Source organism: Methylobacterium sp. J-001 (assembly GCF_022829565.1).
GTDB lineage: Bacteria > Pseudomonadota > Alphaproteobacteria > Rhizobiales > Beijerinckiaceae > Methylobacterium.
Window position 1 is genome coordinate 1 of sequence record NZ_JAKSYN010000227.1, and the last position, 53,459, is coordinate 53,459.

The following is a 53,459-nucleotide window of genomic DNA, read 5'->3' on the forward strand; positions in this document are numbered from 1 at the left end:
GCCCAGCCGCGCGGGGCTTTCTTGTTGGCGCGAGGCATCCTTCAATTGGGGGATGCGACTCAGCTTCACGGACAGTTATTCGAGGGGCTCCCAAGCTCAATGGCCACTTAGCCCGCCCGGTTCGCCGGCGCGGGCTTTTTCGTGTCGCACTCCCGGTCCGGGACAGCGGTATCGAATTACCGGCACGCCCCGGTAACCGCCCGGCCTCATTTTGTCTCACGAGCCGCGTTGCGTATCGGCTCAATGAGGTGAGGCAATCGAGACCTATGCCGCCGCATAGCAAGCCGCTAGCTCCCATCGCGCGAGGCGAAAAAGCTGGCCGGCTTGCAACGAGCGAGATGATCAAAACGCTGAGCCCGGAGACAGGTAGCGTTGAGGGCATGGTGCGCCGGATCGAGCAGGTCGGGATCATTGTGGCCCGAGGGCATCAGGAAGCCGGCATGAAAGCTGCCGACGTCCAGGCATGGCACATTGGCTTCGAAGCGGGGATGCGCTCCGAACTCGGAGATTACATGCGCCGCTTTTGATCGGCCGACTTCCGCCTTACCCCGTGAACAGATCGGGGCGGGGGCGAGCGGATTATCAGCGCGGAGGCTGCGGCAGCTGAGCCTGTGCCCCACCGGCAGCGACGGCGAAGGCGAGGGCGGCGAGGGCTGTGCGGATGGCGGGAGGATAGCCGTCAGAATTGCCGTGTCGAGTCGGGGCTTGCTACGATGCTGCGCAGGCGCTGAAGCCTATCTTCAAAGGTCGGCGGCAGGCTGCGTAGATGGTGCTGGTGCTTTCGCTTCACCGTGCCGGGATCGATTGCCCCTCGATCTAACAGGACAGCTTCCGATAAGGTCGAGTGCCACCCGCGCGAATTCCCCCTATCATCGAAGACCGCCAGCGCCGATGCCCCTGCACATACCGGAGATCCCGTTTGCAAATTTCAACCCATCTCACAATCTTATTGCTGAGCATATTAAAAATAAGCACTATGTAGTATTTTCGGGAAAAAACAATTGCGGTAAGTCGCTGCTGCTTAAAGCTCTCTATGAATGCTATAGGACTGAGGCTGGCATTCTGCCGGTTAATAGGTTTGTGCATGGGACGAATCTCAACCCCACCGCTGGCGCTCCATCAGATTTGGGTGAAAAACCAAATTTGTCTTACCTCCGCGAAAGCACGAACGTTGACGGTATTTATTACGACTTGGGGCAATATCTGCGATTGATATCGGATGACCAGCGAAATCATATATTTGCCGTTTCTAATTACATTTTAGGATCTTCGTTTGAAATTCGAAAACATGATCCAAATAATTCGTTGTCAGATAATTTGGTTTTCATAGATGGGAAGCGCCTAGATCAAGCAAGCACAGGAAGCAGACTCATATTGCGAATTGTCTGCGATCTAGCTGATAAGAGGATCAATCGAATTGCTATTGATGAGCCGGAGCTCGGCCTTTCACCGGAAACTCAGCAAAAACTGTTTAAATTATTATCTGATAAATCAGTACGGAAAGGGTTCTTTCCACACCTTGAAGCGGTGATGATTGCTACGCACTCGCACATTTTCCTAGATCGGAATATTATATCAAATAACTACCGCATCTCGCGCGTGGGAAATACAATAACGGTTGAGAATGTCTCTTCCTTGCAGCAACTTCAAGATCTTCAATTCAGATTTATAGGCGAAAGTCTGGAAAATTTTTGGCTGCCTTCAGCGATCGTTGTCGTCGAAGGCAAAACCGATCATGAGTTCCTGTCCGCGGCGATCAAGATAAGTTTTCCCCAGAATCGTGTTCTTGTTGTTGAGGCAAGAGGCGATGTAGTATCTCGCATAAGAGAATTGGGGCTCATGATCGGAGGACTGGCACGCAGTGCATATAGCGGAAGAACCCTAGTTGTTCTAGATAGTGTGCACAACAAGTCTAATTCAGAGCAGCTCGCAGCATTAGGAGTTAGTAGAGAAAACATCATAATATGGGAAAATAATGGAATAGAATATCTTTACCCTTCTGAATTCCTTGCTGAAAAGTTTATGTGTAGCTTAGATGAAGCGCAACGAATTGCGATATCTGGTAGCGACAATGTGGAAATGAACGGAATATCTATTCGAAAGAAGGATCTAGCTAGCGAGGCGGCGGCATATCTGACTGGAAGCACCGCTTTTCCAGACGAACTTTGTATAAAACTTTTCCAACGCATCGCTGGCATGCTAGAAGTTGCTTGATTTCTCCAGGTTAAATCGTTGCAGCTGCTCGCTCTGATCAGCGGCGCTTCCCGTCATTCGCCTTCACCTCAATGTAGATGGAGCGAGCGTCTCCGGGGATAGCTTGCTAGCTGGTGGGCCCGGCAGGACTAAAACCTGCAACCAGACCGTTATGAGCGGTCGGCTCTAACCATTAAGTTACAGGCCCCTCGCCGTTCTCCTCGATGAAGATGACGCCAGCGGATTCCAGTCAGAGATCGGGCACAGTCGCGTCGAGCCACTTCGCAGCTCCCAACAGTGTCGGGAATGCGTGCTGCCCGCGCTCGAACGGCGGCGGGAAGGGTGGGCTGTCCTCTAGCGTCTCAGCCATCCAGTCGCCCTCTCGGCCGTCCTCGGACACGTCTCGCACGAGGCTGCCGACGACCTTGCCGTCGAGAATGAGATCGAAGCTGCCCGGGGCGAGGCGCTGAAGGGTGTAGGGCATCAGGTTTCCAAAATGGACGCCGCGCCACGCGACATCAGCGCTGCAACGCTGGGCGAGGATGTCAGTTCGCCCCCTCAGGATCCTCGCGGTGCCTCACGTAGCCCTGGCCGGTGAGCCAGTCAGTGAGAGCGTACCGGATCGCCTCCGGACGGGTTGGCTTCGGATCAGGCTGATCGGCAATCCAAGCGTCGAGGGGGGCGACCTGTTCAGGCTGCACCCGCACTTGGATCTGAATGCCGGTCTGCTTCCCGCGGGTTCTACCCGTGCGCATGTGGTACCATAGTTGACGTGCCTCACGCCTAGTGGTACCACAATGACGGTCCGGCGGGAAGGTGGAAGCTCCCGCACGGGACCTGACCCCACCACTCTGTTGAGGAGAGCGGCATGGCTAGCCACGCCCATAGCACACGCACGCCCTTATTACCCCAGTCCGGCAACAAGGGTCTGAGCAGTTTTGCTCAGGCCAACCGCAGCTCGCGGCCCTTAGCAGGCCAGGGGCTCGGCCGGCAGCTGGGCCCCGTCTCCCGGGCCATTAAGGCCTGCCGTTAGACTGATCCGGCCGACCAGGCCATCGCCGAGATCCAGATCGGGCTGGCCAGCTTCTTCGCTGATGCCGACCGCCAGCGCGTCCGCGAGCTGCGCCGCCGGATCGCCGACCGTATCGAGGCGGACCTGGCCTTATTAGATGCGCTCGACGGCGACGCAGATTGCGAGCCCGAGGAGCCGGAAGCCTCGGCCACCGAGTGGACCGGCCGCGGCGCTCACCGCTTCAATGTCGGGAGGTCGTTATGAGCCGGCATCCCGCTTGGAACGCCATCGATAGGATGGAAAACGACACAACGGATCTGCGACGCTGGGCGAGCGTGCTTAACCGCATGGGCTGTTCCGGGGATCCTATCGACCCAGAGGACGTGTTCGTCATCAGCAAGGTCCTGTCGAAGATAGGCGAGCGCCTCGACACCAACCGCCGTGAGGCTTTCGACATGGTCAGAGGTAAGAACTAATGGCCGCCTCTACACGCCGCGCCGCTCTCGGTGCCATCCTCGCGGCCCCGCTCACAGGTGGGGCCGTCATGGCCCTCCCTTCCGACACGCACCTGAGCAAGCCGTCTGAGGTCCTGTCAGATCGTGAGGCACAGTTCGTCGCCCTCACACCGAGCCTACTTGTGAAGCTCGTGGAGTTCGACCGGCTCTGGGCGGAGTCGAGCCGGCTCTACGATGAAGCTCGTCAAGCGCATCCGCGCCCAGATCCAGAGATCTTCGGCTCAGCCGCTCAGAAAGGCGCGGCTGAGGCCATAGGGACCACCCCCGAGTGGCAGGCCTATCTCGCATCCCGGGAGCCCACCGACGAACTCGACAGTCAGCTTGATGCCGTCCTGTTGCCCTTCATGGACGAACCAATGGTGAGCTTTCCGGCGATCCTCCTGAAATGCCGGATCGGCATGTCGCTCCGGCAATACCAAGATGATGCGGTTGGTGACCTCGAACGGCTGGCCAAGGAGGTCCTATGCGCGTGATCTACGCCTTACTCGCGGTCGGGATGCTCCGGCTATCCCGCCTCAGCCTTGCCCAGTCCGAACGCCTTCATCTCGATGGCGATCGAGCCTTCAAGCGAGCGCGGAAGCGGCTGCTGCAGGCCGAAGCTCTCGCTGCCCGGGCGGACTTGCCGTCCGCGGCCTCAGCGCAGTGAGGGGAGGGTACTGAGTGCCCCTCCATCAATGCAGATGCCAACTCGGCGACTTGGTCGGCCGAGGGTTCGCCAAGCTGATGAGGGCTAAGCTGAACTTAGGGGTACGCGTCTGATGCGTCTCGTTGGCATCCACGCCCACCCTCATGCCTCGGGGGGAGATGGCTAGGGCGGGCGTGGACGGCCGGAGACCAATCCGACCTAGAAGCGAACGCAAAATGCATGCGACTTCACACGAACGCCGCTCGCGCACCCGGTGCGGCCGGCAGCCGTCGCCGAGTAGTTTCGCTGTTACCCACAGCGTTACCCCGGCGCATTCGGCAGATTTCGAAATGATAGCTAAGTGATGGCGCGCCCGAAAGGATTCGAACCTCTGACCCCCAGATTCGTAGGCTGACCCGGTCCACTGAAAACATTGATGTTTTCTGCAAAACGGGACCTAAACGGGCCACGAAGGTTCAAGGGGTTAGCAAGGGCTCTACAAACCGCAAACTGAGCGAAAGACACCTTGGAAATGCAAACGCCGTCGCGGGGGTCACGGCCCGCAACGGCGCTAAGCAGAGCGGTCTTCGGGGGAAAACCAAGGCTAGGAATACGGCCAACCGCCCTTCCCTGGCAAGCGCCCTGACTGCGGTTTTGGACCGCGAAGGCATGGTGATCGGCGTGCTTGCGAGCCGTGTTGAGGCTCGGGCTTTCCTGCGGGGAGGCTGCGCATGAGCACCACCTCCATCCGTTCCATCGTCGACGATGCGGACCGCCGCCTCGCCACCGCCAGCTATGGTGAGGAGACGCTGGCCATCGGCGTCGATTATTTCGAAGCCGTCGGCGCACACTTCGCCGGTTCGATCTACCTGCGCACGGTCAATGAGTCGTGGAGCGATCCACAGATCAACGCCCTGATCCTGACGACCTACGGCGAGTTGCTGGAGATGGTCAGCAACACCTTCGCCAACTTCGGGGTGAAGGATGAGGTGTACCTGCAGCGCTGCCTTGATGCCGTTGAACGTGGATTCCTTGATCGCGGTGAGAACTTGTTCTCGACCACCGATACGGGAGGTCGGGCATGATGGATCTTCGCTCCGCAGCGCGTGCGCTCGGTGGCGAAGTGGTCGGCCGGGGCATCGTGTGCCCCGGTCCGCACCATAGCCGCCAAGACCGCTCCCTCAGTATCTTGTTCGATGCCTCGGCGCCGGGCGGGTTCACCTTGCACAGCCATGCCGGGGATGACTTCGGATCCTGCCGGGACTTCGTTCGCGAACGGCTCGGGCTTTCAGGGCAAGTTGCATCGAAACCAGCTCAAGTCGAGCCAGTTTCTGCAGCGCTGATTCAAGGGGGTAACGAACCGCTACCCCCTTCAGCTTCTGATCGCACGGCACTCGCCCTGCGGATCTGGCGCGAGGCCCGGCAGCCAGCCGAGTCACCGGTCGCTCGCCACCTCGCCCGCCGCGGCCTGGATCTCATTCCTGACATTCACGAAGTGCTGCGCTTCCACCCGTCCTGTCCCTTCGCGGGAAATAGGACCCGGGCGATGGTCGCGCTGGTGCGGAACATCGTCACCAACGAACCGCAGGCGATCCACCGTACAGCGCTGAGCCTCGATGGTCAGAAGGTCGAGGTGAACGGCAAGGATCGGCTCGCGCTCGGAAGCATTCGTGGCGCGGCCGTAAAACTCACGGCCGACGAGGAGGTCACGTTGGCCCTGGGCATCGGGGAAGGGCTGGAATCGTCGCTCTCACTCCGGTGTCTGCCCGAGTTCGGTGCCTCGCCCGTGTGGTCGCTCCTGAATGCAGCTGGGATCGCCAGCTTCCCGGCGCTGCCCGGCATCGAGGTTTTGTGGATCGCGGTCGACGACGATCCCGCAGGCCGCGGGGCGTCCGAGCTGTGTGCCGATCGCTGGCGCCGGGCCGGCAAGGAGGTGTTCCTCGTCCAGGCGACTGCCAGCGGCACCGATCTCAATGATGTCGCGATGGAGGTGGCCAATGGCTGAGGCCGCTTACAAGATCGACCGACTCCCCCCGCTGCCTCCCAAGCCGCAAGCGCGCCGCTTCGGATCCGCCACGGCCGCTGAACTGATGGACGAGGTGCTGCCGCCCATCCGCTACATTGTCCCCGGCATCTTCGCTGAGGGGCTCACCCTGTTCGGCGGCAAGCCCAAGCTCGGCAAGTCGTGGTTCCTGCTCGGGACTGCCATCGCGGTAGCCATGGGCGGGGTCGCGCTCGGCAACATCGAGGTCGAGCAGGGTGATGTCCTCTACCTTGCGCTGGAGGACAACAAGCGCCGACTGCAGAAGCGGCTGGGCCAACTGCTGCCCACCGGTAAGAAGCCTGTAAGATTGCACTACGATCTGAACTGCCGTCGCCTCGATGACGGCGGCCTCGACGACATCCGCGCCTGGATCGAGAGCCAGCCGGATCCGCGCCTCGTGATCGTGGACGTGCTGAACAAGGTGCGTCCCGCGATGAAGGGCAACGAGGGGATCTACGACTACGACGTGCGGTCCCTGGAGGGGCTTCAGGGTTTGGCGGCGGAGTTCGGTGTCGCCGTCGTCGTGATCCACCACACCCGCAAGGCTGAGGCCGAGGATCCGTTCGATTGCCTGTCCGGCTCGACGGGGCTCACCGGCACAGCCGACACGACGCTGGTGTTGGCCAGGGATAGCCAAGGGACCACGCTCTACGGGCGCGGACGCGACATTGAGGAGATTGAGAGCGCTCTGTCCTTCGACCGGACGACCGGGGCCTGGACCATGCTCGGCGCCGCCGCCGATGTCCGAAGGAGTGACGAGCGCAACTTGATCCTTGATGCCCTGCGAAACTCGCCCGAGCCGATGTCGCCTAAGGACATCATGCTCAGCGCGGGGCTGGAGAACCGCAACGCTCTCGACGTGATGCTTTTCCGGATGGTGACCGCCGGCGAGATCGATAAGGCGGGACGCGGTCTCTACTGCCTGGCAGGGGTCAATAACCCCTGTAAGAACGGTAAGAATGTAAGATCGGGCAACCGGTACGGAGAGAGGTACGACGAATGAGACCCCTCTCTCAATCTTACAATCTTTCCGATCTTACACCCCCCTTGGACCCCTTGAGGGGAAACCGGGAACACGCAGATCGGGACGCGCCGCAGGTGCTCGTCCCGTTCAGCCGGCGCGAGGGGTGCTCGGTCGAGGAAGCTGCGGAGATTGCCGGCAAGTCCGTTCGGACAATGCGGCTGTGGTGTGAGCAGCATCATATCGGTCGGCATGTCGGCGGCGGCCCTTGGGTGGTGAGCCGGGTTGCCTTGGAAATGCTGCTCGACGGCGATCATGTAGCCCTGAGGGCGTACCTCGTAGGCGATCGATCAGGGCAAACAGTCGTTCGGTATTATGAGCGTGTCGGTTTACTGGATCTCATTCACCGCTGGCACAATATCGGTTCGGCAATGTCGGCAATGGCGACGTAGAACAGACGCGGCTAAAACGGCATCTTTGGGCATCATGAAGCTTCATGCTGATGGGTCCTCGACATGCCTTCCTACCGCTCCCTGACCTTTCCCGAAGCCCTTCGCTTTCGTGCCGAGCATGGTCTCTGCGACGCGGTAGTCCGCGCCGCCCGACAGAACCGGGTTTCGACCTCCGAATACGTTCGCCGAACCGTGCGGGCGCAGTTGGTCTCCGAAGGCTTCAAGCTCCCGCCGATCAGCGACGACGACGGACCTGGCCCCGCCGGTCCTGCTGCTGCCCTGAGGCGCGCCGCCTGATGGTCACGGACCTCACGTCTGACCTTGCACAGCACCTTGTGGTCGAGATGGCCAAGTCCTCGCCGTCTCTCTTCGTCTACCTCGTAGCGCAGGGCCGGGATCTGCCCGATAGCCCTGCCGCTGCCTCCCGAGCGGTTCGAGAGCGCTGGCCAGCCTTGACCGAGGAAGAGCGCCGTATCGCCTTCGCGTCCGCCCGCAACGTGCTCATGGCCGTCAGCAACGAGTGTGTCGAGAGCGTCGCCCGCCTCGACCTGCTGTCTGGCGAAACAGGAAGGGGCTGAGACCGATGCGCTTGACCGTTCGACAGGAAGTGAAGGCCAGCATCATCGGCGTCATGGCCGAGGCCGAGAAGGCGGGGCGATGCCCGCTCGCCGCTGCCGAGGCTGCCTTCCCAGGCGTGCCAATCGTCGTTGTCGGCGCCTGCTACGGCGAGATGATCTCAGACCAGGAGGACCGCTGGTGGCAGACGGTTGAGCGCGTCATCGACGCCGAGGTCATTCAGCGTGCCGTTGTCAGTGCCGCTGCCCAGTGAGGTGGGACCCAAAGACCATCCAAGCCGAATTAGGGTTGTAAAGTTTACTCTAGGTTCTTCCGGAGGGTGACCACCCACACGGGTCCGCGCGAGTGCATCATCTCTCTAGGTGCGGACTTCTGAAATACCTTTATGTTATTTATCCCGAGGCCGAACGAATGACTGAAGTTGTCTCGCGCAACGTATTGGCAAATCAGCTTGGGGTGAGCCTTCCGACCGTGGACTCATGGGTTCGGCGCGGCTGTCCAATCTTGAAACCAGGTCGTCGTGGGGTCGCCGCGCAATTCGATCTACGCGCCGTTCGCGGCTGGGTCGATCGCTACATCTCGACGGGGCGGGTCGTCCGGCATGAAGGCCAGACCTTCAATCTGCCGTCGCGTGAGCAAGCGCTGCTGGTCAAAGCATTTGGACACATCATCACCAGCCATTATGGGCACGCCGCGGATGCCGCTCACGCTCTTGGCCTGAGCACGAAGCAGATCTATGCGCTAGAGTACGAGGTGACTTTGCACCTCGCCAAATGCATGTCAGATTATCTGGCCGAGCATGGCCTCACCAGCTTCGCTTTAGATCTTTACAATAAGCCTAATACCGAACCTGACTGGCGCCTTGTGGCCGCTATGCATGGCGAAAATCGTGATGATGAAGAGCTAGAGCGGTTTTTTGACGAGATGCATGTCCGCGTTGTTCGTCTGCCCCGAACTGGGGAGGCCTGATGAACAGCTCAGGCCTAATCACCGATCAGCGCCTTGCTGTCCTAGTCGCTCGCGTCGAGTCCGACTTGGCTGACCTCTACGCCTACCTAGCGGAAGCCGGGCGCCTGCCTCCTCGCGTTGACGGCATCTATCTCTGGCCGGACCTGCCCAGTCATCCCGATCTTGCTTCGCCGGCCGATGCCGCGCGCGAGGCCGGTGTGACGCCTCAGACGATCCGCCGATGGGCGAAGCAACACGGCATCGGCCGGATGTATGGCAAGCGGCTGCGGATCTCGCGCGTCATGCTGACGCCTCTGATCGGTCTAGCCGGAAATTAATTTGGTCGTGTTGCAGATGTTGCAACTGAACTATTGAATGTGGCTCAAGATCAAAGTCTAGTTATCCTCGGATAGGCAGGGCAGCCATTGTGATCTTGCCGCTGGCCCGAGAGACAACGGGAACGATACCTGCGCGCCCTGCGGCGAAAGCTACTTCAAGCGTCCAAGGTGTCGAAGGCCAGCAATTCAATTCTGAAAGTGAGCGGAGACAGCATGGCTAAGCGCAAGGTTCAACTTGGATGCACGTGCGTTGTCGCCGATCCGACGACGAGCAAGCCTGAGACCCGCGACTCCATTGGGAACATCATCACGCCCGGCACCATCGGCACCCGTAGCATTCCGGCTGGCGAATGGGTCGAGCTGGACGAGGACGAGGCCGATCGGCTGGAAGCCCGGTTCCCCTATCGCACCTATGCGGCGGTCCGCGATGCCGGCGTCGCGGCGAAGACTGCAGAGGACGCCGTGGGCGGTCGTGTCATGTCCATGACGAAGCGGGGCTGAGGCATGGCCGGGCTCACACGCCGCAAGGCAAGGGGTGAAGCAGTCGCCGACGAACAGTCAGCGTCCCTGATCGAGGGGCTTCGTACGGCTCGCGCGCAGGCGGATGCCGAGCGGATCGACGCGGTTCGCATGCGCGTGGATGCCGAGGACCGCCGGCACGCCGCGTTGAAGGCCGAGGACGAAACCGCCCTGGCCCGTATCGATGACGAGCTGTCCACCGTGCGGCGGCGCATCGATATCGCCGAAGCCAAGTTCGCCCGCCTTGATGGGGAACTCGCGCAGGCCGAGCACGACGCCGAGCAGGGCCGCCGCCACGCCGTGATGGCGGAAGCCATGCGAGCGCTCGACCAGGCCCGCGAGGTGATGCGCAACGAGTATCCCGCCGCCGCGCTCGCGGTTGTGGATGTGCTGCGCCGGGTGCGGGCATTCCAAGAGATAGCCCGTCAAGCAAACCTCGAATTACCTGACGATGCCGCCCCGCTGAGCTTGATCGTGGACCCGTTGTTCACTCCGGAGGCGGCACCGATGCCGACCCCGATGATGTGGGGGCAGGCTCTATTCCACAAAGAGACCGGCAAACGGGCGCCGATTTCCATTCACAGCGGCCCTGACTATGAGCTGCGTGAAGTCTTAGTGCCCCGGCCCCTGGCCGATGTTCACGCACCGACCTTCATGCCCATCGCTGATTTCGTGAACCTTCCGGGTGTCGAGCCCGGCAAATACTTCTACGGCGCCGTCCGTTGGGGCCAGCCGCGCAACTAACATTCTCGGAGAGACCAGATGAGCCAGAACGCAGAACACGAGGCCGGGGCCGAATGGGCCAAGCGCCTGTTCCCCAACGTTCGCCGCGCTCAGCCGGCTGCCGAGCCGCGCAAGTCTTGTGAGCAGCGCATCAAGGAATGGGGCGAGAAGTGCCGGGCCGAGGCGACCGCCGCAGAGGCGGCCCGGACCTTCGGCGCCCAGGTTCGGACCACGGGCCGGTTCCCGTCGTCCTACGCCATCGGCGAGCGCCGTGCCGCGATGGACGGCACCCAGTGGCAGCGGGTTTCCTGAGCCCGGTAGCCCAACCCCTTTCCCGCCTCCCCGGATTGCATGTGGTTTTCCGGGTCGAGGGACGGCCGCGCCGGTGTTTGGTGCCATCGGCGCGGCCAACCCCTTCACAGCCTCACGGAGCCTAGCCATGGCCGACACACCGACCGACGCTCAGACCCTCGCCATGTACAACGCCCTCGCGATCGCGATGCAGAGCAAGGACCCCGGCGACGCGCGCAGCGTCGGTATGCCCGGCTGGCCTGCCATCGGCGACCTGAAGACGATCGACGGTCACGTGATGCGCTGGACCGGCAACACCTGGTCGCGTGCGGACGCGGTGGCGTAGGCCATGGCCGACTTCTCCGACCTCGACAGGCTGGCGGCCAAGGATCTGAACGGCCTGCTGTGGCACGTCGGCGAGCGGTGGACCTACACCGGCTGCCAATCGGCCCGGAACGGCTACGGGCGCCTCTGCCCCGTTGAAGGCGTCGCCGAGGGTCGGGTGACGGCCGCGCTCCGATCCGGCGCCTACGTCGGTGTCCACCGCGACGGCATGACGGTGGGTCGCCCCATCGTGGCGGTGCGACGTGCCCGACCTGATGACACACCTGCACTGATGGAGGCGTCCCGTGTCGAAGCCTAAGGAAGTCGCCGAGATCCTGGTCCGCGGCCAGCGCTACAAGAATTGGCAGACCGTCAGCGTCACGCGTTCCGGGATCGATCCGTTCCCGAAAGCCGTCTTCACGGCAGCTTCACCGATCGAGAACTCGCCGAACTGGTCCAACACGAAGCTGGCGATCGGCGATTCGGCTGAAGTGATTTTGGGCGGCAGGCAGGCCATCAGCAAGGGCCGGATCATCGGCCGGCAGCCCGCCTACGATGCCACGCAGCACGCGCTTCAGCTTAGCATCAGTACGAACGCGACCGTCATAGCCCGGGCCACGGTCGACGAGAGCAAGAGCGAATACAAGAACTACAGCTTATCTCAGATCGTCAACGCCCTGCTGAAGCCCTACGGGGCGACGTTCAGCTTGAAGGGCGAAACCTCGGGAATGGACAAGCCATTTCCAAAAGTTAACCTACTATTCGGCGAGACGGTATATGATGCCATCAACCGTCTTTGCGCTTTCAGGAACGTCTATCTGCAATCAGACATTGACGGGAACCTCGTCGGCTACAGGCTCGGAAACTCAGTTGGGGCACAGGCCGAACTAGCCGAAGGAAAGAACATCCTCCAGGCGTCGGCGAGCTTCAATTACACGGGCGCCTTGAATGAGATCAATGTTGTCGGGCAGCGCCCTGGCAACGATCAGTATTTTGGCGATGACGCCCGCACTCAGACTGGCACCGCCAAAAATCCAGAAGTGAAGCAGCACGCGCCGCTCTCGATAGTTGCGGAGATGCCGGGCGACGCCGCCGAGATGAGAATGCGCGCACAGTTCCAAAACGGCTTCCTCCTGTCTGATCAGGTCCAAGTGCAGATCGTGGTGCAAGGCTGGTTTCGTAAAGACGATAAGCTTTGGCTTGAGAGCATTGGCGAGCCGGTTAGCGTCTATAGTCCGATGTTGTTCACGACGGACAAACTCAATCTAGCAATTCAGGAAGTCACCTCGACGCAAGGCCCGACCGGGACTTTGACTGCGCTGACGCTGGTCCTGCCGGGGGCATTCAACGGCGGCGATCAGATCAACAGCGGCGGCGCAGGCGGTGGCCTGCCTGCCGGGACCTACAGCAACGCCTAGCGCCGATGCGATCGGCAATCACGGGAGCACACTGATGGCAGACAATTCGGAACCGACCTGGGCTGTGAAGGTCACCCTGTCCGAGCCGATCGAGATCAAGGCTAAGGATAATGGCGAGGTGTTGCAGCGGATCGAGGAACTGAAGTTCCGCAAGCCGACCGCTCAGGACATCATCGAGGTCGGTGGCAGCCCCGTCCTCATGGATGTGTTCGCTGAAAATCCGATGTCCACTGTGCGGTTCGACGGCCCGAAGATGGGCGCGATGATCGCGCGGCTGTCCAACACGATCCCGTCATACCTGACGAAGATGAGCGCGCCGGATTGGCTCTACTGCGCGTGGCAGCTGTCGTCTTTTTTTCTGCCGGCGCTTCCGAGGATCTCATCCGAGCCTGCCTGAAACTCGCGATGATTTACCGATGCGATCCGGCGGCCATGCTCAGCAAGCCTCAGGAATACATCACGACGTTGATCGAGCACACGCCCGATGTGCTTGAGGAGATGATGCAGTCGGGCCTGTACGGTCGAGGAGACTAGCACGATGGCCGATGAAGCCCTGAGGATGCAGGCCGAGGTGGTGGATCGGTTCTCCGGTCCGCTCAAGAGCCTGCGGTCGCAGCTGCTAGACGTGTCGCGCCAGGGGGCGGCGCATGGCGATGTGCTGGCGAAGGGCTTCGGCAAGGTCGAGGGCGCGATCCAGGGCACGGCCAAGGCGGCATCGTCGGTCCTGAACCCAGCCATGATGTCGGTCGGCGTCACGAGTCTGACGGCCGGCGCCGCCTTGGCCGGCGTCACGAGTGCCTTGAACAAGCTGGCGGGCAACCTCGGCACGCTGGGCCAGTTCAGCCGCGAGACCGGGGTCGCGGCCTCGACGCTTCAGGAGTTCAGTGCGGTCGCCGGCAAGTTCGGGGTCGATGCCGGGACCGTCGAGGCGGGCACCAAGACGTTCGTCCGCAACTTCCGAGAACTGGGCCGGGGCGCGGGCGAGGCGCTTCGCTGGACCCTGATGCAGGGGACCAATCCGGCCAGCCGCAAAGCCTTTCAGGATTTCGCCACCGACCTTCAGCGCACCCAGGACCGGGGCGAGGCGCTGAAGAAGACGCTGCAGTTCGGCGAGACGATCAAGGATCCGACCGAGCGGGGCATCTTCTTCGAGCGCTTCTTCGGCACGGCGGACCTCGCCCGGCTTGCGGATGGGCACCTCGGGCCGGTGATCGACCAGTTCAACAAGGCCCGTCAGAAGATCGGCCCGCTGGACCCGAAGGACATCATCAAGGCCGAGGAATTCCAGCGCGCCATCGCCGACCTCAACAGCAGCATGACGACGATCGGCACGACGATCGCCAAGGAGGTGCTGCCCTACGCGTCGAGCCTCGCGCACTGGCTGGACGAAGGCGTGAAGGGCGGGCGCGGCGACGCCATCGTGGCGCTGCGCACGGCGATGCACGATTTCGGAGTGGAGCTAGCCAAGATCGATTGGGCGGGTGCAGGCAAGGATGCGGGCGCCGCGTTGAAGTCGATCCTGGAGGGCCTGAAGCCGCTCGGGGTCGAGCTGCGCAAGGCCATCGAGCTGATCCACGCCCTGCGCTCCGGTAGCCTCACGGACGTGCTGCGTGTCACGACCGGCGGTGAAGGCACCCTGGGTGCCCTGGTTCGGTCCGTGGCCCCGCGTGCCGGTGACGACGAGATCGGCGCCCGTGCCGAGGTCGAGGCGCTGAAGAAGGAGCTAAAGGCGGCCGAGTACGACCAGGAGACTGGCGGCCCTGCCCTCGACTTCAAATCCCGCGAGCCCGTGCTGAAGAAGCGCCTGGACGATGCGGAGAAGGAGCTATCCCGGCTCCAAGGGCGAAGCCCTGAACAACGGCAGGCCGAATACGAAGCCGCCAACGACAAGCTGCGCAAGGCGATCGAGTCCAACACGGATGAGTTGAAGCGCAGGGCTGCCGAGGGCGCATCGGTATCAAAGTCGAGCGCAGAGGGCGGCCTGTTCGGAGGGGCTACGATCCAGTCGGCTGCGTTGGGTGGCGGCTACCGGCGGGCTCCAGCGCCATCGCCGCGCGGCTACGGCGGCGGGCGCTTCAACGGCCTCGGCGGGAGCTTCCCTGACGGGCCGATGCATTCCCCCGAGAGTGAGGGCGGGCGGCGCGCGCGTGCCCTTGGCCGGGGAGGCGTGGCGGATGATGGGCCGCGAGTCGCTGGACAGGGTGCCGTGCCCAAGGGGGCGGACGAGCGAGCGCAGCGAGCCATGGCCCGGCTCATTGCGCGAGGCTGGACCCCGGAGGCCGCCGCTTCGGCGATCGGTCAGGCTATGGAGGAGAGCAGCGTCAGATCGGATGGCCCCCTTGGGGATACCAAGCGGTTCGGCACGGGCGACAATGCTGCGCACGGCATGTTCCAGTGGCGCGCCGAGCGCTTCCGTGCGCTCAAGCAATTTGCCGAGAAGCGGGGCGTTCCTTGGACCGACTTTGACGCCCAGGTCGATTTCTTCGATCAGGAGAGGAAGCATCGGTCCCGCGATGAGCGGGAGTGGCACCTTGAGACCGATGTTGGTCGAGGCAATCGAACTGGTAAAAAATTCGAGGGCTACGACGGGCCGCTCCAGGCACAGCGCGAACGCCATGCGCGGCGGCAGCTAGAACTGTACCGCCGCGGCGGTACTCGCATTCCCGCAGTGGAGGCGCAGAAATACGGCGACGGCCTGAAGGACGCATTCACCCGCCGGGGGGAGGTGCTGGCGGACCCGAACGACGAACGGCGCCGGTCGAAAGGCTCGTTCTATTCGGAGGAGGATGACCGTCGCGCCGCTCGGGATCTAGGCATCGCACTGCGCGCCCGCCGCGCTCAAGCCGAGGAGCAAAACCGGAAGCTTCAGATCGGTAGCAGCCGAATGTCCGAGGTTGCGGGCCAAGCCGGGATCGTTGGCGGCGCCAACGTCAACGGCAGCGTCACGACGGTGATCGAGAAGGCTGGGCCGGACGCCCGCGCCAGGACGGACACGAAGGGCAATCTGTTCGGCAAGGTGGTGACGGTGAATGGCCGGCAGATGGCGCCGCTGGGCAGCAACTAGTTCGGTTGCAGGTCCGTCTCAACGATCGAGTTCGGGCCACACCTGTGCCAGTCGTACTGTCCGCCTGGCTGCCCCTTTTTGCCGAAGCACCAGCCGATTTGAGACAGCCGCGCGTGAAGCCGCGTTCGTCTTTCACACTCGTCAATCGTCGCCTGGGCCTCCGGGGTTGAGCTGCCTCGGCAAGTCACATTGGCTTGTGACCAAGCCCCGATCAGTTCCCGCGCGCCGGGAGCTGCCTGCGCCCCACCGGCAGCGACGACGAAGGCAAGGGCGGCGAGGGCGGTGCGCATGGTGACAGAGTAGCTGCAGGCATGGCGATGTCGAGGACAACATTTTTGCCAGCAGCGATTCAAGCTACGGAAAAACAGTTGCTGCGATCTGCATGTATGAAGAATCAAATACTTGGCTTACCATCGTGTCAGGCAAGTCTAAATTATGCGCTATTCCGACCGCGCCTATGTTAGTAAAAGTTCCATCCGAAATCATCCTCTCTCGGACTGAGTATGGAAGCAGAATTTCCATTGCGCAGACTTCAGCAAGGCGCTCCGCATTTACCGCCATTCCCAACGATGAGCCAGACTGTACGCTACTGTACAAAGCCAGAGTAGTTATCAAAGTTGTAACAGCCTGCGCAGATACAGTGTGCGCACCAGACCTGCTATCCATTGCGTGGCAAAGTTCTTTTGTTACTACAAATCTACGCCATTCGACAGGCAAATGATTTGCATAGCGTATTTCGACTATCTCCTGCCTCCCCCTGTACGGAAGGAAAGATGTAAAACGCAGGAACTCTCCCCATATCGGATTTGCCGGGCTAACGTTGTACCCTAAAAACCTTACATCATCTATTTGCGTGTAGGCTTCTACAGCGTTTGAGACTTGCTGAAGCGTGAAGGTATCAGAAGTCGGGAAGGTTTTTCTGCACGCGTCTCGGACGGCAATAACTGCGGGAACCATGATGAAGCCCAAAAACAACAAAGGCGGGCCTGAGCCCGCCTAAGCTAGTAGATGTGCGGATTATTTGGTGTCAAGCTTCGTAACTCGACTCTTCCGCCGGCGCATCGCCATTCCATTTGAAATGTCGAACGCAGTTGCCGGACGAAATCGCATCTTCGATTTCGTTTAGTCCGGCAAAAATCTCCTCCGGCTGGACCGCCCTCGACGGGTGGAAGAGAAACTTCACATCCACCAGCCCTTCCTGACGGGCAGTTTCGAGCCGAGCGAGAAACTTTTTCTGCTCGCTCATGGTATCACCTCATCCCTTTACCGAAGCCCCCGCCTCGCGAATGATTCGAACGCGCGGCTTTCACAGCCGGTTCGCTCATTCCACGCCGATTTGGCAGGAATTAAAAAAACCGTCAATGCGCGTCGTATGCCGCGTTCGCAGCGTGGCACGAGAAATTAAATGGGGTGCTAATTTCCGGATGCAAATTCGCTTTCGCGAAATTCGTACGATGCCCTTCGCCCACATGAGTTTTTTGATCAGTCGAATTTCAGGCCCGCTGATTTTTGCCGCTCCGCGCTCAAACCGCACAGTCGCTCATTCAGAAGGCGCTTTCCGCAGCTGCACCCCAGGCCCCTCGCCGTTCTCTTCGATGAAGATGACGCCGGCGGCTTCGAGGGCAGCCCGGAGCTTTACCTCGGTGTTGGCGCGGCTACCGACGGGGCCGTCTGCTTCCTAGACCTCGCCAGGGCGCCGCTGACCGCCACCCTCATTATCGCCGGAGTATGCAAGCCGCCGGTCTCGCAAGCCTGTTGTAAGGGCTGCTGCGCGGCCCGGAGGCCTATCACTCGCCGTTAGTTCCATCGCCGCCGACACCGCAGGTCTCAAGCGATACCGCGAGGTGATCGGCCAATTCCCGGGCGGCCGCCTCACCGAACGTGCCCCGCGCCATCGTCACCAGTTCGTCCCGCGTCGGCTCACTCATGTCGACGGGGCAACAAGCGCTGAACGCGATTAGCTGCGGCTGCATGGCGGCACCGGATGGTTGAGGGAACATCTACAACGCTCATCCGGCAAGTTGGTTACTGCCGCCTGAAGGTTGGGCCTTTAGTGCCCCGCCAACTTCGCTTGAAGCATCACCTGCAGGACCGCCAGCGCGGCGCCTCCCGGATGCCGGATCAGCTCCAAGCCCTCGTAGCGACCACGAACGCGCAGCCCTGGCGGCTGCATCTTGGCCTCACCTGATCCCGGGCCGGTTCTCGTCACTACGCCCCATCCCGGGAGAGCGTGTGCGACCGTAATCAGTGCGGCGTCGGTCCACGCCTTCGCCTCTATGAACAGGGCAAAGCGCACCTTGACGTCGGGATGCTGCTTGCCGGTCGTGGCGAACCACACCTCGGCGAACAGCTCGCGCGCTGGTTCGGGGGCAGCGGCGACCTTCTCGATCAGGTCACCCAGGCGCGCGGCGTCGGCTCTCATGACGACAGGTCAGATCCGCTTACTTTGAACGTCCAGACCTTTCAGCGGCACGCCAGTCCTGAACCGGCCGTACTTGCGACCGATGCGATCGAGGAACGAACCATAGGCCATTCTCACGAGATGCCGCTCGTGGTCAGCTACGACGCGCAGGATGCGATCGCGGAACAGCTCGTCAGGTTCGGGTTCGCTCATGACCTATTTAACAGCGCAACGAGCCCACTCGCTATCAGCCCAGCGCCCAGCACTTTTGAGGGAGCGTTGGCGATGCCCTCATCCGTCAGAACCGACGTTGTGGCCCCAGCCACCACTGCGACGCACAAGATGGTGGCGACTCTGCCTAAGCTCACTTCAGATAGCCCTTCGCCTTCAGGTGCTCGGTTAGGAGCTTCTCGACGTAGGAGGCGACTGACCGACTGTCTTCCGCCGCAGCCTTCTCAGCCGCTGCCTTCACGGCATCAGCCACTCGAACGGATATCGCAGAGTTCTTGGCCATGAGTGCAAATGTGTGCAGTTGACATCCAAAAGCGGTGTCGCCATACTGCACTCAGTTGCACACAAATGCAACGGACTGACGCCAGGGTTAGGAGCCTGACGCCAGTCCTGACCATCAACGCCTGGGATCTCCGTCAATGGCTACTCACGCCCATAGCACACGCACGCCCTTATTACCCCAGTCCGGCAACCCGCGGCTCTTATTAGGCCAGGGGCTCGGCCGGCAGCTGGGCCCCGTCTCCCAGGCCATTAAGGCCTGCCGTGAGACCGACCCGGCCGACCAAGCCATCGCCGACATCCAGATCGGCATGGCAAGCTTCTTCGCCAATGCCGACCGCCAGCGCGTCCGTGAGCTGCGCCGCCGGATCGCCGATCGGATCGAGGTGGACCTGGCCTTATTAGATGCGCTCGATGGCGACGCTGACGTTGAGCAAGACGTTGGCGAGATGCCGGAGGGCGTCTGGGCTCAAGGCCGTGCCGTTGGCGACGATGATGAGCCGAGCTTATGCGGCGTGATGGTTGGCCAGCCGAACCTGGGCGGCGATGATCGCGAGCTCGATGAAGCTGAGCTCGGATACGCCAGCCCAGCTTGGTCTGGGCGTGGCGTGGACGAGGTTTTCATCGGGAGGCGTCGATGAGCGCCTCCACCCGGCGCGCCGCCCTCGGCGCCATCCTCGCGGCCCCACTGGCATCCGTGCCTGCAACCGCAGCACTCGAACGGACTGAATACCGCACCCGACTACTGATAGCCTATGCGGAGGACCGAGCCAGTCGACCTATCGGCATCCGAGCTAGGAATGGTAGCATCGACGAGAAGGCGGCGGATTTGGTTCAACAACGCTGCTGGGCGATCGCGAAAGAGGTGACTGCTCTGCCGCCGCCCAACACGATCGAGGGGCTTGCGCTCACAGCTCTTGCTGCCGCGATCCTGTCCGAAGCCGACGACCGAGATGATCCCACCGTCATAGCCGCGGCTGGCCTAACACGAGCCGTACTCGCCTTCACCGGCACGCCGCTTCCAATCGGCTTTGCAGGTTTTGGCGACGAGCCGGACCATAGGGAACGTGATGAGGCCGTACACAACGCTGCCGGTTCACTTCCGGCATGGGCGGTCGAGGAAGCGGCGAAACAGCGACGAGTCTGATCCCGGCAGTGCCGGTCCGTCCAGTCCATCATCGGGGCGACGGAGAACTGCCATAGGATCTCCAAAAGCCCACGCCCGCTGACCTATCGCCCATCGGGAAGAAGCGCGATCACCGCGGGCGTGAGCTGCCGAGAGGAGACCCGACAGCCAACGGTTAGCCCCTGCCGGTCATGACGATCAATCGTTGGAAACGTACCCAACTAGCCAACAGATTGGTTCTCACGAACGCCGCTCGCGCATCCCATGCGCGCGACAGCCCTCATCAGAACAATGGCAGGCATACGCCAACGATGCCGAGGCCGAGTACGATCAAGCTGCCGCCCGCTGTCTCCAAGAGCGCCTGCTGAGCGGGTCGGTTCGGGGCGAGGCCCGATATAGCCGTGCCCGCAATGAGACAAATCAGGCTCAAAATGACCATTGTGACCATCAAAAACAATCTATCGATCACAGCAATGCAAAAATTACGGTCAAAGCCGTCTGCGAAGACTGACTATGCAAAACGACAAGGCTGAAAAATAACATATGGGTGAGTTTCAGCAGCGGAACGCGAGTGTGACCAATTGGCCACCTCATCGCCACACACACCCATGCAGCATTCCGGTATCTCTGACCTAAACCCTGTCGCCAATCGTTCCGCGGCGCCATGCGGCTCCCGACGATCGCAGCATGACCACGCTTTACATCCGCTGTAGACCACTGTAGAACTCTACTGCGCTTGTAGAGGCACGACGATGAGCATGACGGTAGCCGAGATGGCGGAGCGAATTGCCGGCAGCAGTGACGGCGTGCCGGCCGGCACGATCGCGCGGCAGATCCGCAACTGGGCTCAAGCCGGTCTCTTCGGCGATCTCACCTTGCGTGGGACCGGACCGACGGCTGCGCAGATCTTTGAGGACGAGCATCTGGTCACAGCGCGCCTGTTCAACATCCTTGGGCGGCTCGGAATGAACGTCGCGCATTTCGAGGTCGTGAAGCGTCTGCTCAACAATGCTCCGCTGACTGAATACCCGGTCGGAAGAGCCTATCGTCGTGGCCTACCCTTCGTCCTTGAGCAGTTCCGGGCTGGGCAAACCGACTGGCGACTTCTGCTCTACACAGACACGGAGGGAGCCATCCAAGCTGGTGGTTTTGACCGGGATGCTCAACCTCATCCGTTGGTTGAGCAGACTGGCCCGATCGTCATCTCGATCCGCTTCGCTGCAATTTGCAGCCGCCTCTTTCCTTCCGCTGAGGAGGCGTCGGCCTAACATGCCCCGGCGGCAGATCATCACTCAGGCGGCTATCGCCCGCGCCGTGAAAGGCGCTCAGGCCGCCGGCCTGAAGGTTGGGCGTGTCGAAATCGAGGGCGGCAAGATCGTGCTCTACTCCGGCGAGGACGTGCGGCCGGAGCCGGCGTCAAAACTCGACGCATGGAGGGCCAGCCGTGACGCGCGTTAAGCTCAAGGGCATCAACACGGTCCGCAAGCTGCTCGCCGACGGATCGCGGGCTGTCTACCGCTATCATCGGGCTACAGGCCTCCCCTTGGAGGGCGAGCCCGGATCGCCCGAATTCATGACCTCCTACGCGCGGGCGCAGGAGACGCTGAAGGCTCGACACAGCGGCGAGACGTTCGGTGCGTTCATCCGCGCCTACACGACCTCACCGGAATTTACGGAGCGGCTAGGGGCAGCCACGCAGCGCGAGTACAAGCGCATGCTGACCAAGGCGGAGCCCGAATTCGGCGACATGCCGCTTGCTGCCTTGGAGGATCCTCGCGTCCGACGCGACTTCCTCGACTGGCGTCAGAAGGTGGCGAAGGCGTCGGGCGATCGGGAGGCGGACAATCGCCTTTCCGCGATCTCGGCCATGCTCACCTGGGCGGTCGACGGCAGTCGGTTGCCGACGAATCATCTGAAGGGGTTCAAGCGCCTCTACCACGCCGATCGTTCGGAGATCGTCTGGCTCCCCGAGCATGTTGCGGCGTTTATGGCGGTGGCGCCGATTGAGTTGCAGCAGGCGCTAATCCTGGCGCTCCATACCGGGCAGCGCCAGGCGGATCTGCTGAGCCTAAAATGGATCGCCTACGACGGCGATGTCATCCGCCTCCGGCAGGGCAAGAGCCGCCGCAACGGAAAGCCGGGGCCACTGCTGACGATCCCGTGCACGTCAGCGCTGAAGCGGCTGCTCAACGGGATGGAGCGCACGTCGCCTCTGGTCCTCACGACCAAGACCGACCAGCCGTTCCAGAAACGGTATTTCGCGGAAACCTGGGAGAAGGCGTCCAAGCGCGCCGGTCTCGACAAGGTGAGCCTTCCCAGCCTCGACGAGCCGGTGAAGCTTCACTTCCACGACCTACGCGGGACGGCGGTGACGTTGCTGTCTGAGGCTGGCTGCACGCCGCAGCAGATCGCCACCATCACGGGGCACTCGCTCAAGACCGTACACGCGATCCTAGAGCGCTACCTCGCGCGCACCCGCGGTCTGGCGGAGCAAGCGATCCACAATTTCGAGAACTCACCGCGAACAAAGTTTGCAAACCAACTGCAAACTGTCGATCCGGCCGAGCAAGTAGCAAGGGAGAAAGTTTATGCGAAGCAGTAAGTTAGATGGCGCGCCCGAAAGGATTCGAACCTCTGACCCCCAGATTCGTAGTCTGGTGCTCTATCCAGCTGAGCTACGGGCGCCTGTCACGGCGGCGGGGTCTTGGCCCGCCGGTGTGAAGGGGCTTCTAGAGGCTCGGATCGGGCTTGGCAAGACCGATTGTGCCGAACCTGCAGCCGCGGGCACTACGGGGTCCGGGCGCTCGCCCGCACCTGCTCCTCGGCGGCGCGGATCGCGTCCGGCGTACCGACATGGAGCCATTGGCCGTCGAGGCGCATGCCCGAGAGTCGGCCGGTCGCGATCGCCCGGTCGAACAGCAGGTTGAGCGAGAAGGCGCCGTCCGGCGTGTCGGCGAAGAGGCTCGGGTTCAGGATCGCCACACCCGCGTAGATGAACGGCGCGACCGTGCGCTCGCCGCGGCGCTCGAGGCGGCCATCCGCATCGATGACGAAATCCCCCGCGCCGTCGTAACCGAGGCTGGTGGCGGTGGGCGCGACGAGCAGTAGGGCGTCCATGCGCTCCGGATCCCAGGCGTCGATCAGCCGGCGGAGATTGGGAGTCGGGCCTTCGAGCCAGAACGAATCCGAGTTCAGCACCACGAACGGCGCGTGGCCGAGGAGCGGCAGCGCCTTGCGGATGCCGCCTCCGGTCTCCAGGAGGGCTGCGCGCTCGTCCGAGACCTGGATGGCGGGCCCGCTCGTCCGGCGGGCGAGGTGCCCCTCGATCAGGTCGGGCAGGTAGTGGACGTTGACGATCGCGGTCTCGATCCCAGCCTCCGCGGCCCGGTCGAGGGCGTGGTCGAGGAGCGCCTTGCCGGCCACCTCCACCAGGGGCTTCGGCACCGTGGCGGTCACCGGCCGCATGCGCTTGCCCAGGCCCGCGGCCAGCACGAACGCACGGGTGACGGCGGGGGCGGGCTCGCGCATGCGGGGATCCGAATCAAGCATTGCATGGTTTCAAAAGGTCTCCGACCTTTTGCGGGTGCAGGGCGGAGCCCTGCGAACTTAGGCCTCCTCCCCGGAGGCGACCAAGCCCGGCAGATGCGCCGCGTGCCAGGCCCGCAGCTCGGCCAGCGCCGGATGGGCCAGGTTGCGGGCGAGATAGCCCTCAATCCGCGGCAGGTGGGCGAGGTAGCCGGGCTTGCCGTCGCGCCGGTCGAGCCGGGCGAAGATCCCCAGGATCTTGGTGGCGCGCTGGGCGGCCAGCAGGGCGTAGGCGGTGGCGAAGGCGCCGACATCGAAGGCCGGGTCCCGGCTGCGGCGCTCGCGGGCGTAGAGCCCGAGCAGACGCAGCTCGAACTCGGCGCTGGTATCGACCCTGGCATCCTGCAGCAGCGAGGCGACGTCGTAGGCCGGATGGCCCATCACGGCGTCCTGGAAATCGATCAGCCCGACCCGCTCCAGGCCGTCGCGCTCGGGCAGCCAGATCAGGTTCGGCGAGTGGTAGTCGCGCAGGGTCCAGGTGGCGCGGTCGGGGATCGCGTTCTGCAGGGCCACGCGCCACAGGGCCACGAACTCGGCCCGGTCCGCCTCGGAGAGCGCCACGTTCCGGATCGCCGGAACGTACCATTCGGGCATCAGCTCCGCCTCGAACAGCAAAGCCGCCTCATCGTAGCTCGGCAGGACATGCTCGATACCGTCCGCCACCGGCAGCACCGCGGGCAGCGGCGTCGCGTGGAGCTTGGCGAGGAGGCGCACCGCCTCGGTATAGCGCTCGGGCCTGGGGCTGCCGCCCTCGACCACGGGCTCCTGGCCCAGATCCTCAAGGATCAGCAGGCCCTCGGCGAGATCCTCGCCGTAGATCTTCGGCGCCGAGAAGCCCAGCGCCCGCAGGCCGCGGTCGAGGGCGACGAAGGCGTGGACGCTCTCGGCCAGGTGGACGATCGCGCTGTAGGGTTTTCCGTCGCGCACCGCCGGGCCATCGGGCCGGGGCGGCGCGATCATCAGCACGGCGGTGGTGCCGTCGGGCTTGGTCAAGCGCTCGTAGGCGCGGGACGAGGCGTCGCCCTGCATCAGGGTGCGCTCGGCCAAGTCCCAGCCGCTGCGGTCGAGCAGGCGTCGCACCGCCCGGGCCCGGTCGAGCCGGGCGCGCATGCCGCCGGTGCCGTCGATCCGGGCGAGGCGCGCCTCGGCGCCGAACTCGGCGCGCAGGGACAGATCGATGGTGAGAACCGGGCCGTCGCGGGGCGGCATCCGGTCGGGCCACTCGACGAGGGTGATGGCGTCCTCGGCCATCTCCTCGAAGCCGAGCTCGACCAGTTCGTCGGGATCGCGCAGGCGGTAGAGGTCGGCGTGGACGATCGTCCGGCCGTCGCGGGCCGTGTAGGGCTGGATCAATGTGAAGGTCGGGCTCGGCACCTCCAGGCGCGGATCGCCGGCGAGCTCGCGGATCACCGCCCGCGCCAGGGTGGTCTTGCCGCCGCCGAGGCCGCCCGAGAGCGCGACGACGTCGCCGGGGAGCAGGAATTCGGACAGGAACAGGCCGAGATCCTCCGTGGCCGTCTCCTCCGGCAGCACGAATTCCCAGGGGGCCGGCGGCGCGGAGGCGCCCGCCATCTGTTCGTCCTGATCGTCGCCGCCCAAAATCCGCCTCCGAGACCCCAGGGTGCATGGTCCGAAAATAGGCCGCGGATGCAAGCGTTTCCGGTCCGGGCGGCACGCTTCCCGCCGGTCCGGTGCATCGAAACCACGCTTCGGGGCTCTTCGCAGGGTCGATGTCCCGCGCCTCACAATTTTGGGTTTCTGCGAAGAATTGGCTGGCGCATCCTTTGCTACTTCGCGGTTTCCGCGTGTTTCGGCCGAGCCGGGACCGCGATCCGCGTTCCGCACCCGGCGCCGACCGAATCCCCCTCGTCGGTCCCGGGCCGGGTGCGCACCCCGCCCGGGGTGGGGCGAGGCCGCGCTCCGTCCGCGGCCTCGCCCGAACCAGCCAGACACATGACCACGGAGCCGAGCATGAAGCGCGCCGACCTGACCGAGAAGCTTCTCGACATCAAACGCGAGAAGGGCTGGAGCTGGGCCCATATCCACGAGGCGATCGGCGGCCTCTCGCCCTTCCTGATCACCGCGGCCTGCATGGGCCAGATGAAGTTGCCCAAGGCTCAGGCGCAGCGGGCGGCCGAACTGTTCGGCCTGAGCATCGCCGAGGAGCGGATGCTCAACGAGGCGCCGTACCGCGGCTCGATCCCGGCGATGCCGCCCACCGACCCGCTGATCTACCGGTTCTACGAGCTGGTGATGGTCTACGGCACGACCTTCAAGGAGCTGATCCAGGAAGAGTTCGGCGACGGCATCATGTCGGCGATCGACTTCAACATGGAGATGGCCCGGGAGGCCAACAACAAGGGCGACCGGGTGAAGCTGACCATGTCGGGCAAGTTCCTGCCGTACAAGTATTACGGCAACGACGACGACACGCCGGAATACGGCTTCAAGGAGGGGTGAGCGGATGAGCGGGGCTTCCCCTCCCCCCTCACCGCGAGGGGAGGGAGCCGGAGCGGACGCCGTGGCGCCTCACGCCGCCGCCGCTTCCGTCTCCAGATAATCCTGCACCGGCTGCGCGGCCCCGCCGCGCAGCAGCACGTAGAGGAACGGCACCAGCAGCAGGGTCGCCGGGGTGGCGAAGGCAATGCCGCCCATCACGGCACGGGCGAGCGCAGCGTTCTGCTCACCGCCCTCGCCGGTACCAAGCGCCATCGGGATCAGCCCGAAGAACATCGCCGAGGCGGTCATCAGCACCGGCCGCAGGCGGGTCTCGCCGGCGGTGATCGCCGCCTCCAGGGCGCTGCAGCCGGTGGCCTCCCGGTGCTCCTTGGCGAAGGTGACGAGCAGGATCGAGTTCGCCGAGGCGATGCCCACCGACATGATCGCCCCGAAGATCGACGGGATCGAGAAGCTGGTCCCGGTGATGAACAGCGCGAAGGTGATCCCGCAGAAGGCCATCGGCAGGGCCGCGATCACCACGAACGGGTCGCCCCAGCTCTGGTAGTTCACCGCCATCAGCAGGTAGACCGCGATCAGCGCGATGCCGAGCCCGATCTCCAGGCGGAAGAAGGCCGAGCGCATGTTCTCGATCTGGCCGCGCACCGTGATCTTGTCGGGCGCCGGCAGGGTCTTCTGCTCCTCCTGCACGATCGCGTCGATGTCGCGGGCGACCGAGCCGAGGTCCCGGTCCTGGACCGAGGCGAAGATGTCGAAGGTCGGCTGGATGTTGACGTGGTTGATCACCGTCTGGGTCGGCACCCGGCGCAGTTCGGCGAGGCTCGACAGCAGGGTCAGCACCCCCGGGCCGGTGCCGGCGGTGGCGGCCGCGCGCACGAACATCGGGGTGTTGCGCAGGTCGGTCAGCGAGGCGTTGCGGTATTCCGGCGTCTGCACCCAGAGCTGGTAGGGGATGCCGGTCTTGGGGTCGGGCCAGAAGTTCGGCGTCACCTGATAGCTGCCCGACAGCGAGATGTTCATGTTCTGCGCCACCTGCTGCTCGGTGAGCCCCTGCTCGGAGGCCAGGCGCCGGTCGACGTCGACGTAGAATTGCGGCTCGTTGACGATCTGCTGCAGGTGGACGTCGACCAGGCCCTTGGTGTGCTTGAGCCGCTGGACGATGCGCTGGGCGACCTCCAGGTCCTTCTCCTTGTTCCGGCCGGAGACCTGCACGTCGATCGGGGTGATGACGCCGAAATTCAGGATCTGGGTGATCATGTCGGCGGGCTGGAAATAGGCGATCAGGTCGGGGAAGCGCTTCATCAGCACCTCGCGCAGGCGCTTCTTGTAGCCGGCCACCGAGCCGTGGCCCTCCTTGAGGCTGATCAGCATCTGGCCGTCGTTGTAGGAGACGAACGAGCCGTCCGAGAAGGCGAAGTTGTAGTTGGTCGAGGGCAGGCCGATATTGTCGAGGATCTGCTCGATCTCGGCCGGCGGGATCACCTCCCGGACGGTGTCCTCGACCTCGGCGAAGACCTGCTGGGTGGTCTCGATGCGCATGCCCGTGCGGGTGCGCAGATGCAGGGTCATCTGGCTCGCCTCGATCTCGGGGAAGTAATCCTCGCCGACGAAGACGAACAGCAATCCGGTGGTCCCGAGGATCAGGCCCACGACGCCCAGGGTGGCGAGCCGGCGGCCCAGCACCGCGTGCAGCAGGCCGATATACCCCCGGTGGAACCGGGTGAAGCCGCGCTCGAACGCCCCGTGGACGCGCCCGGCGAGGCGGAACAGGGGCCCCGAGACGAAGCCGAAGGCCCGGGCGAGGCGGCCCCGGCGCGGCGGATCGCGCGCGTCCCGGTCTTTTGCATGCTTCTGCCGGTATTCCGGCGCCACGATCACGTCGATCATGAGCGGCACCAGGGTGCGCGACAGCAGGTAGGAGGTCAGCATCGCGAACACGACCGCGAGCGCCTGCGGGGTGAACAGGTACTTTGGCGTATCGGTGAGCGCGAACACCGCCGTGAAGGCCGCGCAGATCGACAGGGTCGAGATCAAAGCCGGCTTGGCGATGCCGGCGGCGCCGTGGACCACGCTCTCGCGGAACTCCTCGCCCTCCTCGAACAGCCGATAGGTGTTCTCGATCGCCACGGTGGCGTCGTCCACCAGGATGCCCACGGCGAGCGCGAGGCCACCCAGCGTCATCACGTTGATGGTCTCGCCGAGCGCCGCCAGCACCGCGAGCGAGGTCATCACGCAGAGCGGGATCGAGATCAGCACGATCAGGGTCGAGCGCCAGGAGCCGAGGAACAGCAGGATCGCGAGCCCCGTGAGCGCCGCCGCGATGGCGGCCTCGTGCAGCACGCCCTCGATGGCGTTCGAGACGAAGACCGACTGATCGAACAGCGGCTTGATCGTCAGCCCCTCGGGGGCGGCGGCCCGGATCGTCGGCATCGCCGCCTTGACGTTGTTGACGACGCTGAGGGTCGAGGCGGTGCCGTTCTTGATCACCTGCATCAGCACGGCCTGGCCGCCATCGGCCCGGACCACGTTGATCTGCGGCGGCCCGCCGTCGCGGACATAGGCGACGTCGCGCATCAGCACCGGCTGGCCGGCCACGACCTTGATCGGCGCGAGATTGAGGGTCTCGATCGAGGGCGGCGTGGCGTTGAGCTGGATCGGGTATTGCTGCTCACCGATCTTGGCCAGCCCCGACGGCACCGTGAGGTTCTGGGCCGTCATGGCGTTGGTGACGTCCAGCGGGGTCAGGCCGAGCGCCTGGAGAGCGTTCAGGTCGAGATCGACCATGATCTGCCGGGGCGCACCGCCGAACGGCGCCGGCAGGGTCGAGCCCGGCACCTGCGCCAGGGTCTGCCGGATCCGGTACTGGGCGTAGTCGTAGACCTGGTTGAGGCTGTCCTTGGCCGAGGTCAGGGCGAGCTGGATCACCGGCACCGAGGAGGCCGAGTAGCGCACGATGATCGGCGGCTGGGTGCCGGCCGGCATCGCGGCCCGGATCGAGTTGGTCGAGGACACCACCTGGGCGATGGCCAGATCGATGCTGACCGCGGGATCGAAGTAGATCCGCTGCACCGCCGTGCCCTGGAGCGTGGTCGACTCCATGCGGCGGATGTTGTTGACGTTGTTGGAGATGCCGTACTCGGCATAGGTGGTGATGCGCTGTTCCATCTCCGGCGTCGACAGGCCGGTATAGGTCCAGACCACCACGACGACCGGGATGTCGACGACCGGCAGCACGTCCTTGGGCATCACGACGAGCGCGCCGACGCCGCCGAGCATCATCAGCACGGCCAGCACGTAGGTCGTGATCCGGAACTTGAGAGCGTAGAGGACGAGGCCCATGCGGTCTCCGCCGGCCGGCGCCGGACCGGCCTGTTCGCGACGCGTGTTGGCGTACCAAATACCCGAGCGGTTTCGCTATCATGTCCGGGCAGGCAAGGGGCGGGCCGCGACGCCGCAGGGACGGAGCGCTAGGGGCGGCGATGGTTATGCAGCGTCAACGGATGGGGCGGCCGGACAGGCGTGCTCTGCCCTCCCCCCTTCGCGGGGGCTACCGGATGCGCAGATCTGTCTCCGGAAGGCGCGAGGCGCTCTCCTCCCCCTTGCGGGGAGGAGTTGGAGGTGGGGGTGGTGCAGGATGGGGCGTCCCGGTGCCTTCTGCACCACCCCCACCCCTGACCCCTCCCCGCAAGGGGGAGGGGAAAACCGCCCCTTCTTTCAACGTATTGGTATCAGGCAGGGATGTGTGAATCCGGTAGCCCCCGCAGAGGGGGGAGGGAGACGCGCACCTTGCGCCCGCCTCAGCGCAGCAGGGCGGACTTGTCCACGTGGAGCGCCGCGCCAATCTCGTCGAGCGCCTTGTGCTCGACCTCGCTGATGCCGCCGAAATCGGCGACGTCGGCGCCGATCAGGAAGACGTCCTGGCGCTGGTCGATCGGCCGCTCCGCGATGGCGCCCACCAAGCGCAGGTTCTCCAGGCGGCCGGCCCGGGTCTTGGCCCGGGCGATGGCCTCGTAGAGCTCCTGCTCGACCCGCAGGGTGTCGTAGGATTTCTCAAGGATCGGGTTGGCGCGGATGCCGCCGATCGCCGACTCGATCTCCTCCTCGGCCACGTCGCCGTCGGCCACGATGACATTGGCCGCGGCCGAGACCGCAGCCTGAAGGAAGACGGCATCGCCCGCATACGACATGATCGTGCGGCCGAACCGAAGGATGGCGTCCTGGAAAATGCTCATGCCGACCTCCCGTGCGGTCGGAGATGGCGGATATTGTGGCGGCCGAGTCAAGATCCGGCTGCGCTTGCGCCGGGGACTGACATTCTGGGCTCGCTTTATGGTTTCGCGGGCGCGCGGCGCAGGGGTCACATCCGTTTCCGGTTGCAGGCACGCAGCCGCCTTCTCCGTCATTGCGAGCGCAGCGAAGCAACCTAGTGGATTGAATCCAACGTTTGATGCCCCCGTGCTGCGGCCGCGATGATGGTGTCTGGGTCGGCTTTCCAGCGGAAGGGGGTCGGGTCGAGGTTATGTTCGGCGAGGTAGCGGTTGATGGCTGCCTGTAGATCGACGACGCCGAGGAAAGTGCCACGCCGGAGCCGGCGCTTGGTGAGGGCAGCGAAGAAGCCCTCGACGGCGTTCAGCCAGGACGCACTGGTTGGGGTGAAGTGGAAGGTGACGCGCGGGTGGCGAGCCAGCCAGGCGATGACCTTGGGGTGCTTGTGGGCCGCGTAGTTATCGAGGATCACGTGCATGGCCTTGCTGGCCGGGACGGTTTTCTCGACGGCGTTGAGGAAGCGGATGAACTCCTGATGGCGATGGCGTTGCATGCAACGGCCGACGACCTTGCCATCCAGCACGTCGAGGGCGGCGAACAGGGTCGTCGTGCCGTGGCGCTTGTAGTCGTGCGTCATGGTGCCGACCCGGCCTTTTTTCAGCGGCAGTCCCGGTTGCGTTCGGTCGAGAGCCTGGATCTGGCTTTTCTCGTCGATCGACAGCACGACGGCATGGGCAGGCGGGTCGACGTAAAGCCCGACGATGTCGCGGACCTTGGCGGCGAAAGCCGGATCGTTGGAGAGCTTGAAGGTCCGGATGCGGTGCGGCTGCAGCCCGTGCGAGTGCCAGACGCGCTGGACATAAGAAAGGCTCACGCCTGCCGCCTTCGCCATGGCCCGCCCGGTCCACTGGGTCGTCTCGCCCGGTGGCTCGGCCAACGTCAGGGCGACGATCCGCTCGCCCACTTCGGGTCCGAACGGCGCGATGCGCGAGGGACGTGTTTTGTCGCGCAAGAGCCCGTCCACGCCTTCCTCAGCGAAGCGCTCCTGCCAGCGCCAGACAGCGGTCTTGCTCTTGCCGGTCTGGCGCATGACCGCGTTCGTGCCGAGCCCGTCAGCCGTGGCGAGCACGATCGCAGCGCGCCAGACGTGTTTCTGAGGGCTGTTGCGGTCCGCCATGATGGCTTCGAGCCAGGCACGGTCCGCAGCGTTTACCTCGACGATGATCCCAGGGCGCATGCCCCGGACTCGCACACCATCACCGCGACGGGAAGCCCATGAGGGACTCTTCCGTCGCCTTCACTCCACTAGGCTCGCGAGGATGATGCCGGAGAATGGCCGCGAACACGTCCAACCGGATGCCGCATCGGGCTACAGCTACATCAGAACTTCGGCGAGGATGAACGGTATCTCGCCAGGGATTTCGCGAGCCAGGAAGCCGATGCCCCCGTAGCGGCGTGCGAGACGTCGGCCAGCTTCGCCGTGGGCGTAGACGCTCCACAAGGCGGCCGCTTCCGGCTCGGCGCCGCGGGCCAGAAGGCCGACGACGAGACCTGCGAGTGTGTCGCCGGAGCCCGAAGTCGCCAATCCGACGTGACCCGCTTCATAGCACCAAGAGCGGCCGTCCGGGACAACGACATGCGTGGAACCACCCTTCATGACCGTGACGGTGCCGAAATGCTCGCTCGCCCGGCGTGCCGCTGCGAGCGGATCCGCCTCGATCGCTTCGCGTTCCTCGCTCAAGAGCTGCGCCATCTCGCCGGCATGCGGGGTGATGATCGCCGGCTTGGGTAGGCGGCGCGTCAGGTCCGGCTCGGCGCGCAGCGCGGCAAGGGCACCCGCGTCGAGCACCAGCCCGGCCTTGCCAGCGCCGCGGATAAGCGCGCTTGTCACGCCTGCGCCATTGGCATCCTCGGACATGCCGGGGCCGACCAGAACCGCATCGACGCGCTCAGCCCGTTGCGCGAGATCGTCGGCGCAGGCTTGGTCGATACCGCCATCTGCAGTCTGCGACAGGCCGACGACCAGGGCCTCGGGCACGGCAATCCCGATCGGGATCGCCAGATCCCGGCAGACCGCGAGCTGCAGCTTGCCGGCGCCGGCCCGAAACGCTGCATGGGCCGCCAGCAGGACGGCTCCCGGCAAGCTCGTACACCCCGCTACGATGAGGACACGGCCGCGGCCATCCTTGCTATCGCCGCCTGGCTCGGGCGGAGCCATGCTCCGCAGCACGTGCTCGGTAATCGGCGTGACGGTGCTCATGGATTCCCCACTCGCCCAACGCCCCATGCGCACCGGTTTATGTCGCGGCCGCGTCGGCGTCAGGCTCGGAGGTAACGGGTGTGCCCCCCGCCTCAAGGGGTGCGACGAAGTTGTAGCGGACCAGCGTGAAGCCGCCGCCGGGGGCGGCCGAGGCCGAAAAGGCATATTCCGTCACGCCGCAATTCAGCACGTCGCCTTCCGCATCAACGGCCAGGATTTGGGCCTCGGTCATCTCTTCCAACAGGTAGCGCAGGCATAGCACCACGACCTGGTGGGCGACGATGAGGATCCGGCGGCCATCATGGTGCAGGCCGATTGTGTCCAGAGCGCTGCGCAGGCGCAGGATCACGTCGCACCAGCTCTCGCCGCCCGGAGGACGATGATAGAACTTGCCTAGATCGCCGCGCAGCGCGGCCTGCTCGGGATGGTGTTGCTCAATGCCGACCCGGGTCAGCCGGTCCAGGATGCCGAACTCTTTTTCGCGCAGCCGCTCGTCGACCAAGAGCCGCGGCGAGCCGGAGGCGAGGCCGCCGGTCCTGCGGATCGCCTCCGCAGTCTCCAGGGCACGCCGATAGGGCGAGGCGAGGACGAGGTCCGGACGTTCGCCATCGGGCAGGCTGGCGAACCAGTGCCCGAGCGCCCGCGCCTGCCGGTGGCCGAGCGCGCTGAGCGGCACGTCGACGTCACGTTCCGGAATGTCGATGCGCGCGGCGCCCGCGGCCTGCGCGGCGTCGCGGGCGACGTTACCGGAACTCTCGCCGTGGCGTACCACCCACAGGCGCAGCGGGTGTCTCTGGGGCACGTTGATCTCCTGGGGGGCCATCGGCTCGACAGGTCGGAACGTCGCGTCGGGACCCGCGTTCCGCGGGATAGAGATCCGATTTCCGATCAGCGCCCCTCAGCCAGGGCGTCGCCCAGCAGGTCGAGCAGGCCTCCGGCGAAAGCCCGCATGTTGGCGACGCGATCCGCGCTGCCAGTCTTGAGGGTGGCGAACAACTCGACGGGCCCGCTGACGGCCAGGCAGGTATGGCCGGCCGCATCGCCATAGCGATTGCCTATTGGGCCGGCGGCCCCGGTTTCAGCAAGACCCCAGGTCGCGCCATGCCGCGCCCGCACCGTCCGGGCGAGTAGCCGTGCATAGCCTTCAGAGGCCGAGCGCACGCCAGCCATTGCGCCGTCGTCGATGCCGAGCAGGGCAGAGCGAGCCGTGGCCGTGTAGACCACGGCGCTCCCGAGGACATACGCGCTGGCGCCCGGGACTGACAGGAGCGCGGCCGAGACGAGGCCGCCGGATGACGATTCAGCGACAGCAAGCGTCTCGTTGCGCGCGATGAGTGCCGCCCCCAACGCGGCGGCTTTCGGCAGCAGGTCGTGCATGACGGATCCTCCGCGGCACCGCGCCGGCTACGCGCCGGATTGGGACCAGGTTTCAATCGTCTCGCCGCCGGAGTGAAGTTCAACGCGGTGTGAATGCGCCGCATCCCGCAACTGACACAAATCGATCGCCGATGCGAAGCGGGTTCGGGCGGCCACCTCGGTCTCGACATCCTCCGTGATGACTTCCTGGCCGTCGCGGAAGGTGATCACCCGGAAGGGCGGGTGGTCTTTCAGGTCACTGGCTTCCATGGCTGTCAGCTCCGATCGTGTGTGTTCCGGCCGGTAAGCGTCCGTCGAGGCGGAACGTTGCGCCTAGCGCCGCGACGCCAAGCCTTCGGATCGGCCACGGTTCATTAACCCTACAATCGTAGCCCCAAGGCTCCTCAACACGCGTGGGTGTCATGCCGAGACTGGGCCACATGATCGTCGACGGGTTGGCCCTCGTCCTGGTCGGTGCTGGCCTGACGGCCGTCGTCGTGGGCTACGAGCGCAACCTGCCCGAGCCGGTTGCGCAGGTCACTGAAAGCGCGTCGGATTGGGCGGATCCGATCACAACAGGCGCGATCACGCCACGGATCGCAGAGGCCTCGATCGGCTCGGCATCGCCCCGGCCGAATTGGATCCTTGAGGATGTGAGCCGATCCTCCACGCCGGGTACGCGGGTGTGGACAGATCCGCCGGCTCGGTGATTGGGTTGGTCGCGAACATCGCCCCATCCGCACCGAACAGTCGGTCCTGAGCTGCGTTACCCCAGGAGCCCGAAGACGGGCCGATTGAGGAAACGCACATGCGCATGAAGATTTACGGCATCGCCGCAGTTCTCGCCCTCGCCTTGACGGGAACCGCCTACGCCCAGCAGCCGGCCGGAGGCGGCAGCGCGACCGGCAACATGAACAACCCGGGCTCAGTGAAGAGCGACAGTCAAAAGATGAATGAGGGCGCTACAGGTTCGACCATGGGCTCAACCCCAGGCACGGCCGGCGCAGCGACCGTACCGGGCACTGGCACCGCGCGCCCGGGCGTCGGTATGGGTACCAACACCACTGCGCCTGCGCGGTAGCCAACTACCGACACCGCGGCCAGCGGCCTCGGTGTCGTTCCGGTAACAGATTAGCCATGAGGCAAGCGTCGTTCGGTAATCGGTCTTCGAACCTCACCGACTGGAGGCGATGCAATAGCCCGTTCGCCTTGTACATCCCGAGGCTACCCGACCACTGAGACGTACAATCACGGGTGGGGAGAGTCGCTCCCTCGTCGATCCATAGCGATGCGCAACATAGTCTTGCACACGCTACACGTGCGGCAAACACCGATAACCACAAAAAGCCCGGCCGCAACTGCATGCGACCGGGCTCCGACTCGATGCGATCAGGTCCAGTCGCTGTCGTCACCGCCGCCGAGATCGCCGCCGAAATCACCGGAGGGATCGCTGAAGCTGGCATCCTGGAAATCATTGCCGCCACCGCCGTCGAGGGCAGAGCCGAGATCCTGATTGCCGCCGTCGCCGTAGTAGTTGTTCACGACCGTCTCACCACCGCCACCGAGGCCCGCCGCCGCGGCACTGCCGAGGCTCGAATGCCCGCCCGCGAAAGCGTTCGAGAGCGCGCTGCCGAGCAGCATGCCGCCGGCCGCACCAGCTGCCATCGGCAGCGCGGTCGCCATGAAGCCGCCGCCCCGGGCCGGCGCCTGCGGTTGACCGCCCCACGGACCACCCTGCTGCTGCGGCGGGTATCCTGGTTGCTGTTGCTGATAGCCTTGCTGAGGGTAGCCTTGTGGGGCGGCGCCGCCGCCCCATGGCTGGCCAGTCGGGCGCTGCTGCTGGCCGTAGCCAGGCTGCGGCTCCTGGCGCTGGCTGCCGCCGCCGAAGATGCTCGATAGGAAACCGCCGCCGCCGCTGGAAGATTGGGCCGGGGCCGCTTGGTTGCGCGCCTGCTCGAGCTGCTGATTGAGGCTCTTGATCGCCTCTTCCTGCACGTAGATTAGCTGCGCCATCGCGTAAGGCGCGTAAGGCTGCGTGCGGAGCTTGTCGGCGATGAAGCGCTCGGCCTCCGCGTCGCGGGGCTGGCTCTGGGCCTGCTCCAGGCGCTGGAAGATGCCGGAGATGACGTCGCGTTCTTCGCTATTCATGGAGTTTTCCTCCTCGAGTCGTACCCGCGGGCTCGAACGCTCCGCACGGCCGAAGAGGAGATGGGGGTGCGGTGACGCTTTGTCAGGGGAGGTTGCGAAAACTTCATCCAAGCCCGGGATGCGCAACCAAGGCGTGAAAAAGCCCGACCTCTCGGCCGGGCTTTCTCATCCGTTGCAATCGCCTCGGCGCGGCCGGCGCGCCGAGGCCGGGTCTTAGTACGAGCCGAACTTGTAGTTCAGGCCGGCGCGGACGACGGCGAACTCGTCGTCGCGGCGGCCGATCGGGGTCACATAGGCCGGGGCGAGGTTGGCGGCGTTGACGAGCAGGACACCCTGGTTGCGAGTACCGCGGTCGAGATTCACGTACAGGCCTTCGACCTTGAGCGTCACCGCCGAGGAGCGGAAGAAGTTCAGGAACGAGTCGGTCGGGAGCGCGTACTCGATGCCGCCGCCGACGGCGTAGCCGGTGCGGAAGCTGTCGTTGCCGGCGTAACCGCCGAACGAGCGGTCGGCGCTGCCCGAGCCGTAAGCGAAGCCGCCGGTGCCGTATACGAGGGTGCGGTCGAAGGCGTAGCCGAGGCGGCCACGCACGGTACCGAAGTAGTCGAGGCTGGCCAGACCGCGCGGGTCGTTGAGGATCAAGCCGGGGGCGATCGCGCCGCCGCTGACGAAGGCGTTGTTCCGGTCGCGGCCGAAGTCGAGGTACTGGGCGTCGGCCTCGATGCCGACGACCACGCCGGAGCCCGGGGTGAACTGATAGTTGTAGCCTACCTGGGCGCCGCCCGAGAAACCGTCCTGGCTGCGGTTGCGGAAGGTGGCCACGGCGGCCGGGCCGCTGGTCAGGCCGACGCCGCCCGGGATGACGAAGGTCGAGTTGTTGGAGCGGCTGCTGGCGTCGAAGGCGTAGCCGGCGTTGATACCGAAATAGGCGCCGGTCCAGGTGAACACCGGCACGGGGGTGAAGATCGGCGGCGGGGCGGCGCGGCGCGGCAGGTCGGCAGCGAAAGCGGAGCCGGCAAGGGCCACGCCCGCGAGGGCGGTGGTGGCGCGAAGAAGGAATTTCATCATCTGGTCCTCACGGGTGGCCCCGCGCCGGCCTCTATGGACGGACACGGAAAGCGGATCTGGCTACGTTCCAGCGGTTCCAGGGCGCTTTGCGCTCTGCGGTATCGCCGACCGCTTATCGCGGCCCCTTATGGCAATCCGCCGTTTTTCCCCGGCACCTCACGCGTCTAAACGCACTCGAATGGTCAAGGTTCGCTTACGGCCACGCTTTTTTTCGGCTTCTCGGATCGACAAAGTGTCGCACCCCCTGGACGGCAATGGCAGCGCTTGGAAATCAGGCCCGGTTCACGTCGTCAGCGCGATGGCCGAGATCAGGCGTCCGTAATCGGTTTCGCCGCGGTGGGTTGTCCGACGGAAGCTGTAGAACCGGTCCGGATCGGCGTAGGTGCAGAGGTTGAGCGTCGCGACTTCGCCGACCTCCGCCTCCCTAAGCCGCGCCAGGATGAAGCCCGGGAGATCGAACTGCGCGTGTCCCTCGCGCAGTCCGGCCCCGAGGAAACGTTCCATGCCGGGAGCCTCTAAGCGGAAGCGCGCGACGAAATCCGAGCCGACCTCGTAGGATGTCTGGCTGATGGTCGGCCCGAGCACGGCGACGATCTGCCGCCGCCGCGCACCCAACGTCTCCATGGCTCGCACCGTCGCGTTGATCACGCCGGTGAGCGCGCCCTTCCAGCCGGCATGGGCAGCGCCAACCACGCCGTTCTCCGGATCGGCGAACAGGATCGGCCCGCAATCGGCGGTTGCAATCCCCAGAGCGAGGCCCGGCATCCGCGTCACCATGGCATCGGCCTTCGGGCGGTCCGCGGCCGCGAAGGGTCCTTCAACGACGACAACATCGGCCGAATGGACCTGATACAGGCTGACCAGCCGCTCCGGCGGCAGGCCAAGCTGGGCGCACATCCGCGTCCGATTCTCGGCCACGCGCTGCGGCTGATCCTGGGATCCAAGTCCGCCATTCAGCGTAGCGTAGACGCCCTCCGATACGCCACCGATCCGGGTGAAGAAGGCGTGGCGCACGCCCGCATGCGATGAGAGTTCCGGCGCCTCGATTGACATGCCTGCAGTCACGGTCGGCTCCCTCGCCATCCTGATGTCGCACTCGATAACGGAATGGGTGCCCCTTGACGATGTCGTGGAACCGTCAGATTCTTGCTGCATTGCAGCATGAGTCCGGGTTCCGGATTCTTCCGAGAAGGATCGCAATGTCACGACGGACCGAGAACGACTCCCCGATCGAGACCACCGCCCCCCAGGTTCCGGAGCGTCGGAGCCAGAGCGCGGCCGAGCATCCCGTCGAGCGTGAGCCCGGCCCCTTCGACCCGTCCGACCCGAACCCGCCTGCGCCGCCAACGCCGCGGGCGCCGAGCGCCTCAGACGCCGGGTTCGGCTCGTTCGGCTGACGACATCCTGAGCCGCCGCCTGGAGACCGAGCCTCAGGCCTCGGGAAATCCGGGTAGCGGCCCGTGATCCCGGCCGCTGACGGCCAGGACCTTAAAGAGGCTTCCCATACCGCCTCGGCTCCCGTCCGTAAGCCGTCGGACGGCCGAATCAATCGCCGCGGCCTGAACCGCGGTGGCGCGAGTTTTCAGGTGCTCGGCCCGTGCGTTCAGGCCGAGGGCGAGCAGGAAGTCCCGCTGCGCAACCGGCCCGTGAACGATCGCACCCTCCGTGTGAGCGGCTTTCGCGAGCGCAGCGAAATCGACGTGGTGCGTGAGATCCGCCTCGCCTGGCGCGGCCAGCGGGTCGGCGAAGCGATGTCCCGACAGGGCCTGCAGCGTGTCGCCGAAGCCCGGCCGGACATGGCCGTAATCGATCGCCAACAGGGCGCCGCCGGCTTCCCGCATGCGATGCGCAAGAAGCCGCATCAGCCCCAGGCCAACCCCCGGTACGCTGAGCAGCGCACCCTCCGGGCCGTCAGCGTCCAACCCCGGCGTCGCCTCCGGGGCGAGGCCGAACACGAGATCACCCTCGGGACCAAGCCCAACCTGCCGCTCATGCCAGCCGGTGGCGTGGCGCTCGAATTGGCGGACCGGCAGGCAGTCGAAGAATTCGTTGGCCAGGATGATCGCCGGGCCCTCGGGCAGGGTCTCGATCCCAGCGTGCCACGTCGCGCCGGTGCCGGCGAGGGCTCGTTCCTGCACGGCTCGCAGCACCGGGCTGGTCTCGACAAGATGCGGCCTGATCTCCGCGCCCGGGGCCGCTATCCGCAGGGCACGCAGGGCGTCCACCATCAGCGTGCCCCGGCCGGGACCGAGTTCCACGAGGATCAGCGGCTCCCTCTGGCCTCGTTGGCCGTGGATGTAGCCTGCCCAGGCTCCGATCAGCTCACCGAACATCTGGCTGATCTCGGGGGCCGTAGTGAAATCGCCCTTAACACCAAGCGGGTCGCGGGTGCGGTAATAACCGTGGACCGGGTGGCCGAGGCAGAGCGCCATGTAGCGGTCGATGCCGATCGGCCCGCCATGGCGGATCAGTGCCGCAATCTCGGCTCCAAGCGGCGTCACGCCTTAGCGGGCGCCTCGCGCGCCGCCTCCTGCGGATTAGACGCGGCGACCGGGTTGCGCGGACGGGTTCGTCCCGTGCCCGCCAGGACGATGTAGGTGAGCCCGACGATCATCATCGGAACGCAGAGCAGCATGCCCATGGTCACGCCGCCGCCCATCGGCCCGAGATGGTCGCCGAACAGGAAGCCGAGCTGCCGGTCCGGCTCGCGGAAGAACTCACAGAACGTCCGGGCCAAGGCGTAGCCGAAGACAAAAATGCCGCCGAGCAAGCCGGGCTTGCGGAACCCGAACCGGCGCACGGCGAGCGCCATGACGATGAACAGCAGCAGGCCCTCGGTGGCCGCCTCGTAAAGCTGGCTCGGGTGACGTGGCAGCGGCCCGCCCGTCGGAAATACGATTGCGTAGGGGAAATCTGGCGCGATCCGCCCCCAGAGTTCACCATTCACGAAATTCGCGATCCGACCGAAGAACAGGCCGATCGGCACGACCACAGCGCCGATATCGAGCAGCGTGTAGCCGTTCAGCTTCTTGGCGCGAGCGAACAGCAGGAAGGCCAGGATCGCGCCCAGAAAGCCGCCATGGAACGACATGCCGCCGTTGCGGATCGCCAGGATCTCTATCGGGTCGGCGAGGTACATCGGCAGGTTGTAGAACAGCACGTAGCCGATCCGTCCGCCGAGCACGACGCCGAGCGCCACCCAGACGACGAGGTCATCGATGTCGACCACCTGCGGGCGCTTGACCACGCCCCACAGGCTGTCGGCCATGACGAGGCGGCGCGCGTAGTACCACCCGCCGATCAGGCCGGCGATGTAGGCGAGGGCGTACCATTTAATTGTGATCGGCCCAATCGCGAGCGCCACCGGATCGATGGCCGGAAAGGGCAGGGCGAGGAGCGGCATCGATCTCACCTCCGGGGCGGCCGGATTGGACGCGGGAGGGGCGGCGCGTCAAGTGCCGGGCGCACCGCAGTCGTTTGGGGGCATCAGGCGTTCATCAATAGGAACCCATGCCCGTCCGGCCCAGCACAATAGGCAACTGAGCCATCGCCCGACGCCCGTGGCGCCAACCCCGCCTTGCGCAACGCCCACACCAGACCCTCCAGTTCGTCTACCGCGAAGATGAAACGGGTCGAGGCGCGGTCAGCCGGGCCAAACGGGGCTGGGGAGGCTCTCCGGATGATCGGCCGTCGATAATGCAGCACTTCGACATGCGGCGCGAATACAGGGGGGGCGAGCGCGATCACGTCCAACTCCGGATCGTCGACCCCATCGAGCCGCACCTGTTCGGGCCCCCGGTTCAGCCCGGTCTGCGCGACCGTGAGGCCGAGGGGGCCGGTGAGGAGTGTCAGGGCCGCAGTGAGATCGGTTACGGTGATCGCCGAATGGTCGATGCCGAGGAATAGGCCCGGTGCGTTGCGCCAGCGTTTTGCTGGAGGACCGTCGGGAAAAAAGATCAGCTCCAGCGGGTGGCCGTCCGGGTCGCGGAACTTGTAGGCGGTGACGCCCCCGGAGGATGCTGGCAGGACCTGCGCGCCGCCCCGGCTGATCGGGGCCGCCCCGAACCGGGCGAGCCGCGCCATCGCGGCATCCATGTCGCGCACCGGGATCGCGAGGTGCTGGAAGAACGGATCTGTCGCCGCCGGATCAGCGGGGTAGGGCGCGCCGGGCGGCTCGACTGCCAGGAAGGTTACAATCTGGCCGCCGAGCCGCAGGCGCAGTTGCGTTGCCTGCCGCCCCGCAAGCCCCATCGCCTCGGCTTGCGCATCTGGTACCGGCTCCGGCGGGGCGACCCGCTGGAAATCGAGCCCGTCCTGATAGAAGGCCTCTGTGACCGATAGATCCGCGACCGTGCGGCTGAAACCGGTGATGGCCCGGATGCCGCTCACAGCAGACGTGCTCCGCGCACGTTAGTGTAGATCGCGTAGAGCGTGTGCGAGGCACAGAGGAACAGACGACTGTTGTTGCGGCCGCCGAAGGCGAGATTTGCCACCGTCGAGGGGACCAGAATCTTGCCGAGCAGCTCGCCGCTGGGATCGATACAGTGAACGCCGTCGCCAGCGCTCGACCAGAGATTGCCGTGTTCGTCGCAGCGGATGCCATCGGCATTGCCCGGCGCGATCGTGCAGAACACCTTTCCCCTCGACAAGCGGCCATCCTCGGCGACGTCGAACACGCGCACCTGCTGGACAGGATCGGCGGCGAATTGAAGCCCGGTCTCGACGACGTAGAGTTTTTGCTCGTCGGGGGAGAAGCACAGGCCATTCGGGCCCTGGAAATCATCCGCGACCACGCCCAGAGAGCCGTCACGCGGGTCGAACCGATAGAGTGCGGCTGGTAGCTCGGACTCCTGCTTGCCGCCCTCGTAATCGGTCTGGATGCCGTAGGGCGGGTCCGAGAACCAGATCGTGCCGTCGGACTTGCAAACGATGTCGTTGGGCGAGTTCAGCCGCCGGCCCTGGTAGTGCTCGACCAAGCCGGTGATGCTGCCGTCGAGTTCGGTGCGGTGAATGCGCCGGCTGCGGTGCGAACAGGAGAGCAGCCGTCCCTGCCGATCCCGGGCGTGGCCGTTCTCGAAATCGCCGGCCTCGCGGTAGACGCTGAGGCCGCCCGCATCCGTCCAGCGCATCACCCGGTTGTTGGGGAGATCCGAGAACAGCAGCTCGTTGCGGTCCCCGAAGAAGACCGGTCCCTCGGTCCAGGCGAAGCCCTCGGCGAGCTTTTCCAGCGGCGCGTTCGGCAGCACATACGCCTTGAAGCGCGGCTGGGTCAGCTCAATGCCGTCCATCGTGCGGCCCTTACTTGAAGCGACCGGGCTGGTTCACGGTCGGCTCGACCTGGAGCCCCGTGACGATCATCGTGCAGGGCTCGTCGCCCACGGTGCCGGAGAGGTGGCCCTTCTTGCCGTCGCGCGCCTTGGTGTTCTGGTCCTCGCCCATCATCAACTCACCCGGGCCCATCTCAACCCGGTGGCCGTCCATCGTCTCCACGAACCAGCGGCCCGACAGGATCGCGATCCATTGCGGCCGCGGGTTCTCATGCCACTCGCCAATCCAGCCGACCGGCAGGACCGTAAAGGTCACCACCGACGGTGCCGGTTCCATCTTGTCGTTCCACTGGGGCGCCGTTTCGGGATTGATCCCCTCGAACTTGAAGCGCTCAATGGAGAAGAGCTCCTGGCGGCTTACCCCCTCCGCGTCGGTATAGACGTGCCAGTATGGCATCTTCGGAGGTGTCGGCTCGCTCATCGTCGATCCTGCGCTGCGGAAAAATCGTCCTCCGCACAACGGCCTGATCTGACGATGGTTCGCGGCGGTGCTCGGCCGCCGCAACAGGGTCGATCACATCTGCTCGGGTAGCCGCTCGCTCTGGGCCAAGTTCGAGAACCGGGTGATGTTGGCGTCGAACTGCAGTTCCACCGTGCCGGTCGGGCCGTGGCGCTGCTTGCCCAGGATGACTTCGGCCTTGCCATGGACGCGGTTCATCTCCGCCTCCCAGGCAAAGAATTCCTCGGTGCCCTCGCGGGGCTTCTTGTTGTTGACGTAGTATTCCTCGCGGAACACGAACATCACCACGTCGGCGTCCTGCTCGATCGAGCCCGATTCACGCAGATCTGAAAGCTGCGGGCGCTTGTCGTCGCGGTTCTCGACCTGACGCGAGAGCTGCGACAGGCCGATGATCGGCACCGCCAACTCCTTGGCCAACGCCTTCATGCCTGTGGTGATCTCGGTCATCTCCTGCACGCGGTTGTCGCTGCGCTTGCCGGAGCCGGAGAGCAACTGCAGGTAGTCGACAATCAGCAGATCCAGGCCCTTCTGGCGCTTGAGACGCCGGGCCCGGGCGGCGAGCTGGGCGATCGAGATGCCGCCGGTCTGGTCGATGTAGAACGGGATTGTCTGCATATCCCGCGCTGCGTCGGTGATCTTGTAAAAATCCTCTGGCCGGATGTCGCCGCGGCGGATCTTGTACGAGGGCACGCCCGATTGCTCGGCGATGATACGGGTGGCGAGCTGCTCGGCCGACATTTCAAGGGAGAAGAACCCGACGATGCCGCCGTTGACAGTCTGCATCGTGCCGTCGGCCGCCTTCTCGCCGCGATACGCCTTGGCGATGTTGAAGGCGATGTTGGTCACCAGCGAGGTCTTGCCCATGGCCGGGCGGCCCGCGAGGATGATCAAGTCGGACGGCTGCAGGCCACCCATCTTGGCGTCGAGGTCGGACAGGCCGGTGGCGATGCCCGAGAGCTTGCCGTCGCGCTGGTAGGCTTTGGCGGCCATGTCCACCGCGGCGGTCAGCGCGTCCGAGAACTTCTGGAAGCCGCCGTCATATTTCCCGGCCTCGGCGAGCTCGTAGAGACGCCGCTCGGTCTCCTCGATCTGGTCTCGGGGCGCCTGCTCGACCGGTGCCTCGTAGGCGCCGTTCACCAGATCCTCGCCGATGGTGATCAGGCGGCGGCGGATGGCGAGATCGTAGATTGTCCGACCGTAGGCACCGGCGTTGATCACGGTGGTCGCGTCGGCCGCCAGCCGGGCGAGGTACTGCATCACCGTCTGGCCGCCGAAATCGGCGTCGCCCAGATAGGTCTTCATGGTGATAGGCGTGGCGAGCTTGCCGGCCCGGATCAGGGAGGCTGCCACCGAAAAGATCTGCTGGTGGGCATCCTCCATGAAATGCTCGGCCAGGAGGAAGTCCGACACCCGGTAATAGGCGTCGTTGTTCACCAGGATGGCGCCGAGCAGCGCCTGCTCCGCATCGATGTTGTGTGGAGCGACGCGGTACTCCGCTTGAACCGCTTCCAGCTTGGCCGTGAGCGCATTGGGCAGGGCCATCGGCAGACGACTCCGAATCAGGCGCCGGGACGGGCGCACCAGGATCACACCGCGTGACCTTGGCCACGGTAAGGTTACCGAAGCCTGGAGCCGCGAGACGGATTTCGGTTCCGCTATGAGGCTCTAGGTCTTTGGTCTTGTATCGTCTGCCGCTGGAAGCCGCCCAATCGGGACGACGCCTTGGCCTACGGTTGGTTCGTCCCGGCCTCGGCCCGGACAAACAAACGCCCGCCGACTCTTACGAGGGGCGGGCGTCCATGCTGGAACAAAACTGGAACGTGTCAAGTCTCAGGACGGAAGATCCCCAATCTCCACCGGTATACAGCGCGGTGGATGACGCCGCTCCGTCAAGGACCCAAAGCTCTTGCGAAGCGGCGCACGCGGGGAAGCCCCGAACGAATCAGCCGCGGTCGTCGGCGCCTTCGCCGGCATCGGCCAGAGCCATGCCGACTTCCAGGCCGAGGTCGTCAAGGTTGAACGCTTCGCGCTCAGTGACCGACTCGCCGCGGGCCTGACGCTCGGCCTCCTCGGGGCTGCGGGCGACGTTAACGGTGACCTGCACCTCAACTTCCGGGTGCAGCACCACCGGGACGGTGTGCAGGCCCAGCGTCTTGATCGGCTGGTTGAGGATGAACTGACCCCGATCGACCGTGAAGCCTTCCTTGGCCACAACCTCCGCGAGGTCGCGGGTCGAGACGGAGCCGTAGAGCACGCCGGTCTCGCCGGATTGGCGAATGAGGATGAAGCTCTGGCCGTTCAGCTTCTCGGCGACGGCCTCGGCGTCCTTTTTGCGGTCGAGGTTGCGAGCCTCGAGCTGGGCGCGCTGCGCCTCGAAGTGCTTCTTGTTGGCTTCCGTCGCGCGCAAGGCCTTGCCGCGAGCGAGCAGAAAGTTGCGGGCGAATCCCGGGCGGACATTCACGGTCTCGCCCATCTGGCCAAGCTTGGCCACGCGCTCGAGCAGGATCACTTCCATCGTCTTTACTCCTTCAGTGGGTTGGCCTCAGGGGCCGGGGACTCAGGGCGCCGGGTTGTCCTTGGGACGACGGCGATTGAGGGCTGTGTCGGCCAGGCCGAACAGGGTGAGTGCCACCAGGGCGACGCCCTGGGTCACGAACAGGATCAGGTACATGCCGAACAGCATCAGCCCGCGCCCCGGCCGGCCGCGCGAGCGGTCGTGGAAGGCGGCAAGCCCCTGGAGCGCGAAGGCCGCGCTGAAGGCGCCAACCAGCGCGACGCCGAAGACGCCGATAAAGCCGGGGGCGAAGCACATCAGCACGGCGGCCGCCAGCGTCACCAAGGTCGCGCGCGGCATGGCGGTGGAGGGCAGATCGGGCCAGGGGCGGGGCAGCCGGCCCGAGATCTTCACGATCTTGGCCGAGGCCCAGAGATAAAAAGTCAGGAGCAGCGCGAGCCCATTGGCCGCGAAGGCCGGTACCACCCGTGCAAGGGCATCGGCGACTTCGCTGCGCGTCACCTCGGCCTCGTCCGAGTTGGTCTTCGGCGCCGCATCCGGCCCGGCAGCCGAGTCAGAGCCGGCATCGCCGGTATCGGCTTGCGGCGTCTCCGCATGGCGACTTTCGATCGTCGCGCGGGCTGCTGGATCGCGCACCTGCACCAGCGTGCGGGCGAGCCCGCGCAGCTGCGCGTCGAAGGCCGCGTGGTTCGGGGAGGAAAAGATCGCGATGGCGATGAAGGCGAGGGCGGCCGTGGCGGCGGTCCAGCCGAGCAACCGGCCGGTCGGGTACCATTCGAGGCCCGACGGTGTCTCGCGGCCGAGCAGCGTCAGGTAGGCCAGCCACCAAGCCGGCACGGCGATGTAGGCCGCGAAGGCGAGGCCCATGAAGGGCGCGATCGCCAGGGCCAGCGCCAAGCTGCCGGCTACCACCGCCGCGAGAGCGGCTTTGTGGCTCCACCCAAGGCCGACGATCAGGATCGGCAGCGGCGCTACGAGGTAGAGCACGATCGCTAGAGGGGTCGCCTTCAGCAGCACCCCGAACAGGAGTGCGGAGACGAGACCCGCGCCGATACCGATGCCGATATGGTTTGCCATGGGTTCCGCTGTCCCGCTGCCCGTCCGGCAGGGTTAGAGGCGACGCCGCGCCCCAACGATCGAGCGATGCCAGATCGCTCTTGATGAAAGCCGACCCGGACAGATGCCGGGCCGGCCGAGCTTAAAGACCTACTTGATCACGTACGGCAGCAGGCCGAGGAAGCGGGCGCGCTTGATCGCCTGGGCGAGCTCGCGTTGCTTCTTGGCCGACACCGCGGTGATGCGGGACGGAACGATCTTGCCGCGCTCGGACACGTAGCGGGACAGGAGCTTGACGTCCTTGTAGTCGATCTTCGGCGCATTCGCCCCGGAGAATGGGCAGGTCTTGCGACGACGGAAGAAGGGACGGCGTCCGCCGCCTGCACCAGCACCAGCACCAAATGCCATGGCTTAGGCCTCCCCGCCGAAGCTGCGCTCGGGACGATCACCACCGCGATCACCCCGGTCCGGACGGTCGCCGCCGAAGCCGCCGCCGCCACCGAAGCCGTCATCGTCACGACGCCGACCGCGCTCGCGATCCTTGCGATCGTCGCGGTCGCGCTTCTGCATCATCGCCGACGGCTCGGAATCGAGATCTTCGACCCGGACGGTCATGAAGCGCAGCACGTCCTCGGAGATCTGCATCTGGCGCTCCATCTCGGCGATAGCGGCCGGGGGCGCGTCGATGTTGAGGAGCGCGAAATGCGCCTTACGGTTCTTTTTGATGCGGTAGGCCAGGGACTTGACGCCCCACATCTCGATCTTCTCGAGGCGGCCGCCGTTCTGCTCGATCACACCCTTGTAGGTGTCGATCATCGTCTCGACCTGCTGGGACGTCACGTCCTGCCGGGCCAAGAGCACGTGCTCGTAGAGAGGCATATCGGGCCTTTCAGTGTCAAAAGGAGCCCGGCCGCTGACAAGCGGCTGGTTCGGGCCGGTTCATTCGCGAGACGCTCGGCGCCAAGCCCTTCGAGCCGATTTTCAGGCCCGAGCGGTTGATCGAAGGCGGAGACACCGGACGACGGATCGGTGAAGACCCTATGCCGCAAGCGGCACCATCCGTTCAGCCCCCGGCCGGAGCGAACGCGAGGGGCGGCGCATAATCGGTTTTTCCCGGGCTGGCAAGACCGGGGTGCCTCGACAGGCCTGTAAGCCGGCCCGTCTTGTCGGTGAGGCGCAACACCAGCATATCGGCGGTTCGAGGGCGCCTGCGGGACCGTGGCGGCCCGGGACGAATGAGCCCATGACCACCGATAAGCAGCGCCTCGGCGTCAACATCGACCACGTCGCCACCGTGCGTAACGCCCGCGGTGAGTCCTATCCCGACCCGGTTCGGGCGGCTCTGCTGGCAGTCGAGGCGGGAGCGGACGGCATCACCGCGCATCTGCGCGAGGACCGCCGCCATATCCGCGATCGCGATATTGCTGCGCTGAAGCGGGATCTAACGATCCCGCTGAATTTCGAGATGGCGGCGACGGACGAGATGGTCGCGATAGCCCGGGCGACTCGACCGCACGCCGCCTGCTTGGTGCCGGAGAAGCGGGAGGAGCGGACGACCGAGGGCGGGCTCGATATCGTCGGCGGACGCGATCACCTCGCCCCGCGCATTCGGGCCCTGGCCGCGGACGGTATTCGCGTCTCCCTATTCGTGGAGCCGGAGCCAGCCGTCATGGAAGCTGCGCGCGCGCTTGGGGCGCCGGTGGTCGAACTGCATACCGGAAGCTACTGCGAGGCCGCTGTGGAGGGCGATGCTGCGCGCCTCGCGCACGAGCTGGCGCGAATCAAGCGGGCGGCCGAGCATGGCGCCGCGCTCGGCCTCGAGATCCATGCCGGACATGGGCTGACGGTCGAGAGCGTCGGACCGATCGCGGCGCTGCCGCAGATCCGGGAACTGAATATCGGCCACGCGCTGATCGCCGAGGCGATTTTCGTCGGGCTCGCCCAGGCCGTTCGGGATATGCGCGCCGCCATGGATCGTGCGCGGCGCCCATGATCCTCGGCATCGGCTCTGACCTGTGCGACATCAACCGGATCGGTCGCGCGCTGGCACGCCACGGGGATCGCTTCACGCACCGGGTATTCACGGATGGTGAACGGGCGCGCTGCGACCGCCGCGCCTCCCGCGCAGAGGGATATGCCAGGCGCTTCGCCGCCAAGGAAGCCTGCGCCAAGGCTCTGGGCACCGGGCTGAGCAACGGCGTGTTCTGGCGCGATATGGAGGTGGTGAATCTGCCCTCCGGCCAGCCGACCCTGCGGCTTTCCGGCGGCGCGGCCGCGCGCTTGGCCGAGATGCTGCCTCCGGGCCATGAGGGCCGGTTGCATGTAAGCCTGACGGATGATCCGCCGATGGCTCAAGCCTTCGTGATCATCGAGGCTTTGCCGACGGTTCCGCCCGGTTGAGATCCGCGGCGATGGATTAGCCTGCCGCTCTCGCGCGTTGCGGGAGGCTCGCGCTTGGTCTAGACCGCCGCACCAGCGGACACGATTGCGGCGCATTCCTCGGGACAACCGCAGATCAGCCGCAAGCGGCGAGGCCCGGACTCGCGGGCGGCTGGCGTATGATGCAGAAAATGAAATCCGGTTTTCCGAAGCCATCATGCGATAACGGAAGCGCCGGAGCACGCTCCGGCGACGGAATCTGAGTCTGAATATGGAACGCGCACGCGTGGATCACGACGGCAAGCCGCTGATGAAACAGGCCGAGACCGGCACCTGGGCCAGCATCCGCGAGACCCTGAAGGTCGGCATCCAGGCGCTGCTGATCGCCCTCGTGGTGCGGACGCTGCTGTTCCAGCCGTTCAACATCCCGTCCGGATCGCTGGTGCCGACGCTGCTGATCGGCGACTACCTGTTCGTCTCTAAATATTCATACGGATATTCGAAGTATTCGCTGCCGCTATCGGAATACATTCCGATCCAGGCGGATGGGCGCGTTTGGGCGGCTGAGCCGAAGCGCGGCGACATCGCGGTGTTCAAGCTGCCCAAGGACAACGCGACCGATTACATCAAGCGTGTGATCGGCCTGCCGGGCGACAAAATTCAGATGATCGACGGTGTGCTCAACATCAACGGCAAGGCCGTCAAGCGCGAGCGGATCGCCGATTACGAGACAACCGATCCCTACGGCCAGGCGACCAAGGTCCCGCAATACATGGAGACGCTGCCCAACGGCGTCGTCCACCGGGTGATCGAGCGCGACGGCGACAACGGCTTCTGGGACAAGACCGAGCTGTACACCGTGCCGAGCGGCCACTTCTTCATGATGGGCGACAACCGCGACAACTCCACCGATTCGCGCGACCTTGCCAGCGTCGGCTACGTGCCCTTCGCCAACTTCGTCGGGCGCGCTGAGATGATCTTCTTCTCGATCGACGAGGGCACCCCGGCTTGGCAGCTCTGGAACTGGCCGGCCCATGTGCGCTGGTCGCGCCTGTTCTCGACCATCCATTGACCGGCCCGGACTTGGACGAGGCTGGACAGGCCCGACCGTCTTCCCGGGCGCGGCGTTCCCACAAGCCCAGGCCGCCGCTCAGCGTCCTGGAGGAACGGATCGGCCACAGCTTTGCCGACCAGACCCTGCTCACCCGGGCCCTGACCCACACCAGCAAAGCGACCGGTCGCAGCGGCAGTTACCAGCGCCTGGAATTCCTGGGTGACCGCGTGCTCGGACTCGCGGTAGCGGACCAGCTCTATGCCGCTTTTCCCGATGCGGACGAGGGCGATCTATCCCGTCGGCTCGCTGGCCTCGTGCGCCGGGAGACCTGCGCGGCGGTGGCCGCCTCCTGGGAGGTCGGGCCTCACTTGGTGCTCGGGCAGGGCGAGGTGATGGGTGGTGGCCGGCGCAACCAGACGATCCTGGCCGATGTCTGCGAAGCGATCCTCGGGGCGGTCTACCTCGATGCCGGCTTTGATGCGGCCCGAGTGATCGTCGAAGCGCATTTCCATCCGGCCGAGCCGATGGCGGCGCATCGCGGGCGCGATGCGAAATCCGCCCTGCAGGAATGGGCGATGGGCCGAGGCCTGCCGATCCCAGTTTATGCAGTGGTCGAGCGCACCGGCCCGGATCATGCACCGCGCTTCCGTATTGCTGTACAAGTCGAGGGGCTCGAGCCAGGCCACGGTGAGGGGACCTCGAAGCGTGTCGCCGAGCAGGAGGCCGCCCGTGCGCTGCTGGAGCGCGAGGGGATCGGAACCGTCCCGGAGACGGGGCCGACGGAGACAGCATGACCGAACACGATCACGACGATGGGCACGACGACTACCCTGTTGAGGGGCCGGCACCGAAGGCGCCGACGGCCCTCCCTGGCACGCCCGCCGATGCGCGGGCGGGCTTCGTCGCGCTAATCGGCGTACCGAATGCCGGCAAGTCGACGCTGCTCAACAACCTGGTCGGCACCAAGGTCTCGATCGTCTCGCGCAAGGTGCAGACGACCCGGGCGCTGGTGCGCGGCATCCTCATTGAGGGCTCGGCGCAGGTCATCCTGGTCGACACCCCCGGCATCTTCGCGCCCAAGCGCCGCCTCGACCGGGCGATGGTGCATTCCGCCTGGAGCGGCGCGGCCGACGCCGATGCGGTCTGCTTGCTGGTCGATGCCCGCAAGGGCATGGACGAGGAAGTCGAGGCGATCCTGAGCCGCCTCGGCGACGTGAAGCGCGAGAAGGTGCTGATCCTCAATAAGATCGATCTGATCCCGCGTGAGCGGCTGCTCGATCTCGCCGCCAAGCTCAACGCGGCCTCGCCCTTCGCCGAGACTTTCATGATCTCGGCCCTCAAGGGCGACGGTGTCGGCGATCTGCGCCGGGCGCTCGCCGCCCGGATGCCGGCCGGCCCGTGGCTCTACCCGGAGGATCAGGTCTCGGATGCGCCGCTGCGCATGCTCGCCGCCGAGATCACCCGGGAGAAGATCTACGACCGGCTCCACGAGGAGCTGCCCTACCGCTCAACGGTCGAAACCGACCAGTGGCAGATCCGGCCGGACGGCTCGGTGCGGATCGAGCAGACGATCTTCGTCGAGCGCGAGAGCCAGCGCTCGATCGTGCTGGGCAAAGGCGGCCAGACGATCAAGGCGATCGGCCAGGCGGCCCGCATCGGAATCTCCGAGGCGGCGGATGCCAAGGTCCACCTGTTCCTGCATGTGAAGGTGCGCGAGAACTGGGCCGACGACCCCGCCCGCTACCGCGAGATGGGCCTGGAATTCCCGCGCGGCTGAACCGGGTTTCCAAAGGGCTCAGCCCTTTGGCGGGGTTCAGGGGCGGAGCCCCTGATGCATCGGGCGGAGCCCGACGGCAGGGTTCCACCCTGCACCCGCAAAGGGTCGACGACCTTTTGAAACCAGGACTTCAGGCCTCCGGTACGTCCCAGCCGATCGAACGGCGCAGGAAGGTCAGGCCGAGCGCCAGGAACGCGGCCGTCTCGGCGTTGTCCTTGCCGTAGCCATGGCCGCCGGACGCGGGCTCGTAGAAGGACGCGTCGTAGCCCAGGGCGTTCAGCTTCCGCGCCATCTTGCGGGCGTGCCCGGGATGCACCCGGTCGTCGCGGCGGCTGGTGGCGAGCAGAATCGGCGGGTAGGGCCGGCCCGCCTCGGCCGCATGGTAGGCCGAGATCGCGCCGAGGAACGCCCAGTCCTGCGGGTCGTCCGGGTCGCCGTATTCCGCGATCCAGCTCGCCCCGGCCAGGAGCTTGGTGTAGCGGCGCATGTCGATCAGCGGGATCGTGCAGAACAGCGCCCCGAACCGTTCCGGATAGCGGGTCAGCATGTTGGCGATCAGCAGGCCGCCATTCGAGCCGCCCTCCGCGGCGATCCGGCCCGGCCGGGTCACGCCGCGCGCCACGAGATCGGCCGCGACCGCGGCGAAGTCGTCATGCGCCCGGGCCTTGCCCTCCCGCCGCCCGGCATCGTGCCACCGTGTGCCGAACTCGCCGCCGCCGCGGATGTTGGCGACGACGCTCGTGCCGCCCCGCTCCAGCCAGAGCTTGCCCAAGACCGGCTGGTAGCCCGGCAGCAACGGAACCCGGAAACCGCCATAGGCGGTGAGGTACAGCGGCGCCTCGCCGGTCAGCCCATCCGAGCCGGTCTGAACGTAGGGAACGCGCGTGCCGTCCAGCGAGACCGCCTCGTGGCGCGTCACCCGCAGGCCCCGCGCATCGAAGACCGCTGGGGTTCGCCGCAGCACCGTGGGCGCTTCGAGGCTCGGCGGGATGCTGAGCAGCGTCGCGGGCGTCACCGGGTCGTGCACGGTCGCGAGCAACGTACCGTCCGACTCCTCTGGGTCGCCATCCAGGGGCCAGACATGGACGCTGCCCAGGGTCGGTAGCCCGTCCAATGGTCGCGTCGTCCATCCCGCTTCGGTATGCTCGCAAACCGTGTAGGTCGGCCGCAGGTCATCGAGCGCGTGCACGAACAGGCGTCCCGCCGACCAGAACACGTCCTGGAGCGCCCGACGCTCGTCCGGCCGCCACAGCACCGTGAAAGCGCGGCTGCCGGCGAGAAAGTCGGGTAGGGCGATTGCCAGAACGGTGTCGGTCGCGTGCTCGACGCCGCCCACGTGCCAGGGCTGGCGCGGCCGCACGGCGATCTGGTTCCGGTCGATCTGCACGTCGGCGTCCGAGGGCAGGTCGAGCTGCGTGCGTGGCCCAGTCCGGTCGCCGAGGTGGATCGTCGTGTCGAAAAAGCCGACCTGCTCGATGAAGATGAGCCGCTCGACGCCGGTCTCCCGGTCGACGGAGCCCCACGCGGCCATGCTGGTTTCAGCCACGTCGTACAGCACCGCGGCGGCGTGCAGATCCGAGCCGCGCGACAGTGCCCGGATGGTCCGCGGATAACCGGCGCGCGTGGCCATGCCGTCGCCGTAGGCACTGGATACCAGCAGCGTGTCGCGGTCGAGCCAGGCCGCGCCGCCCTTCGCCTCCGGGAGGACGAA

Annotated in this window: 63 protein-coding genes, 2 tRNA genes and 1 pseudogene (1 of these 66 running past the window's edge); 34 read left to right on the top strand and 32 right to left on the bottom strand. The window is 65.1% G+C overall.

Features of this window, described 5'->3' with window-relative positions:
• Positions 1-338: 338 nt before the first annotated feature.
• A complete protein-coding gene (locus MKK65_RS29500) occupies positions 339-527 on the top strand; it encodes a hypothetical protein (RefSeq protein WP_058194960.1) in 189 nt (62 codons plus the stop codon).
• Between the two features lie 364 nt (positions 528-891).
• Positions 892-2,214 carry an ATP-binding protein gene (locus tag MKK65_RS29505; RefSeq protein ID WP_243961750.1) on the top strand — a complete coding sequence of 441 codons (1,323 nt, stop codon included), beginning with the start codon at positions 892-894 and terminating at the stop codon, positions 2,212-2,214.
• Between the two features lie 111 nt (positions 2,215-2,325).
• Here the strand turns inward: MKK65_RS29505 and MKK65_RS29510 are convergent.
• The 3 genes from MKK65_RS29510 to MKK65_RS29520 form a co-directional block, all read right to left on the bottom strand.
• Positions 2,326-2,401: transfer RNA gene (locus MKK65_RS29510), tRNA-Ile, on the bottom strand.
• A gap of 42 nt (positions 2,402-2,443) precedes the next feature.
• Complete coding sequence (locus MKK65_RS29515) at positions 2,444-2,677, bottom strand: hypothetical protein (RefSeq protein WP_058194959.1); 234 nt, start codon at positions 2,675-2,677, stop codon at positions 2,444-2,446.
• Positions 2,678-2,738: 61 nt separating this feature from the next.
• The gene (locus MKK65_RS29520) at positions 2,739-2,948 is read right to left on the bottom strand and encodes a hypothetical protein (RefSeq protein WP_058194958.1); all 210 of its coding nucleotides are present in this window, start codon (positions 2,946-2,948) and stop codon (positions 2,739-2,741) included.
• A gap of 517 nt (positions 2,949-3,465) precedes the next feature.
• Here MKK65_RS29520 and MKK65_RS29525 point away from each other — a divergent pair.
• The 18 genes from MKK65_RS29525 (at position 3,466) to MKK65_RS29610 (ending at position 16,003) form a co-directional block, all read left to right on the top strand.
• The gene (locus tag MKK65_RS29525; RefSeq protein ID WP_152997653.1) at positions 3,466-3,681 is read left to right on the top strand and encodes a hypothetical protein; all 216 of its coding nucleotides are present in this window, start codon (positions 3,466-3,468) and stop codon (positions 3,679-3,681) included.
• 68 nt (positions 3,682-3,749) lie between these two features.
• Complete coding sequence (locus MKK65_RS29530) at positions 3,750-4,193, top strand: hypothetical protein (protein WP_243961751.1); 444 nt, start codon at positions 3,750-3,752, stop codon at positions 4,191-4,193.
• A gap of 883 nt (positions 4,194-5,076) precedes the next feature.
• Positions 5,077-5,430: a hypothetical protein gene (locus MKK65_RS29535; protein WP_243961752.1), complete on the top strand. Its 354-nt coding sequence runs from the start codon at positions 5,077-5,079 to the stop codon at positions 5,428-5,430.
• A complete protein-coding gene (locus tag MKK65_RS29540; protein WP_243961753.1) occupies positions 5,427-6,350 on the top strand; it encodes a toprim domain-containing protein in 924 nt (307 codons plus the stop codon). The genes MKK65_RS29535 and MKK65_RS29540 overlap by 4 nt, the downstream gene beginning before the upstream one ends.
• A complete protein-coding gene (locus MKK65_RS29545; protein WP_243961754.1) occupies positions 6,343-7,392 on the top strand; it encodes an AAA family ATPase in 1,050 nt (349 codons plus the stop codon). Before MKK65_RS29540 ends, MKK65_RS29545 begins: the two co-directional genes overlap by 8 nt.
• Before the next feature lie 95 nt (positions 7,393-7,487).
• Positions 7,488-7,802 carry a helix-turn-helix domain-containing protein gene (locus MKK65_RS29550; protein WP_243961755.1) on the top strand — a complete coding sequence of 105 codons (315 nt, stop codon included), beginning with the start codon at positions 7,488-7,490 and terminating at the stop codon, positions 7,800-7,802.
• A 296-nt stretch (positions 7,803-8,098) separates the two neighbouring features.
• The gene (locus MKK65_RS29555) at positions 8,099-8,380 is read left to right on the top strand and encodes a hypothetical protein (RefSeq protein ID WP_243961756.1); all 282 of its coding nucleotides are present in this window, start codon (positions 8,099-8,101) and stop codon (positions 8,378-8,380) included.
• A gap of 5 nt (positions 8,381-8,385) precedes the next feature.
• On the top strand, positions 8,386-8,631 hold the full coding sequence (locus tag MKK65_RS29560; RefSeq protein ID WP_243961757.1) for a hypothetical protein: 246 nt from the start codon (positions 8,386-8,388) through the stop codon (positions 8,629-8,631).
• Between the two features lie 158 nt (positions 8,632-8,789).
• Positions 8,790-9,347: a terminase small subunit gene (locus tag MKK65_RS29565; RefSeq protein ID WP_243961759.1), complete on the top strand. Its 558-nt coding sequence runs from the start codon at positions 8,790-8,792 to the stop codon at positions 9,345-9,347.
• Between the two features lie 65 nt (positions 9,348-9,412).
• On the top strand, positions 9,413-9,664 hold the full coding sequence (locus tag MKK65_RS29570; RefSeq protein WP_243961761.1) for a helix-turn-helix domain-containing protein: 252 nt from the start codon (positions 9,413-9,415) through the stop codon (positions 9,662-9,664).
• Positions 9,665-9,877: 213 nt separating this feature from the next.
• Complete coding sequence (locus MKK65_RS29575; RefSeq protein WP_243961762.1) at positions 9,878-10,165, top strand: hypothetical protein; 288 nt, start codon at positions 9,878-9,880, stop codon at positions 10,163-10,165.
• A gap of 3 nt (positions 10,166-10,168) precedes the next feature.
• Positions 10,169-10,927 (top strand): hypothetical protein, encoded by a 759-nt coding sequence (locus MKK65_RS29580; RefSeq protein ID WP_243961763.1) that lies wholly within the window; start codon positions 10,169-10,171, stop codon positions 10,925-10,927.
• Positions 10,928-10,945: 18 nt separating this feature from the next.
• Positions 10,946-11,218 carry a hypothetical protein gene (locus MKK65_RS29585; protein ID WP_243961764.1) on the top strand — a complete coding sequence of 91 codons (273 nt, stop codon included), beginning with the start codon at positions 10,946-10,948 and terminating at the stop codon, positions 11,216-11,218.
• A gap of 127 nt (positions 11,219-11,345) precedes the next feature.
• Positions 11,346-11,543 (top strand): hypothetical protein, encoded by a 198-nt coding sequence (locus MKK65_RS29590; protein ID WP_243961765.1) that lies wholly within the window; start codon positions 11,346-11,348, stop codon positions 11,541-11,543.
• A gap of 3 nt (positions 11,544-11,546) precedes the next feature.
• The gene (locus tag MKK65_RS29595) at positions 11,547-11,840 is read left to right on the top strand and encodes a hypothetical protein (protein ID WP_243961766.1); all 294 of its coding nucleotides are present in this window, start codon (positions 11,547-11,549) and stop codon (positions 11,838-11,840) included.
• The gene (locus MKK65_RS29600; protein WP_243961767.1) at positions 11,827-12,939 is read left to right on the top strand and encodes a hypothetical protein; all 1,113 of its coding nucleotides are present in this window, start codon (positions 11,827-11,829) and stop codon (positions 12,937-12,939) included. The genes MKK65_RS29595 and MKK65_RS29600 overlap by 14 nt, the downstream gene beginning before the upstream one ends.
• Before the next feature lie 64 nt (positions 12,940-13,003).
• Positions 13,004-13,336 (top strand): phage tail assembly protein, encoded by a 333-nt coding sequence (locus tag MKK65_RS29605; RefSeq protein WP_243961769.1) that lies wholly within the window; start codon positions 13,004-13,006, stop codon positions 13,334-13,336.
• Positions 13,337-13,477: 141 nt separating this feature from the next.
• Positions 13,478-16,003, top strand: coding sequence for a phage tail tip lysozyme (locus tag MKK65_RS29610; protein WP_243961771.1), 2,526 nt, complete (start codon positions 13,478-13,480; stop codon positions 16,001-16,003).
• Positions 16,004-17,030: 1,027 nt separating this feature from the next.
• Here the strand turns inward: MKK65_RS29610 and MKK65_RS29615 are convergent.
• The 5 genes and pseudogenes from MKK65_RS29615 to MKK65_RS29635 form a co-directional block, all read right to left on the bottom strand.
• Positions 17,031-17,249, bottom strand: coding sequence for a hypothetical protein (locus MKK65_RS29615; protein ID WP_243961772.1), 219 nt, complete (start codon positions 17,247-17,249; stop codon positions 17,031-17,033).
• 294 nt (positions 17,250-17,543) lie between these two features.
• Positions 17,544-17,633 (bottom strand): annotated as a pseudogene (locus tag MKK65_RS29620) (transcriptional regulator); the annotation flags it as partial.
• 157 nt (positions 17,634-17,790) lie between these two features.
• Complete coding sequence (locus MKK65_RS29625) at positions 17,791-17,931, bottom strand: hypothetical protein (RefSeq protein WP_243961773.1); 141 nt, start codon at positions 17,929-17,931, stop codon at positions 17,791-17,793.
• A gap of 122 nt (positions 17,932-18,053) precedes the next feature.
• Positions 18,054-18,425: a hypothetical protein gene (locus MKK65_RS29630; RefSeq protein ID WP_243961774.1), complete on the bottom strand. Its 372-nt coding sequence runs from the start codon at positions 18,423-18,425 to the stop codon at positions 18,054-18,056.
• A gap of 9 nt (positions 18,426-18,434) precedes the next feature.
• Complete coding sequence (locus tag MKK65_RS29635) at positions 18,435-18,617, bottom strand: hypothetical protein (RefSeq protein ID WP_243961775.1); 183 nt, start codon at positions 18,615-18,617, stop codon at positions 18,435-18,437.
• Positions 18,618-19,054: 437 nt separating this feature from the next.
• On the opposite strand from MKK65_RS29635, the gene MKK65_RS29640 reads away from it, so the two are divergent.
• The 5 genes from MKK65_RS29640 to MKK65_RS29660 all read left to right on the top strand — a co-directional run bounded on the left by MKK65_RS29640 (position 19,055) and on the right by MKK65_RS29660 (position 22,642).
• Positions 19,055-19,555: a hypothetical protein gene (locus tag MKK65_RS29640; protein WP_243961776.1), complete on the top strand. Its 501-nt coding sequence runs from the start codon at positions 19,055-19,057 to the stop codon at positions 19,553-19,555.
• A complete protein-coding gene (locus MKK65_RS29645; protein WP_243961777.1) occupies positions 19,552-20,061 on the top strand; it encodes a hypothetical protein in 510 nt (169 codons plus the stop codon). The genes MKK65_RS29640 and MKK65_RS29645 overlap by 4 nt, the downstream gene beginning before the upstream one ends.
• 731 nt (positions 20,062-20,792) lie before the next feature.
• Positions 20,793-21,308 (top strand): hypothetical protein, encoded by a 516-nt coding sequence (locus MKK65_RS29650; protein WP_243961778.1) that lies wholly within the window; start codon positions 20,793-20,795, stop codon positions 21,306-21,308.
• 1 nt (position 21,309) lies between these two features.
• Positions 21,310-21,498 carry a hypothetical protein gene (locus tag MKK65_RS29655; protein ID WP_243961780.1) on the top strand — a complete coding sequence of 63 codons (189 nt, stop codon included), beginning with the start codon at positions 21,310-21,312 and terminating at the stop codon, positions 21,496-21,498.
• On the top strand, positions 21,485-22,642 hold the full coding sequence (locus tag MKK65_RS29660; protein ID WP_243961781.1) for a tyrosine-type recombinase/integrase: 1,158 nt from the start codon (positions 21,485-21,487) through the stop codon (positions 22,640-22,642). The genes MKK65_RS29655 and MKK65_RS29660 overlap by 14 nt, the downstream gene beginning before the upstream one ends.
• 6 nt (positions 22,643-22,648) lie before the next feature.
• Here MKK65_RS29660 and MKK65_RS29665 read toward each other — a convergent pair.
• The 3 genes from MKK65_RS29665 to tsaE all read right to left on the bottom strand — a co-directional run bounded on the left by MKK65_RS29665 (position 22,649) and on the right by tsaE (position 25,197).
• Positions 22,649-22,725: transfer RNA gene (locus tag MKK65_RS29665), tRNA-Arg, on the bottom strand.
• 102 nt (positions 22,726-22,827) lie between these two features.
• The gene (locus MKK65_RS29670) at positions 22,828-23,568 is read right to left on the bottom strand and encodes a nucleotidyltransferase family protein (RefSeq protein ID WP_243961783.1); all 741 of its coding nucleotides are present in this window, start codon (positions 23,566-23,568) and stop codon (positions 22,828-22,830) included.
• 78 nt (positions 23,569-23,646) lie between these two features.
• Complete coding sequence (gene tsaE, locus MKK65_RS29675; RefSeq protein WP_243961785.1) at positions 23,647-25,197, bottom strand: tRNA (adenosine(37)-N6)-threonylcarbamoyltransferase complex ATPase subunit type 1 TsaE; 1,551 nt, start codon at positions 25,195-25,197, stop codon at positions 23,647-23,649.
• Positions 25,198-25,596: 399 nt separating this feature from the next.
• Between tsaE and cynS the strand changes: the two genes are divergently transcribed.
• The gene (gene cynS / locus MKK65_RS29680; protein ID WP_058195089.1) at positions 25,597-26,085 is read left to right on the top strand and encodes a cyanase; all 489 of its coding nucleotides are present in this window, start codon (positions 25,597-25,599) and stop codon (positions 26,083-26,085) included.
• A gap of 69 nt (positions 26,086-26,154) precedes the next feature.
• On the opposite strand, the gene MKK65_RS29685 is transcribed toward cynS, so the two are convergent.
• From MKK65_RS29685 to MKK65_RS29715, 7 genes are all read right to left on the bottom strand, one after another.
• Positions 26,155-29,421, bottom strand: coding sequence for an efflux RND transporter permease subunit (locus MKK65_RS29685; RefSeq protein WP_243961787.1), 3,267 nt, complete (start codon positions 29,419-29,421; stop codon positions 26,155-26,157).
• A gap of 458 nt (positions 29,422-29,879) precedes the next feature.
• Entirely contained in the window at positions 29,880-30,314 is a 435-nt protein-coding gene (locus MKK65_RS29690) for a tellurite resistance TerB family protein (protein ID WP_058195018.1), read from the bottom strand.
• Positions 30,315-30,505: 191 nt separating this feature from the next.
• Positions 30,506-31,585: an IS630 family transposase gene (locus MKK65_RS29695; protein ID WP_243961788.1), complete on the bottom strand. Its 1,080-nt coding sequence runs from the start codon at positions 31,583-31,585 to the stop codon at positions 30,506-30,508.
• Between the two features lie 138 nt (positions 31,586-31,723).
• Entirely contained in the window at positions 31,724-32,635 is a 912-nt protein-coding gene (locus tag MKK65_RS29700; RefSeq protein ID WP_313902074.1) for an NAD(P)H-hydrate dehydratase, read from the bottom strand.
• A gap of 10 nt (positions 32,636-32,645) precedes the next feature.
• On the bottom strand, positions 32,646-33,410 hold the full coding sequence (locus MKK65_RS29705) for a histidine phosphatase family protein (protein ID WP_243961793.1): 765 nt from the start codon (positions 33,408-33,410) through the stop codon (positions 32,646-32,648).
• 86 nt (positions 33,411-33,496) lie between these two features.
• Entirely contained in the window at positions 33,497-33,985 is a 489-nt protein-coding gene (locus MKK65_RS29710) for a CinA family protein (RefSeq protein WP_243961794.1), read from the bottom strand.
• Between the two features lie 27 nt (positions 33,986-34,012).
• Complete coding sequence (locus MKK65_RS29715) at positions 34,013-34,234, bottom strand: hypothetical protein (RefSeq protein WP_243961796.1); 222 nt, start codon at positions 34,232-34,234, stop codon at positions 34,013-34,015.
• 170 nt (positions 34,235-34,404) lie between these two features.
• On the opposite strand from MKK65_RS29715, the gene MKK65_RS29720 reads away from it, so the two are divergent.
• Positions 34,405-34,674 carry a hypothetical protein gene (locus tag MKK65_RS29720; RefSeq protein ID WP_243961797.1) on the top strand — a complete coding sequence of 90 codons (270 nt, stop codon included), beginning with the start codon at positions 34,405-34,407 and terminating at the stop codon, positions 34,672-34,674.
• Between the two features lie 98 nt (positions 34,675-34,772).
• Positions 34,773-35,045, top strand: coding sequence for a hypothetical protein (locus tag MKK65_RS29725; RefSeq protein WP_243961798.1), 273 nt, complete (start codon positions 34,773-34,775; stop codon positions 35,043-35,045).
• A gap of 308 nt (positions 35,046-35,353) precedes the next feature.
• On the opposite strand, the gene MKK65_RS29730 is transcribed toward MKK65_RS29725, so the two are convergent.
• The 3 genes from MKK65_RS29730 to pgeF form a co-directional block, all read right to left on the bottom strand.
• Positions 35,354-36,112, bottom strand: coding sequence for a DUF2076 domain-containing protein (locus MKK65_RS29730; protein WP_243961800.1), 759 nt, complete (start codon positions 36,110-36,112; stop codon positions 35,354-35,356).
• Between the two features lie 213 nt (positions 36,113-36,325).
• Positions 36,326-37,177 carry an outer membrane protein gene (locus tag MKK65_RS29735; protein ID WP_409565524.1) on the bottom strand — a complete coding sequence of 284 codons (852 nt, stop codon included), beginning with the start codon at positions 37,175-37,177 and terminating at the stop codon, positions 36,326-36,328.
• Between the two features lie 285 nt (positions 37,178-37,462).
• Positions 37,463-38,233 (bottom strand): peptidoglycan editing factor PgeF, encoded by a 771-nt coding sequence (gene pgeF, locus MKK65_RS29740; protein ID WP_243962049.1) that lies wholly within the window; start codon positions 38,231-38,233, stop codon positions 37,463-37,465.
• Positions 38,234-38,379: 146 nt separating this feature from the next.
• Here pgeF and MKK65_RS29745 point away from each other — a divergent pair, with 146 nt between their 5' ends.
• Complete coding sequence (locus MKK65_RS29745; protein ID WP_058194731.1) at positions 38,380-38,577, top strand: hypothetical protein; 198 nt, start codon at positions 38,380-38,382, stop codon at positions 38,575-38,577.
• 33 nt (positions 38,578-38,610) lie between these two features.
• Here MKK65_RS29745 and MKK65_RS29750 read toward each other — a convergent pair whose 3' ends face one another.
• From MKK65_RS29750 to rpsF, 10 genes are all read right to left on the bottom strand, one after another.
• Positions 38,611-39,681, bottom strand: coding sequence for a class I SAM-dependent methyltransferase (locus MKK65_RS29750; protein ID WP_243961802.1), 1,071 nt, complete (start codon positions 39,679-39,681; stop codon positions 38,611-38,613).
• Positions 39,678-40,583, bottom strand: coding sequence for a prolipoprotein diacylglyceryl transferase (gene lgt / locus MKK65_RS29755; protein WP_058194729.1), 906 nt, complete (start codon positions 40,581-40,583; stop codon positions 39,678-39,680). The genes MKK65_RS29750 and lgt overlap by 4 nt, the downstream gene beginning before the upstream one ends.
• A gap of 83 nt (positions 40,584-40,666) precedes the next feature.
• The gene (locus MKK65_RS29760; RefSeq protein ID WP_243961803.1) at positions 40,667-41,569 is read right to left on the bottom strand and encodes a VOC family protein; all 903 of its coding nucleotides are present in this window, start codon (positions 41,567-41,569) and stop codon (positions 40,667-40,669) included.
• Positions 41,566-42,468: an SMP-30/gluconolactonase/LRE family protein gene (locus MKK65_RS29765; protein WP_243961804.1), complete on the bottom strand. Its 903-nt coding sequence runs from the start codon at positions 42,466-42,468 to the stop codon at positions 41,566-41,568. Before MKK65_RS29765 ends, MKK65_RS29760 begins: the two co-directional genes overlap by 4 nt.
• Before the next feature lie 10 nt (positions 42,469-42,478).
• Entirely contained in the window at positions 42,479-42,928 is a 450-nt protein-coding gene (locus tag MKK65_RS29770) for a cupin (protein ID WP_058194726.1), read from the bottom strand.
• A gap of 93 nt (positions 42,929-43,021) precedes the next feature.
• A complete protein-coding gene (locus MKK65_RS29775) occupies positions 43,022-44,509 on the bottom strand; it encodes a replicative DNA helicase (protein ID WP_058194725.1) in 1,488 nt (495 codons plus the stop codon).
• Positions 44,510-44,909: 400 nt separating this feature from the next.
• Positions 44,910-45,482, bottom strand: a complete 573-nt coding sequence (gene rplI / locus MKK65_RS29780) for a 50S ribosomal protein L9 (protein WP_058194724.1) — start codon at positions 45,480-45,482, stop codon at positions 44,910-44,912.
• A 42-nt stretch (positions 45,483-45,524) separates the two neighbouring features.
• Positions 45,525-46,559, bottom strand: coding sequence for a hypothetical protein (locus MKK65_RS29785; protein WP_243961805.1), 1,035 nt, complete (start codon positions 46,557-46,559; stop codon positions 45,525-45,527).
• Positions 46,560-46,688: 129 nt separating this feature from the next.
• Positions 46,689-46,946 carry a 30S ribosomal protein S18 gene (rpsR, locus tag MKK65_RS29790; protein ID WP_091712669.1) on the bottom strand — a complete coding sequence of 86 codons (258 nt, stop codon included), beginning with the start codon at positions 46,944-46,946 and terminating at the stop codon, positions 46,689-46,691.
• 3 nt (positions 46,947-46,949) lie between these two features.
• On the bottom strand, positions 46,950-47,417 hold the full coding sequence (gene rpsF / locus MKK65_RS29795) for a 30S ribosomal protein S6 (RefSeq protein ID WP_243961806.1): 468 nt from the start codon (positions 47,415-47,417) through the stop codon (positions 46,950-46,952).
• A 364-nt stretch (positions 47,418-47,781) separates the two neighbouring features.
• On the opposite strand from rpsF, the gene MKK65_RS29800 reads away from it, so the two are divergent.
• The 5 genes from MKK65_RS29800 (at position 47,782) to era (ending at position 51,748) form a co-directional block, all read left to right on the top strand.
• Positions 47,782-48,531 (top strand): pyridoxine 5'-phosphate synthase, encoded by a 750-nt coding sequence (locus MKK65_RS29800; protein ID WP_243961807.1) that lies wholly within the window; start codon positions 47,782-47,784, stop codon positions 48,529-48,531.
• On the top strand, positions 48,528-48,938 hold the full coding sequence (gene acpS / locus MKK65_RS29805) for a holo-ACP synthase (RefSeq protein WP_243961809.1): 411 nt from the start codon (positions 48,528-48,530) through the stop codon (positions 48,936-48,938). Before MKK65_RS29800 ends, acpS begins: the two co-directional genes overlap by 4 nt.
• Positions 48,939-49,188: 250 nt before the next feature.
• Entirely contained in the window at positions 49,189-49,989 is an 801-nt protein-coding gene (gene lepB, locus MKK65_RS29810) for a signal peptidase I (protein ID WP_058194718.1), read from the top strand.
• Positions 49,986-50,765, top strand: coding sequence for a ribonuclease III (gene rnc / locus MKK65_RS29815; RefSeq protein WP_409565525.1), 780 nt, complete (start codon positions 49,986-49,988; stop codon positions 50,763-50,765). Before lepB ends, rnc begins: the two co-directional genes overlap by 4 nt.
• Positions 50,762-51,748 (top strand): GTPase Era, encoded by a 987-nt coding sequence (gene era / locus MKK65_RS29820; RefSeq protein WP_243961811.1) that lies wholly within the window; start codon positions 50,762-50,764, stop codon positions 51,746-51,748. Before rnc ends, era begins: the two co-directional genes overlap by 4 nt.
• A gap of 130 nt (positions 51,749-51,878) precedes the next feature.
• Here the strand turns inward: era and MKK65_RS29825 are convergent, their stop codons facing one another.
• Positions 51,879-53,459 carry the 3' portion of a prolyl oligopeptidase family serine peptidase gene (locus tag MKK65_RS29825; RefSeq protein WP_243961812.1) on the bottom strand. Its footprint extends 498 nt past the window's final position, so 1,581 of the gene's 2,079 nt are visible here — the last part of the coding sequence; its start codon lies beyond the right edge, outside the window — the gene reads right to left on this strand; the stop codon is at positions 51,879-51,881.

What these genes read in the sequence shown, in the direction of transcription:
- MKK65_RS29505 (WP_243961750.1), top strand. Translation starts at nt 892, where the DNA reads ATGCCCCTGCACATACCGGAGATCCCGTTTGCAAATTTCAACCCATCT.
- MKK65_RS29575 (WP_243961762.1), top strand. Translation starts at nt 9,878, where the DNA reads ATGGCTAAGCGCAAGGTTCAACTTGGATGCACGTGCGTTGTCGCCGAT.
- MKK65_RS29690 (WP_058195018.1), bottom strand. Translation starts at nt 30,314, where the DNA reads ATGAGCATTTTCCAGGACGCCATCCTTCGGTTCGGCCGCACGATCATG.
- rpsR (WP_091712669.1), bottom strand. Translation starts at nt 46,946, where the DNA reads ATGGCATTTGGTGCTGGTGCTGGTGCAGGCGGCGGACGCCGTCCCTTC.
- rplI (WP_058194724.1), bottom strand. Translation starts at nt 45,482, where the DNA reads ATGGAAGTGATCCTGCTCGAGCGCGTGGCCAAGCTTGGCCAGATGGGC.
- MKK65_RS29650 (WP_243961778.1), top strand. Translation starts at nt 20,793, where the DNA reads ATGAGCATGACGGTAGCCGAGATGGCGGAGCGAATTGCCGGCAGCAGT.
- cynS (WP_058195089.1), top strand. Translation starts at nt 25,597, where the DNA reads ATGAAGCGCGCCGACCTGACCGAGAAGCTTCTCGACATCAAACGCGAG.
- MKK65_RS29540 (WP_243961753.1), top strand. Translation starts at nt 5,427, where the DNA reads ATGATGGATCTTCGCTCCGCAGCGCGTGCGCTCGGTGGCGAAGTGGTC.
- MKK65_RS29560 (WP_243961757.1), top strand. Translation starts at nt 8,386, where the DNA reads ATGCGCTTGACCGTTCGACAGGAAGTGAAGGCCAGCATCATCGGCGTC.
- MKK65_RS29615 (WP_243961772.1), bottom strand. Translation starts at nt 17,249, where the DNA reads ATGAGCGAGCAGAAAAAGTTTCTCGCTCGGCTCGAAACTGCCCGTCAG.
- rpsF (WP_243961806.1), bottom strand. Translation starts at nt 47,417, where the DNA reads ATGCCTCTCTACGAGCACGTGCTCTTGGCCCGGCAGGACGTGACGTCC.
- MKK65_RS29520 (WP_058194958.1), bottom strand. Translation starts at nt 2,948, where the DNA reads ATGCGCACGGGTAGAACCCGCGGGAAGCAGACCGGCATTCAGATCCAA.
- MKK65_RS29745 (WP_058194731.1), top strand. Translation starts at nt 38,380, where the DNA reads ATGTCACGACGGACCGAGAACGACTCCCCGATCGAGACCACCGCCCCC.
- MKK65_RS29565 (WP_243961759.1), top strand. Translation starts at nt 8,790, where the DNA reads ATGACTGAAGTTGTCTCGCGCAACGTATTGGCAAATCAGCTTGGGGTG.
- MKK65_RS29590 (WP_243961765.1), top strand. Translation starts at nt 11,346, where the DNA reads ATGGCCGACACACCGACCGACGCTCAGACCCTCGCCATGTACAACGCC.
- MKK65_RS29765 (WP_243961804.1), bottom strand. Translation starts at nt 42,468, where the DNA reads ATGGACGGCATTGAGCTGACCCAGCCGCGCTTCAAGGCGTATGTGCTG.
- MKK65_RS29500 (WP_058194960.1), top strand. Translation starts at nt 339, where the DNA reads ATGATCAAAACGCTGAGCCCGGAGACAGGTAGCGTTGAGGGCATGGTG.
- MKK65_RS29645 (WP_243961777.1), top strand. Translation starts at nt 19,552, where the DNA reads ATGAGCGCCTCCACCCGGCGCGCCGCCCTCGGCGCCATCCTCGCGGCC.
- MKK65_RS29800 (WP_243961807.1), top strand. Translation starts at nt 47,782, where the DNA reads ATGACCACCGATAAGCAGCGCCTCGGCGTCAACATCGACCACGTCGCC.
- MKK65_RS29515 (WP_058194959.1), bottom strand. Translation starts at nt 2,677, where the DNA reads ATGCCCTACACCCTTCAGCGCCTCGCCCCGGGCAGCTTCGATCTCATT.
- MKK65_RS29635 (WP_243961775.1), bottom strand. Translation starts at nt 18,617, where the DNA reads ATGAGCGAACCCGAACCTGACGAGCTGTTCCGCGATCGCATCCTGCGC.
- MKK65_RS29770 (WP_058194726.1), bottom strand. Translation starts at nt 42,928, where the DNA reads ATGAGCGAGCCGACACCTCCGAAGATGCCATACTGGCACGTCTATACC.
- tsaE (WP_243961785.1), bottom strand. Translation starts at nt 25,197, where the DNA reads ATGGCGGGCGCCTCCGCGCCGCCGGCCCCCTGGGAATTCGTGCTGCCG.
- MKK65_RS29720 (WP_243961797.1), top strand. Translation starts at nt 34,405, where the DNA reads ATGATCGTCGACGGGTTGGCCCTCGTCCTGGTCGGTGCTGGCCTGACG.
- MKK65_RS29525 (WP_152997653.1), top strand. Translation starts at nt 3,466, where the DNA reads ATGAGCCGGCATCCCGCTTGGAACGCCATCGATAGGATGGAAAACGAC.
- MKK65_RS29630 (WP_243961774.1), bottom strand. Translation starts at nt 18,425, where the DNA reads ATGAGAGCCGACGCCGCGCGCCTGGGTGACCTGATCGAGAAGGTCGCC.
- MKK65_RS29715 (WP_243961796.1), bottom strand. Translation starts at nt 34,234, where the DNA reads ATGGAAGCCAGTGACCTGAAAGACCACCCGCCCTTCCGGGTGATCACC.
- MKK65_RS29695 (WP_243961788.1), bottom strand. Translation starts at nt 31,585, where the DNA reads ATGCGCCCTGGGATCATCGTCGAGGTAAACGCTGCGGACCGTGCCTGG.
- MKK65_RS29530 (WP_243961751.1), top strand. Translation starts at nt 3,750, where the DNA reads ATGGCCCTCCCTTCCGACACGCACCTGAGCAAGCCGTCTGAGGTCCTG.
- MKK65_RS29585 (WP_243961764.1), top strand. Translation starts at nt 10,946, where the DNA reads ATGAGCCAGAACGCAGAACACGAGGCCGGGGCCGAATGGGCCAAGCGC.
- pgeF (WP_243962049.1), bottom strand. Translation starts at nt 38,233, where the DNA reads ATGTCAATCGAGGCGCCGGAACTCTCATCGCATGCGGGCGTGCGCCAC.
- MKK65_RS29730 (WP_243961800.1), bottom strand. Translation starts at nt 36,112, where the DNA reads ATGAATAGCGAAGAACGCGACGTCATCTCCGGCATCTTCCAGCGCCTG.
- MKK65_RS29625 (WP_243961773.1), bottom strand. Translation starts at nt 17,931, where the DNA reads ATGAGTGAGCCGACGCGGGACGAACTGGTGACGATGGCGCGGGGCACG.
- MKK65_RS29725 (WP_243961798.1), top strand. Translation starts at nt 34,773, where the DNA reads ATGCGCATGAAGATTTACGGCATCGCCGCAGTTCTCGCCCTCGCCTTG.
- acpS (WP_243961809.1), top strand. Translation starts at nt 48,528, where the DNA reads ATGATCCTCGGCATCGGCTCTGACCTGTGCGACATCAACCGGATCGGT.
- MKK65_RS29610 (WP_243961771.1), top strand. Translation starts at nt 13,478, where the DNA reads ATGGCCGATGAAGCCCTGAGGATGCAGGCCGAGGTGGTGGATCGGTTC.
- MKK65_RS29685 (WP_243961787.1), bottom strand. Translation starts at nt 29,421, where the DNA reads ATGGGCCTCGTCCTCTACGCTCTCAAGTTCCGGATCACGACCTACGTG.
- lepB (WP_058194718.1), top strand. Translation starts at nt 49,189, where the DNA reads ATGGAACGCGCACGCGTGGATCACGACGGCAAGCCGCTGATGAAACAG.
- MKK65_RS29595 (WP_243961766.1), top strand. Translation starts at nt 11,547, where the DNA reads ATGGCCGACTTCTCCGACCTCGACAGGCTGGCGGCCAAGGATCTGAAC.
- MKK65_RS29785 (WP_243961805.1), bottom strand. Translation starts at nt 46,559, where the DNA reads ATGGCAAACCATATCGGCATCGGTATCGGCGCGGGTCTCGTCTCCGCA.
- MKK65_RS29545 (WP_243961754.1), top strand. Translation starts at nt 6,343, where the DNA reads ATGGCTGAGGCCGCTTACAAGATCGACCGACTCCCCCCGCTGCCTCCC.
- MKK65_RS29670 (WP_243961783.1), bottom strand. Translation starts at nt 23,568, where the DNA reads ATGCGCGAGCCCGCCCCCGCCGTCACCCGTGCGTTCGTGCTGGCCGCG.
- MKK65_RS29535 (WP_243961752.1), top strand. Translation starts at nt 5,077, where the DNA reads ATGAGCACCACCTCCATCCGTTCCATCGTCGACGATGCGGACCGCCGC.
- MKK65_RS29775 (WP_058194725.1), bottom strand. Translation starts at nt 44,509, where the DNA reads ATGGCCCTGCCCAATGCGCTCACGGCCAAGCTGGAAGCGGTTCAAGCG.
- MKK65_RS29580 (WP_243961763.1), top strand. Translation starts at nt 10,169, where the DNA reads ATGGCCGGGCTCACACGCCGCAAGGCAAGGGGTGAAGCAGTCGCCGAC.
- MKK65_RS29640 (WP_243961776.1), top strand. Translation starts at nt 19,055, where the DNA reads ATGGCTACTCACGCCCATAGCACACGCACGCCCTTATTACCCCAGTCC.
- MKK65_RS29700 (WP_313902074.1), bottom strand. Translation starts at nt 32,635, where the DNA reads ATGGGGCGTTGGGCGAGTGGGGAATCCATGAGCACCGTCACGCCGATT.
- MKK65_RS29735 (WP_409565524.1), bottom strand. Translation starts at nt 37,177, where the DNA reads ATGAAATTCCTTCTTCGCGCCACCACCGCCCTCGCGGGCGTGGCCCTT.
- MKK65_RS29710 (WP_243961794.1), bottom strand. Translation starts at nt 33,985, where the DNA reads ATGCACGACCTGCTGCCGAAAGCCGCCGCGTTGGGGGCGGCACTCATC.
- lgt (WP_058194729.1), bottom strand. Translation starts at nt 40,583, where the DNA reads ATGCCGCTCCTCGCCCTGCCCTTTCCGGCCATCGATCCGGTGGCGCTC.
- MKK65_RS29655 (WP_243961780.1), top strand. Translation starts at nt 21,310, where the DNA reads ATGCCCCGGCGGCAGATCATCACTCAGGCGGCTATCGCCCGCGCCGTG.
- era (WP_243961811.1), top strand. Translation starts at nt 50,762, where the DNA reads ATGACCGAACACGATCACGACGATGGGCACGACGACTACCCTGTTGAG.
- MKK65_RS29555 (WP_243961756.1), top strand. Translation starts at nt 8,099, where the DNA reads ATGGTCACGGACCTCACGTCTGACCTTGCACAGCACCTTGTGGTCGAG.